Genomic DNA, 57,671 nt, shown 5'->3' with positions numbered 1-57,671 from the left:
TAGAGGGGAGTCCTAATTATCTTTTCATCAGGGGCGACATCACGGATCAGGCACTGCTCGAGAGCCTCTTTCAGCAACATGATTTTTCTGGCGTGATCCACCTCGCCGCAGAAAGTCATGTAGACAGGTCAATCACACATCCTCTCGAGTTTGTAAACACAAATGTGCTGGGCACCGTTGCCCTTCTTAATGCGGCAAAAAAGCATTGGAAGTGCAGCCGCGACCACGCCTCTCCCGGCGATCGTCTGTTTTATCATATTTCAACGGATGAGGTGTACGGCTCCCTCGGTTCTTCCGGCCTGTTTCTTGAAAGTACTCCTTATGATCCGCAATCACCTTATTCCGCCTCCAAAGCGTCTTCCGATCATTTTGTTAGGGCGTATGCCAATACTTATCAGATGCCGGTGGTGATCAGTAACTGTTCAAATAATTACGGCTCTCACCAGTTCCCTGAAAAACTGATTCCGCTCTTCATTCACAATATCCGTAATAATAAACCCCTGCCTGTTTACGGCGATGGAAAATTTACGCGCGACTGGCTCTTTGTAGAGGATCATGCCGCCGCCATTGATCTGATCTTTCACAAAGGAAAACAGGGTGAGACATACAATATCGGAGGATTCAACGAATGGCAGAATATTGATCTGATCCGCCTGCTCTGCGACCTGATGGATAAGAAACTCGGAAGAGCCGCAGGTACTTCCGCACAGCTCATTACCTATGTAAAGGATCGCCCGGGACACGACCGCCGCTATGCAATTGATGCCACCAAGCTGAATAGAGAACTGGGATGGAAACCATCTGTAACGTTTGAACAGGGACTGGATAAAACGGTAGACTGGTATCTCGGAAACGAGATCTGGCTCAGGAATGTGACCTCGGGGGCGTATCAGAAGTATTACGAAGAAATGTATGGCAACCGCTGATCCATTGCCGGTGAACCTTTCTGCGGCTTCTTTTCTTGTTACCGGAGGCGCAGGGTTTATTGGTTCCAGTATTGTGGAAAATCTCCTTCGCGAAGGTGCACTTCGCGTGGTGGTACTCGACAACCTGTCCACAGGGTTCCTGGAAAATGTTCAACCTTTTCTTTCCAACCCCCGGTTTGAATTTATCAGAGGAGATATCTGCAATATGGATGATTGCCTGAGGGCTTTTCGTGGAATAGATTATGTATTCCATGAGGCGGCCCTGGGATCCGTTCCCCGCTCCATTGAAAACCCGGCCGCTACGCACAATGCCAACGCGAGCGGCTTCCTGAGTGTTCTGGTTACGGCCCGTCACGCGGGGGTGAAACGTGTTGTATACGCCAGTTCGTCTTCAGTTTACGGAGACCATGAAGAGCTGCCCAAAGTGGAACACAGAATTGGGAAGCCGCTGTCGCCTTATGCGGTTACCAAAGTGGTGAATGAGTACTATGCCGATATTTTTCACAGAACCTACGGTATGGAGATCATTGGCCTGAGGTATTTTAATATTTACGGACCCAGGCAAAATAAGAAGGGCGAATACGCGGCTGCGATTCCGGTTTTTATCGAATCTCTGCTGGATGGCAAACCCGTTTTTATTAATGGTGACGGTGAACAAACGCGTGATTTTACTTTTATCGATAATGCCGTTCAGGCAAATATGAAAGCGATGCTGCATGCGGATGCTTCAGCGGCCGGACAGGTATTCAATGTGGCGGTGGGAGAGAGAATATCCATCAATGAAGTATACCGGTCGCTTTGCGAACTGGCGGCAGTGAACGCACAACCGATCCACCGCCCTGCGCGTGCAGGAGATGTAAGAGACTCCCTGGCAGATATCAGCAAAGCGGATCGCATGCTTGGCTATAAGCCGGAAGTGAGGTTTGCGGAAGGAATACGCCGAACCTTTGAGTGGTTCAAAGCACAGCGGAAATAAGTATTTTTACAACATGTCTTTTCTGGGAACACTTTTTGGCGGAAAAAGTAAAAGACCACCTGTGGATCTTTCGGTGCTGGGAACAGACCTGCATTCTCATTTTATTCCCGGCCTGGATGACGGCGCACAAACGATAGAAGACGCTCTTGCGCTTTTGCAGGCCATGTCGGCTTTTGGCTACCGGAAGGTTATTACCACACCCCATGTTATGTCCGATCATTTCAGGAATGACTCCGGAAAGATTCTGGGCGGTCTGGATAAATTAAGGGCTGCTGCCTCCGAGGCCGGCATTCCACTGGTGATTGAGGCAGCCGCGGAATATTATCTGGATTATGAACTGGAGAAAAAACTGGGGAATGAAAAGCTGCTGACACTCGGCAAGAACTACCTGCTCTTCGAACTCTCCTTCATGCAGCCTCCCGATAATCTCTATCATTTTATTTTTGAGGCGCAAATGGCAGGATATAAACCGGTGCTGGCGCATCCGGAACGCTATCCGTTCTGGATTACCAAGTTCGGAGAATACGAGAAGCTTTGCGAAAAGGGTGCGTTGCTACAGATGAACATCAATTCACTCACAGGGTACTACTCACCCGCGGTAAAAGTACTTGGCGAAAAACTGATCAGGGCAGGTTTGATTTCCTTCCTGGGAAGCGATTGCCATCACATGGGTCATATCCACCTTATGCAGAAGGCCGTTCAGGAGCCCATGCTGCATGACCTGATGGCTTCCGGGAAGCTGCTGAATCAGACGCTTTAGCGGATTAATTCTACCTTTGTTCACTCGTGTATGCTTGGAAAGCTCGCAGCCATAAAACACCGCTGGAAAGAAGTGGAGCAGAAACTCTCGGATCCTGAGACTATTTCTGATATGAAACAGTTCTCCCGTCTTAATAAGGAGTATAAGGATCTGTCGGAGGTGGTAAAGGCATATGATGATTACCGGAGCGTTCTGGAAAATATCAGTTTTAACAAAGATGTATTGTCCAATGAGAAGGACGATGAATTGAAGGACCTTGCCCGTCAGGAAATTCCTGTTTTGGAGGAAAGGCAATTACAGCTGGAATCGCATATTCGCAACCTTCTCATTCCTAAGGATCCGGAAGACAGTATGAATGCGGTACTGGAGATCCGGGCCGGAACGGGTGGTGATGAAGCCGGCATTTTTGCAGGCGATCTGAAGAGGATGTATATGCGTTTTTGCGAACGGCGGGGATGGAAGGTGGAGGTAGTGGATGAGAATGAAGGCACAAAGGGTGGATATAAAGAAGTGATCATGAATGTGAAGGGGGATGGAGTTTACGGCATCCTTAAATTTGAATCGGGAGTGCACCGGGTGCAGCGCGTGCCGGAGACCGAAGCGCAGGGCAGGGTACATACTTCGGCTGCCTCCGTTGCAGTACTTCCTGAATCGGAAGAAGTAGAGGTGAACATTAATCCGGCTGATCTCGAGTTTCAAACAGCAAGGTCCAGCGGTGCGGGCGGCCAGAATGTGAACAAGGTGGAAACAAAGGTTCAGCTAACTCACAAGCCTTCGGGAATTGTAGTGGTTTGCCAGATCGAACGCTCCCAGCACGGTAACAGGGAACGTGCATTGCAAATGCTTAAGACCAAACTATACGAAAGGGAATACAATAAGCGAATGGAAGAAGTGTCTAAACGACGTAAAACGATGGTCAGTACCGGCGACCGTTCGGCAAAGATCCGGACCTATAATTATCCCCAGAGCAGGGTAACGGATCACCGGATCGGCATGACCGTTTACAATCTTCCTACCTTTATGGGCGGAGAAATCCAGGAAATGATCGACGCACTTCAGTTTGCAGAGAATGCGGAGCGGCTGAAGGAGGGTGGAGTAGAGGTGGGAAAATAGCAATATACCACGCACGCAGATGACAAAGAAAGAGATCGTTAAACAGATTCGAAAGAAGAAATCTTTCCTCTGCGTGGGGCTGGATCCGGACATGAACAAGATTCCACACTCTCTGCGATCGCATCCGGATGCACTCTTTGAATTTTGCCGCCGTATCGTGGATGCCACCGAAGAGTATACGGTAGCCTTCAAACCGAATGCTGCGTTCTTCGAAGTTCACGGAACGGCCGGGTGGGATGCCATGGAACGCATCATTTCTTATATCCGAAAAACATATCCCTCTCAGTTTGTGATCGCCGATGCGAAGCGCGGAGATATCGGGAATACGTCTTTCATGTATGCGCAGGCTTTTCTGGAACGAATGGATGCACATGCAGTTACCGTGGCGCCTTACATGGGTAAGGATTCCGTTACCCCGTTTCTAAAGCCGGGCAAATGGACGGTTCTTCTTGCGCTAACTTCCAATGCCGGATCCGAAGACTTTCAAATACCGGAATTGTATAAAAAGGTTTTACAGGTGAGTTCTGAATGGGGTACGCAGGAGAATATGATGTATGTTGCAGGAGCCACACGTGCCGAGTTGCTCGCAGAGGTCAGAAAGATCGTTCCCGGTCATTTCCTTCTTGTTCCGGGTGTGGGTGCCCAGGGAGGCAGTCTGGAGGAAGTCGTCAGGTTCGGGAAAAATGAAGAAGTCGGATTATTGGTAAATGCTTCACGCAGCATACTCTATGCATCCTCCGGGGAGGATTTTGCAGCAGCAGCCTCAGCGGAGGCAAAAAAACTCAGGGATCAGATGCAGGTTCTGTTGGAATGATCAGGCGGCGTCGCTGCGACTATGAATCCAGTTGAGTACCTGCATATAAGCTTCGCGCATTCCCTCATACTGGGCCTCCCTTCCAAAGTTCAATTCCTGCTGAGATTCTTTTATCACTGAATTGGCATGCTGGATCTGTGCCTGAAGCCACTTCAGCGTTTCCTGGGTTTGTGTAGTGTCTAACATGGGGCATAATGTTGGTGGCTATCCATTCTACGAAGCAGAGCCGTCTCGGGATGTTAAAAAACACCTAAATTCGACCAAATACGGTTTAGGACGCTATGTTTGCCGCTTTTATAGATGAATTGAAGTGCAAATTGCAAGCCCCTCTTCCGGGGCAGCCGGCCCAGTATCTTATGGCACCTCTGGAAAGGCGAATGCTAAGGGAATTTATACCCGCCGGGGTGACGCCCCGGCTGGGCTCCGTTCTCTTGCTTTTTTATCCGGAAAATGGACGTCCCATGACCGTACTTATGAAACGGCCCCAGTCTGCTCTGGCACATGCAGGACAGATTTCATTTCCCGGAGGAAAGCGGGAGGATTGTGATGCGGATCTGGAGTGTACAGCCTTGCGCGAAACCGAAGAGGAAATTGGCGTGCCGGCAGCAGATCTCAAAGTCATCGGAAGATTAAGCGATCTCTATATCCCTCCCAGCAATTTTCATGTTCATCCTTTTGTCGGATATACGGAAAAAACACCGGCGTTCCGGCCTGACCCGGCAGAAGTGGCCGGACTGCTGTATGTGGAGGCGAAAGTGTTACTGCATTCCGATAATGTGAAAAGCATGCGGCGGTTCAATAAAACGCTCGGGAAAGAAGTGGAAACACCCTACTTTGATGTCTGCGGGGAAACCGTTTGGGGTGCCACGGCCATGATGATCAGTGAACTCCGCGAGGTGATGAAAAAATAACTGGAATTATTTCTTCTTGAATTCCTCTACGATATTGTCGTAGCAGAGGTAGTAGCCTCCTTTGGAAATATTGGTCATGTCTATCGACTTCCCGAATCCTTTCTTCACAATTGTTCCGTAATAGTCATATACCTCAAAAAGGGTCTCGTCGCTGAAAGTGATAGTGCTCTTCTGATAATTGTAAGTGGATTTTGCCTTGCTGGACTGAATGGTTATGCTTTGTGATACCTTGGGCTGATTTGTATGGCCCACTTGCTTCAGTCGAAATTTGTTCTCTCCGCTGTGCAACACTACCTGAAACGCATATTCGTGTTCTCCCGGGATTCCCTTTCCCTGCACTTCTCCTACGTTCACCCATTTTCCCCAGCGGTATTGCTCAATGATATACGGTAGTGATCCCGTTTCTCCTTTTGCTTTCCATTTTACAATTCCGTCGGACGCTGCCGTGAATGTGATGATCTCGAACGTAGGTTTCGGTTTCAGCACCTCCGGGTTAAGCACCTTGGGCAGGCAACCGTCTTTATGTTTTATCTTGATTACCACATCATCCCCGAATTTCAAATTGTACTGGGATAGATCTACTTCGAAAGCGCTGGAATTTACTTCGTCTGTCGATACCTGACCGTTCACCTGCACCTCATAGGCGCAAAAGCCGACACCGCTATTGGAGACACTGTTCTGAATGTATAAATTCTTATTCTGGTACTTACCCTCCACCACAATTGTAGATGCAGCTGCGGAGAACGCCGGCACAGATATTCCGGCCAGCAGAACAATAGAACAGAAAAGATGAATCGGACGGATCATGAATTCGGTTGCAAAATTAAGCAAATTGGCCGGTTTCAACCAAACCGCAGCTGGGGAAAGATAGATAATTAACTATGCAAATAATGAGCTAAGAGCCTGTAAATCAGTAAAAAAGCAAAAATACCAAGGAAGATATACACAACCCCCCGGTAATGCATTTTTACTGATTTAAGGTCCTTTCTGTACGCCCATACCATCAGAAGGACAAATACGAGAAAGAAGGCAATGGCGAAGGTGACCTGGCCGGTACTGAAGGACATGCAGCAAAGGTATCAAATGATGTTACTTTTACGTCATGAGGGTAGTGCTTTTGTTCATCGGACTTTGGTCCGCGGATCTTTTTGCAGGCAGTATAGATAAGGCCTTTGATGCCCTCTCCGTGTATGATTATTTTAAGGCAAAGAAGCTGTTCTACCGCGCTTTGAAAAGGGAACCTGCAGCGGCTTGTTTTGGCCTTGCCACAATTTATTTCCGGCGGGATAATCCTTTTCATCAGACCGACAGTGCTACAAAATACATACGCCTTTCGCTGAAATATTTTCCGGCGGAATATGCACGCCATCCGGAGAAATTCAAAAAATGGAATTTGCAGGGAAGGGAACTTGAAATGCTCAGAGATGAGATTTATGAGCTGGTGTTTTCAAGAACACGAGCCGTGAATACTGTTAATGCTTTTGATTCTTTTATTGCAGGTTATGAAGATGCATTTTGCTACGGTGATGCAGTTCAGGCAAGGGACAGCCTGGCATTCCTGTCGGCACAGAAAATAGATTCCTGGGCCGGCTACAAGGAATTCTCTGAGAAATATCCTTCCTCCGTGTTCCGGGCCGCGTCGGACCGTTTATATGAAGAAAAGCTTTTTCTGGCGTGGACCGCCTCGGGAAAGCTGAAAAGCTATGAGTCCTTTATTGCCCGGTTCCCGGAAAGTCCGCACCGGGATGAAGCGGAGAATATCATCTTCGGACTTACAACGCTGGGAGGAACCATTGATGAATACTACCTGTTTATCCGGAATTATCCCGAGAACAGGAATGTGGAGCAGGCATGGTACAATGTTTACACACTGTATACTAAGGACTTTAAACCGGAAACGTTCAGCGATTTTCTCAAAGTGTTTCCGGATTATCCGTACAGTGATAATGTAAACAGAGACCTGGAACTTTCCAGGCGTATACTGCTTCCGGGGCGGCAAAACGGCAAATGGGGGTTTGTGGATTCCGGGGGAGTATGGCTGATTCCGCCGATCTACGATTGGTGTGAGCCTTTTTCCGGCGCAGTGGCGGCCGTTGGGAAAGACGACAAGGCGGGATTCATTGATAAAACAGGCCGCGTGATATTCCCCCTCGTATTCAACGAAGTGGAAAGTTTCTCAAATGGCCTGGCAGAGGTTACCCTTAACGGCAAATCAGGGGTAGTGAGTCTGACCGGGAAACAGATCATTCCCTGCGAATATGAGGAAATTTATACCGAACCGGATGCAGGACTTATCTGCCTTAAAAAAGACGGTAAGTACGGATACTGCGACCTGAAAGGATCATCCGTGGCCGATTTCATATTTGACAAAACGGATCGTTTCCGTATGGGAACTGCTCCTGCAGAGCAGAACGGAAAATGGGGCCTGATTGACATGAAAGGTAAATGGGTGGTGCGGCCGGAGTACGACGGGATATCGCCCGGTTCAGAGGGACGTTATATGAAAGTGGTGAAAAACGGACGTAAAGGAGTGATCCGATATGACGGGAAGGAGATTATTCCCTGCCGGTTCCAAGAGATCGGCGACTGCTCAGAAAATTCGTTTCCTGTGCTCGATAGTGCGCACATCGGTTATATGGACACTTCAGGGAACTGGATCGTAAAGCCGGTATATGAACCGTCGGAGCCGGGCTGCGGATTCAAAAACGGACTCGCCGTTGCATGGAAAGCAGGCAAGGCAGGTATGATTGACAGAAAAGGAAAGTTTGTGATTCCCTTCGATTATGAATCAATAGTGTTGCTGCCGGGAGAGCGGGAAATGTTTCTTGCGAAAAAGAACGGAAAGTATGGAGTGATCGACCGTCGTTCTAAAGTCATCATCCCTTTTCAGTATGTGCAGCTTTCCGTTACACCGGCTCATGGATTGCTCAAGGCGGTGAAAGAGAAAGGCGGGAATGCAGGATTGATCAGCACGGAACGTAAGTGGCTTCTGAATCCGGAATGGGAAACAATTGATCCTGCAGGGGACGGAAAATGGTTTATTATTACCGCAGAGGGTGGATCGGGTTTATTTCAAACAGACGCGGGCATAATCCTTCCGGCCGAATATGAATCTGTAGAGGAGAACGGCGACTATTTTCTGCTGGAAAAGGGGGAGAAACTGTTTTGGCTGGAGCCACAGTCCCGACGAATTATATGGCGGGAAGAATAATCATTTTACCGTACCCTCAGTCTCCGGCCCGGCCGTAAAATGGTCTTCGTGGAAATACCGTTCAGTTTGCAAAGTGATTTTACGGAAGTGCCGTAGCGTTTTGCGATCTTGCTCAACGTGTCTCCTTTTTTAATGGTATGGTATTTTGCAGACTTGGCATCGGCCACCGGCTTGAATAGTTTTTTCTGAATGAGCAAACTGTCGCGGATCACTTCCTGTTTCTGAAAATCAATCAGCTCATTCGGATCAATCGGGTATCCTTTATACCGTACCTCAAAATGAAGATGCGCTCCGTATGATCTCCCGGTATTACCTCCCAGCCCTATCATTTCTCCCGCTTGTACATACTGGTCTGCTCTGACCTTCAGCTTGGAGAGGTGCGCATAGGTAGTTTCCAGTCCGTTATTATGCCGGATGATGACAACGTAGCCGTATGTTTTGCTTTTTTTGGAAATTCGAACCCTTCCTTCAAACGCTGCACGGACAGTGTCTCCCGTATTCAGATCAATGTCCACACCGAAATGATACCCTCTTCTCCGGTATCCGAAACCGGAAGTAACCTTCCCGTTGAACGGATGACAATAATCGCAGGCCGCATACCGGAGACAGAGTTTCAGTGAATCAGGATTCTTACCCATATCAAATTTATAGGGATGGATATTTACGGTATCCCAGCTTTGGTAAATGTCATAGGCCGGAACGAGCCGTGCCAGCAATTCATTGTAGGTGACCGGTATGATTGGCTCCTCCTCATCGTGTTCTTCTTCCAGTGTGTCTGCCGGCTGAGGAGGAAGCGTATCCGTTTGGGCAGTCATCATGGCCGGAATCCCAATGAAGAGCCCCGTTATCAGTAAAAGTACCAGCGCCGGTCTTAAGTGCACGCGCAAAGATACGCTGCCTCGCCCTTCGAAATCCTGATTATTCCTAACACAGGTAGTTTAATAAACTTATACCATCCATCTTCTGCCATAGCCATTGGTGTAAGGAACATACCGGGATTACGGCAGAAATCCTACTTTTACGGAGTGAGAACACGAATCCTTTTTCTGTTTTGCGCCCTCTGGGCTCCCTTATTTTCCCAAACGGTACTTTCACCCGCCCCTCCGGTGTTCCGTTACATGGTCGATCTTGCGAACGTCATAAACGACCGGCTGGAGGTGAAAGTTAAAGTTCCCGATCTGGGCAGAAAAGAATTGAAGTTTTTTATGCCGGAGATTATACCGGGAACCTATTCCATCTATAATTTCGGGCGTTTCGTTTCCGGTTTTAAAGCGCTATCGGCAGATGGGAAAGAGCTGCCGGTAACTCGCGCGGATACCAATACCTGGATCATCAAGGATGCAGAAAAACTTTCCCTTATTTCTTATTGGGTGGAGGACACATGGGATACAGAGCAGAAGCATAATCCAATTTTTGAACCTGCAGGAACTGCAATCGATGCCGGTAAATTCTATCTGCTGAACCACGGAGCTTTCTTTGGGTATTTCGAAGGATACAAATTCAATCCGTATAAGATCATTGTGAACCGGCCCGCTTCTCTCTATGGAGCCACCGGAATTCATGCCATCACCTCGTCGCAGCAAGCGGATACTTTTCATCTAAAGAACTATGACGAACTCATTGACTCACCTATTTTTTACGCTCCGCCGGATACCATCTCAATCCTGGTTGGTAATGCACGGGTACTGATCGCCGTGCGTGCTCCAGGGCAAAAGATCACAGCAAAAGAGATTGCAGGGGAACTCAAGCCGCTCCTGATGGCACAGAAAGAATACCTCGGCGGAAAACTCCCTGTAAACAAATATGCTTTTCTTTTCTGCTTTGCCTCGGAAACGGAAGGGTTGTCCGGGGCCAGCGGTGCACTGGAACATTCTTACTCTTCGGTATACTTCCTCCCCGAAATGAGACTAACAGAAATTAAGCAAATGCTCAGAGATGTGACCGCTCATGAGTTTTTCCATATCATTACACCACTTACGATTCACTCGGAAGAGATCGGGGATTTTTCCTTCAACGCCCCCCGAATGTCCAGGCACCTGTGGCTGTATGAGGGATGTACGGAATATGCGGCTTCCCATGTACAGGTGAGGGGAGGACTGATTTCCACCGATGAGTTTCTGGAAACGATCAGAAACAAAATGGTGGGTGCCATGTCTTACAACGATACCCTTCCGTTCACTGTGATGAGCCTGGAAGTACTCACTAAATACGAAAAGGAATACGCAAATGTTTATCAGAAGGGAGCCCTCATCGGCATGTGTCTTGATATTCTTCTGCTGCATCACTCAGACGGGAAGTATTCATTGCGAGACCTCCTGCGTGATCTCGGCCAGCAATACGGTGCCGATCGTTCATTCAAGGATAACGAACTGTTCGATCTCATCGTATCAAAATCCTTTCCTGAAATCGGCGTTTTTCTGAAAAAGTATGTTGCAGGAAACAAACCGCTTCCATTTACCGAAGTACTCGCCCTGGCGGGCATTGACTACAGGGACGAGGTAACAGTGGAAAGTTTTTCTTATGGAGGAATGTCTATTGGATACAATCCGCAATCGGGAAAGCTGGTTGTGATGGGAACATCGGGAATGGATGACTTTGGTAAGGAGCTTGGTTTCCGTGAAGGGGACGAGTTGATTTCCTTCAATAAATCCGAACTCACTCTGAATAATGTGAAGGCCGTGCTGGAAGATTATATGACAAACGCGAAGGAAGGAAAAAAGTTAAAGGTGGTGGTGAGCAGGGAAGTAGACGGAAGAAATAAAAAGGTAAAGCTGAAGGCAACCATCCGCAAGGTGCGCATCACAGAGAAGCACATCCTCTTTCCAATGCGTGATATGTCTCCTAAGAGGGAACGGATCCGCAAGGCCTGGTTGGGAGGGGTCAAGTGAGGACTTCCGGACTAAACAAACGGACCCTGTACTGGATTTGCCAGATTGGGGGCTGGTTGTTTTTTGTAGGGCTGAATGTATTGTTTCTGGGTTTGGATGAGAATATCCGCCGGCCGCCGCAATTTGGCAGTTACCTTCTTTTGCTGATTTTGGGATTGCTGTTTTCACACCTTTACCGCGGGCTGATAATTAAGGCAGATCTTTTGCGGATGAACCGCCTCCTTCTGGTTCCTGTTATTGTTGCGGCAACTGTGCTCTTTTCCTCGGCACTTATTATCTCCCAGATGTTTCTGGAAGATCTGTTCGGATGGAAAAATTTCAGTCCTTCCGGAATGGACCCCTTTCCTGTGATTGTAAATGTGATCAATCTCACCTTCGTTTTTATTTTCTGGACGTTGATTTATTTCCTTGTGCATTATTTTGAGAACTACCGGAAAGCCGAAATCGAGAAGCTGCAGTGGGCTGCCTCCATCAACGAGATCGAACTGAACAAACTGAAATCACAACTCAATCCGCATTTTATCTTTAACTCAATGAATAGTATCCGGGCACTGGTTGACGAAGACCCGGAGAAAGCCAAAAACAGTATTACCCAGCTTTCGAATATTCTCCGCCTGACACTTTTAATGGGGAAGAAAAAGGTTATTTCCTTTGCCGAGGAGATGACTATTGTGAAGGATTATCTTTCTTTGGAGTTAACCCGGTTCGAAGAGCGGTTGCGTGTAAGCTACGAGATCGGTCCCGGATCAGAAAAATTTGAAGTGCCGCCGCTCATGCTGCAAACGCTGGTTGAAAACGGGATCAAGCATGGAATATCCCGCCTTCCCGGAGGAGGAGAGTTAAAGCTGAAGACCACAGTGTGCAACGGAATGCTGGAGATACTGATTGTGAACAGCGGTACGATGAACGGTAAATCCGAGGGAACGGGGTTCGGGATTAAGAGTACAGAGCAGCGGCTGCATTTGCTCTACGGCAGCAGGGGAAAATTCGATATTCGCGAAAATGCGGCCACTGGTACGGTAGAATGCACAGTCACCATTCCGGATGTAACAGTGACCTAATACAAGCCATATGAAAGTAGCCAGAGCATTGATTGTAGACGATGAGCGTCTTGCCAGACAGGAACTTCGCAAACTGCTAACCGCATTGACGGAGGTGGAGGTAGTGGGGGAGTGCACGAACGCGGAAGAGGCGGTTCGGGAAATTGAAGCCAAGCGGCCGGATTTATTGTTCCTGGATATTCAGATGCCAGGAAAGAACGGATTTGAATTGTTACGATCGCTCGATCATGCCCCGGAGGTTATCTTTGTCAGCGCCTATGATGAATATGCCATACGTGCTTTTGAGGTCAATGCGCTTGATTATCTCCTGAAACCTGTACAACCGCAGCGGCTGGCCGAATCCGTACGAAAAGCCCTGGAAAGGATAGGCGGAACGGTAGAAACTCCGGTCAATATCGAGCAGTCATTGACGGAGGAGGATCAGGTATTTGTCAAAGACGGCGACAGGTGCTGGTTCGTCCGGCTGTCAGAAATTCGTTTATTCGAGTCAGAAGGGAATTATGTACGACTGTTCTTCGGGGAGCACCGGCCGCTCATACTGCGTTCACTGAACAACCTGGATGAAAAGCTGAACGCTCGTGTTTTCTTTCGTGCGAGCCGGAAACATATCATCAACCTCAAATGGGTTGAAAATATGGAGAACTGGTACAACGGCGGATTACTGGTGAAACTGAAGGGAGGCGGGGAGAAGGTGGAGATATCGAGACGTCAGGCAGCCAGGCTCAAGGAGATGATGAGTCTCTGATTTTTATACATTTGAACCGTCCGCATGTTAGTCTTCATCCTGTCGCGCTGGAAGGAATCCCTCAGAATGCCGCGTTTTCGCAGGCAATTCGCCTTTGGAGTGCTGCTGCTGATTTTTGTGGGTACGGCTTTCTCCTTTTTTCTTGATTTTATCCAGCAGCGCACCGGTTATATTATCAATGACCCCGTGATCGCGCGGATCGGCCCGTTCCACCTTTGCTCTCCGATTCAGATTGCAACCTACCTGCCGGTTTTTGCCGGATTGATCTATCTCAGTGTGTATCCCTCACTGATGAATCGCTTTGTGTTTTCCTTTACCGCACTGTTATTCTTAAGGGCCGTAACCATGTTTCTGGTTCCTCTCGAGCCTCCTTCGGGATTTATTGAGTTAAGAGATGTTGTGCTGGAAGCAACGGCTTACCGGGGGCAGGTGATTACAAAAGATCTTTTTTTCTCCGGACATGTGGCCACCTTGTTTCTGTTTTCAATGCTCGTTCACCATCGTCTGGCTAAAATCGTTTTTATGTCTGTAACCGCAGGAGTGGGCACATTACTGGTGTTACAGCATGTACATTATTCTATTGACGTACTGGCAGCACCGTTCTTTTCCTTCGCCGCACTGCGCTTCACGGAGCGAATGCTCTGATGGCATCAGGGAAGAACCGCGAGAACTGCTCTTCCAGCGCCGCGTAGTGAAGTTCCAGAACAGCCTTTCCTTCATGCATTCTGTTTGGTGTGACTGATCTGCGGCTCATTCCGCGAAGAACCATGGAAATACCCTCCAGCTCAGCATAGGGAAGCGGAATATTACGGCTCTGCATATACTGAAAAAACAAACGGGAGCGTTCCGGCATGATGTGTTCCCGGGAACGGAGAAGCAAATGCACCCTCTCCGTGAATTCCACCAGCGACTCTCCCGAATAGTGTTTGTAATGTTTGGCCAGAAAGTGATCATAATATATATCCGTAACTACGCCGGCAAACTTTCCAAAGTGAGGCCGGAGTAGAACAGTGGACTCCCGGAATACGGGATGCCGGTCGGTGTAGTCATCGATCTTGCGGTGCATGAGTATACCGTCAGAGATCCCTGGCTCAAATTTCTCCCAGCCCCGGCCTTTTACCGAATCGGCAATGAAGTTTCCCACCATTAACTGATCATCGTGACGGGATAAATATAAATGTGCCAGGAAATTCATCTTTGCCGGTTCGTGAAAATAGTCTAATTTGGTTCCCTGTAAAAAACTTAAAAAATGAAAAACGTTCTATCGCTTTTATTTATTACAACTGTTTTATTTTCAAGCACTCAGGCTAATCAGGGTGGTCCGGACGCATTCGGATATATTTGGAAGGACAGCAATGAACCCGGAGGCCCGAGCTACGCCTGGTGGGATATTACACAGATCGGAAGCCAGCTGAGTGGTTTCGGTGATGATAATTTTATCGGCCCCAAGCCCCTGGGCGGCCCTTTCACCTATTACTGGTATACGGTGGATAAATGCTGGATCGGTTCGAATGGTTATATCTCCTTTGGTCCCGGCAATATCGCAGCTCCCTTTCCCACTACTGTTTCTCCTTCCGGGGTGAACGACTTCATCGGAGGTTTAATGGCCGATCTCAATTTTCTGGGAACGGCAAATCCGGGAAAGGTCTACTATTATACCGGGGTGGATTCTTTTTGTATTTCCTTCGTGAATGTTCCTTTCTGGGCACCGGGAAATCCTGGCTATACCGGCAGCAATTCCTTTCAGATCATTCTTGATCGTACCGATTCTTCTATTATTGTGAATTTCCAGAACTGTGCGGGAAGTTCTCAGAGTAACCTCTCCAGTGGAATGGAGAATGCGGTGGGAAATATGGGTTTGTTCCCACTTCCAACCGCCACGGTTCCGATTACGAATTATACATTGAAATATTATTATCCTAATAATCCTATGAACGTGGCGGATGCAGGAGCCATGTGGAATGACAATAACAGGAACCGGGGCATTTTTGTTCCAGCAAACGGAAACCCCTATGTTCTGAAGTCGAATATTAAGAATACCGGTAACGTAACCCAGAATAACCTGAATTATCTGGAAACAGTCCGAACCGTGAACAACATCCTTATTGTAAGTAATAGCGGAACGGTGGGAACACTGATCAGCGGGGATGATACTACGCTCACGCATTCCAGCCCATTCCCGCCCTCCGGCCCCGGTACTTACAAAAATGTGATTAAAGTTTTGGGTGACACGATTCCTGCCAACGATAGTGTGATGTCGGAGTTGGTCACTGTGGACACTACGCAAACAAATATCCGTTTGTGTTATACCGCCAACCATACGAATATGATGAGCAATTCCATCTCATGGAACGGCGGATCGGGTGGGGTTGGAATGTACTTTAAGCCGCCAACGTATCCGGCACGTATCGTGAATACCAATTATGTGATCGCTGGCACTACCACCTCCGGCAACTATACGTTTATCGCCAAAATTTATGATGATAATGGCCCCGGTGGAACACCCGGAACCTTGCTGGACTCTGTACCGGTACTTACATCCAATGTGGCTCCGAGTCCGCAGGTTACTGTTGTTCCCGTTTCGTCCAATATTGTAATCTCCAGCGGAGGTTTCTACGTAAACTGGGATATGGCCGGTGTAGGTGCATCGATCGCAGAAGACTGGACACTTCCCATTTCCATGAATTCCTACGAGGTATTTGCTAATATCTGGTCGGATTACCGGGATATGGATAATGCTGATTTCTTTATCGGGACCGATTATATGAAAGCGGTTCCGGAGGATGTGGGAGTGTGCAAAATTCAAAGCCCGCTCAATAACGCAACGCTTTCTTCGCCTACTCAGGTGAGTTGCTGGATTAAGAACTTCGGCACGCAGCCCGATAACTATTTTATAAACGTGAATTACAAACTGGGAATGTCCGGAATGCCAACTACGCAGGCCTATACGGGCCCTGCCATTCCTCCGGGTGATTCTGTTCTGTTTACGTTTACAACATTGCTCACTCCGCCTTACAGCGGAAGCGATGTGCTCTGCTGCTGGACATCGAAGAACACGGACGTTAATGCAAATAACGATACCACTTGTATTAACGTAACACTGGTGGGAATAGATGAATATTCCGTACTCAGCGGTGTTCAGGTGTTTCCCAATCCGGCACAGGATGTGATCCATTTTGAATTTAAAGAAGCGGTAAGTGAAATGACCACACTGCGGATGATGGATGTGATGGGACGTGTGGTTTACACACTGGAAATACCCGTGATTACAGCAGATTCCAGAATAAAGATTGATGGCAGTAACCTCAGTGCTGGTATCTATTCTTACAGCCTGATCTCAGGAAATAAAAAGAAGAGTGGTAAAATTGTTATAGAATAGATCAGGGTAAAACCCGAACTACCTTAATAAATCGTTTCTCGTAATAGGGGGAGTCACTGAAACAACTCAGTATAACTCCCCCTCTCTTTTTATTAGAAGAGGAGTGAATAAACTGAACATCTTTCCCGTCGCTCCAGGTTACAATGCCTGCATGTCCGATCCCCTTACTCCGTGCATTGGTTCCCTTGAACAGAATAATGTCGCCCGCACGACAGGAATCAATCGGTACTTCTATCCCTGCCCTCCCCATGTCGCGTGAAGTCCTGGGTAAATCGATGGCATAATGACGGAAAACGAAATACACAAAGCCGGAACAGTCGAAACCCTTCGGACTCGTACCTGCATATTTGTACGGTACTCCAAGATAGAGGTAGGCAAAAGAAAGGATGGAATCCTGCTTAACGGATGGAATCGTGCAACTGCTGGTAGGGGACTGCGCCCTGAAAATGCCTGCGGATACAGAAAAAATAAACAGCAGAAATAGCAGTCGCTTTACCATCTCCCATCTTTCAGTTTACCAGCCACGCAAAAGAACCGGTCAGGTAGTTGACCCAGTTTATGCTTCTCGTCGGATATATTTATTGTGCGGGCGGAGGGACTCGAACCCCCATGCCTTGCGGCGCCAGATCCTAAGTCTGGTATGTCTACCAATTTCACCACGCCCGCAGAAGTGTCAAAAGTAACCTGCATTGGCTCACCAACGATCTGCGTATTTATAATTTATTGATAATCAAATAAATATATTTATTTGGTGCCATTTAATTTTATTATCATTCTCTATTGCCCTGCAACCGCTGAGGAAGTTTACGGGTCTGACATACAAGGAGTCCTTAATTGTTCCAAAGATGAGGAAGAGTATCGTATTAGGTCTGCTGAGCATTATTTTTTTATTCTCGAGCCGTACAGCAGAGGCTTGTTCACCCCTCAATGTACCGACTCTACTGAGTCAAAGCATTTCCGGACCCAACCTGCTGCTGAACTGGTCCAGCAACACGATATACAATTGTACCTACAACATTCAGGTAGAAATTGTATGTAATACGGGGAACTTTACCGGCGTTGGACCATTTTTTACTACCGCTGCGTACACAAAAACAACAACTCCCTGGGCATTACCTCAACAGTCTATAAATATTTCAACGCTTTGTCCTGGTACAGTGTATAAATTCCGGGCACGCGAGATGTGGCCGGCTGCTACCTTCAGCGGGTGGACGGCAACGTTCACATTCACAACACCGGGCACCTTTGTTCAGCCTACGATCACACTTTCTGGTAGTCCTACCTCAATATGTACACCACAAACTTCCCAGCTTAACTGCACCATTAATAATTCCTGCGGAGGTTCTACGCCTACGTATTCCTGGACTCCTTCCGCATCGCTGAGTAATCCTGCGATTGCGAATCCCGTTGCTTCTCCAACTGCTACCACAACTTATACCTGTGTGGTTACCGGCGGTCCGCTCGGATGCTGGACGGCTTCCAACACCATCACCATCACCACGGCAGTTCCTCCGGTGGCAGGCACCGCTTCAGTAACTCCGAATCCTATCTGTGCAGGAACGCCTGTAACTTTGACGCTGACAGGCTACACCGGAACCATTCAATGGCAGTCAGGACCGACTTCAACAGGACCATGGACCAATATTCCTTCGGCCACTACCACACCTTATGTAACCGGCCCTCTGATGACAAGTACATGTTTTCAGGCTGTGGTCACAGGTTGCGGTTCCGTTGTGTCGAACCCGGTTTGTGTTACTGTAAGTCCGCCCCCCAGTTCTACACAATCACAGACAAATATTCTTTGTAACGGACAATGCACTGGAACAGCCACGGTGAATGCATCAGGCGGTCCGCCATTCACCTATGTATGGACGCCTTCGGGAGGTAATGGTCCAACGGCTACCGGACTATGTGCCGGAAATTATACTGTAACCATTACTAACTCTACGAATTGTACATCCACAGCAGTGTTTACGATCACGCAACCAACCGCACTTTCGGCGAGCACTTCCTTCCAGCAAAGTACCTGCGGACAACCCAACGGTTCGGCCAGTGTCACAGTATCCGGAGGCACTCCTGCATATTCTTATCTCTGGTCACCTTCCGGTGGTACAAACGCAAGCGCCACAGGTCTAATGGCCGGCAACTACACGGTCATCGTTACGGATGCAAATGGATGTACCATTTCAGCAAACGTAACCGTTCCTTCAGCCGGGGCGCCGTCCTCGGTTATTTCGGCCTCCGCCAACGTGAGTTGTTTCGGTGGTAACAACGGATCAGCTTCAGTGACTGTAACAGGGGGAACACCGGCTTACACTTATTTGTGGTCACCGTCCGGAGGGAATACGGCAAATGCCACAGGTCTCACCGCCGGCAATTATACAGTAACAGTAACCGATGCAAACGGATGTGTCACCAGCACAACAATTACTATTTCCCAACCGCCACAGTTGACGCTAACCGCAGCCAATACAGGTAACGTAAATTGTTTCGGCGGGAATAATGGAAGTGCATCGTCAACGCCTTCAGGTGGTACACCCGGTTATACCTACGCCTGGACCCCCTCAGGAGGAAACGGACAAAACGCAACAGGGCTTACGGCCGGAACATATACTGTTACGGTTACCGATGCGAATGGATGCACAGCTTCTGCCACGGTTGTGATAACTCAACCAACAGCACTCTCAATTACGACTGCCGGTTTTGCAGCGCTATGCAATGGTTCCTGTAACGGTCAGGCTGTTACTATTCCGGCAGGCGGCACTCTTCCATACACTTACAACTGGACACCATCCGGTGGAACAAATGCTTCCGCAACCGGATTATGTGCGGGTACTTATACGATCATTGTTACCGATGCGAACGGCTGTACCATCACGGATACCGCAATTGTTTCCCAGCCGGCGCCACTCGCAGCCACTACTACGGTGGATACTTCCCATTGTAATCTTCCGGACGGAGGGGCATGTGTGAATGCCACCGGCGGTGTGGGTCCTTATACTTATCTCTGGTCGCCATCGGGTCAGACCGCGGCCTGTGCCACCAATCTGACTCCCGGACAGTATTGTGTTACTATCACAGATGCCAATGGTTGTACGATGAGTGTTTGCGCTACTGTGCCGTTAGCACCGGGCGTTATTGCAAGCATCCCTACTACCGTTAACCCCTTGTGCTTCGGACTTTGTACCGGAACCGCGGATGCACAGGCCACAGGAGGGATTGGTCCGTATTCTTATGCGTGGGCCCCGAGCGGCGGAAATGCACAAACCGCAACCGGATTGTGCGCGGGCACCTATTCTGTAACAGTTACGGATGCTTCAGGCTGTATCTCTACTGCTACATGCATTATCACTCAACCACCACAGCTGACCATATCCACTTCGAACCCTGCAACCATTTGCATAGGACAATGTGTTACACTTACCTCTACAGTCACCGGAGGTACGCCGGCTTACACAGTGGTGTGGAGTCCGGCAGGTCCTACAGTTTGTCCAACGGTTACTACATCTTATACGGTAACAGTAACGGATGCGAACGGTTGCACGGCAGGACCGCAAACGGCAACAGTATCCGTTAACGCACCCCTTTCTGTCAGCGCATCTGTGGCACCCAATCCCATTTGTATAGGCTCCTCCGCCAGTCTCACTGCTATGGGAAGCGGAGGAAGCGGAACGGGATACAGTTACCAGTGGCTTCCCATCAACCAGACTGGAAATCCTGTGTCAGTAAGTCCTACGAGTACTACCACCTATACGGTGGTGGTGAGTGATAACTGCAACACCCCAACGGCTACTGCAACGGTGACGCTTACAGTTAACCCGCTTCCTGTGCCTGTCAGCTTTCCACCGGACTCGGGATGCGCACCTTTTTGCACATCGTTTACAGATCTGACTCCGAATGCAACGGCATGGAGCTGGAATTTCTCAGGTGGAACTCCGGCATCGGCTACCGGTTCAACAACCGGACAGATATGCTGGGCTGTTCCGGGAACCTACGATGTAGTTCTGACTGTTACTGATAATAACGGATGTGTAGGCGCAGCCACTGTTTCCAGCGTAACGGTGCTTACTGATCCGATCGCAGGATTCACTCCATCTGCGTCTTCTGTTTCAATTCTGAATCCGGAAGTGTGTTTTTCCAGCACTGCTGTTAACGCCTCCACTTATTTGTGGGATTTCGGAGCGCCCAATGACAATAATAATACTTCTACCCTTCCGAATCCCTGTCATTTATACACTGATACCGGCACGTATTGTATTCAGCAAATCGTGACTTCTGTTCAGGGATGCCGGGATTCCATTACCCACTGTATCAAAGTTGAACCTGACTTTACGTTCTATGCCCCCAACGCATTTACACCGGATGGTAATGGTACAAATGATGGATTCCTCCCGGTTGGAGAAGGGTGGGACAGAGACACCTATGAATTGTGGATTTTCGACAGGTGGGGAAAGGTGATTTTCTACTCACAAATTTGGAATAAACCCTGGGACGGTAAAGTACAAGGTGGGAAGGGAGAGCTGGTGCAGGAAGATGTATATGTCTGGAGGGTAAATATCCATGACTATAAAGGTCAGAAGCACAAATTCGTAGGTCACGTTTCCGTGATTCGCTAGCGCACCAGTACTTTTAGAGTGCGGCACTGCTTCTCTTCAGTGATTTGCAGGAGGTAGATCCCTGCCGGGTGATGTTCGGGGAAACTAAAGTAGTTGTCCGTACAGAGAAAGGATCCAAGTAGTTGGCCTCCCGCATTAAACAGAAGAATGGTGCGTTCAGCAGGTTCGCAGAAAATAAGGTGCATTCCCTCTCCGGTTTTTGTTTCACACGTGTTAAATTCCTCCACTGCGCTGCAGTAGTCAACAATAATGGTGGCTGTGTCGGACCAGGCAACACACCCGAGTGGATCTGAAAGCGCATAATAAAAAAGATAAGTTCCTGCAGAGGTAGTGTCATCTACCGGAAGTGTAACAGTTGTGCTGCCGCTGTTCCAAAGGTAGGAATACGGACCATTGTTGGCACTTAGCGAGATGCTGTCACCTACACAGATAAGGGTAGTGCCGGAAGGAGTGATCTCCGGAACAGGTAGCATGCAGAAGCGGGCAAGAAAAGCATCTTGTACACCGGAGTAAGCACTCATGTGTGAGCCGGTACTCGCAATGCTGTCAGCACTTGTGGTGGTTCCCGCAATATAGACAGCGCCGTTTCCATCCGTACCAATACCGTAACCGTTGTCGTTTGAACTCCCGCCGTAATAAGTGCCGGCGAGGAATTGTCCGTTTAAAGAGAACCGTACAAGCATTGCATCGTAGTTGTTAATTGTATTCAGTGCAGCCTGCCATGCTCCCGGTGTAGCGATCTGATTCGTACTGAGAGTAGAACCACAAAGCAGGATATTTCCCGCAATGTCTCTTACCATGCCGTCGAAATAGTCCACATCATTTCCTCCGAAATAGGTTCCCCATACTCTGTTGCCTGCCGGATCAAAGCGAACGAGAAAGGCATCGTCTGCGCTACCGGGCAACAGCTGATAGGCTGCATTGGAGGCAATTCCATTCGGGCTGGCAGTATTTCCGCAGAGGAGAATCTCATTGCCGGGAAAGACAACAATTCCCGTACCTACCTCAAGCCCGCTGCCACCATAATAAGTACACCATGAAACAGATGTACCGGAGGAATTCATTTTAAACAGATAAGCATCATTGGTGCCGCCCCCGTGAACCGGTTGGTGAATACCTGTGGTGGAGAAATTGGAGTTTGAAGCAGTAAATCCCGTGCAATAAATGTTGCCCGCATTATCGCATGCAACGGCCCAGGATTCTTCGTCCGCGAAATCTCCGTAATAGCTTCCCCACAGACGCACGCCGTTCGGATCGAATTTTACGATAAAAATATCAAAGCCGCCGGCGTAGGTGTCCATAAAACTTCCGGTTGTAGCGATGTCGTTCGGACTCTCGGAATGACCTCCAAGAATTGCGTTTCCGTTCGGATCGGTAGTGAGCGTATAGGAAATATCATGCAGTATTCCTCCATAATAGGTGCTCCATATGCGCTGACCGTTCGCGTCGAACCGGGCCAGAAACGCATCGTCAATGCCGCCTCCGTACACTGTCTGGTGGGCACCGGTGCTTGCAACCCCCGAAGTGGAAAAGGAATCGCCGGCGATGTAGATAGCACCGGTGTTGGAAATGGTGATCGCATAAGATGCCTCCACACTGTTGCCTCCAAAATAAGTCCCCCACTGCCGAACACCTGCAGCGTTGAATTTTACAATAAATGCGTCGAAGCTCCCGGCCAGTGTGGTTTGGTAGGCCCCTGTTGTGGCGATGTTCGTATTGGATAATGTATAACCGGTCAGGTAAGAGTTGCCGGAAATATCCGTAGTCACATCTTGCCCGTACTCCACCCCGGCATCTCCGTAATATGTTCCCCAAAGGCGCCTGGAAGCCGGGTCTATCACAAGCGTTTGATTGATTATATCAGGACAGCGGTAGTGAAGTGTATCTCCCGATAGCCGGTAAGAAACAGGTACAGGAAGCTCCGGAGCGTTGGTGAAATAGCTGTTTGGAATATGCTCATTAACGGCCCCTGCCGGTGTATTTACTTCTAGCACCTCCGCTTTCAGTCGGATATCTCCGGCACCGCGGATGACGAAGCGGAGCCGGTTGGGATCAGCACCGGGGCGGAGATGAATATCATACTTAAACCCCCCGGCCTTTTCATCATACATGAAAACAATGTCAGTAAAAGGATAGATGTTCCGGTAAATAATTTTCCTGTAAACCGGAACGTATGAAAAGTTGCCCAGTTCGTTGTAATAGTTGAGGTAAAAGTCCTGCTTCCCCTCCGGTTCCGGAGAAATGGAGCTATTCATGCCGGCAAACCGGATTTCTACGCGATGAACTGATGTTTGGATATCCTTCAGTCGCCCCGGATCAGCTTTCCCTGTGTAGCCTCCTTCCCATCCAGTCTGATAAATTTCGTAATCAAATCCGTTACTCTTTAAAACGATGTTCATGCCCTTCAATGGGAGTATGTATAAAGCAGAAGGGTTGGGAAATCCCTGTTGGTCTCTGACCTGACCTGCATTGGCAATGAACCCATGGTCCAAGGCATTTATATATCCGGAGAGCAGCATTACAGAGAAGAACAATAAGTGACGGACACTCATACGCTCAAATATAATCAAAGCACAGAAAAACAATTCGTCGAAAAAATAGCTGCTTTCGTCGATATAATATTGACATTGCATCAGCCCCTTCTTATATTGCGGAACCAAACCAAGAACCATGACCAGGAATCTATCCCTTACTTTGACCTTTTCTGTTTTTGCTCTTTGCGTATTCTCAGAAGAGCGAACAGTATCAGGAGGAGATGCCGAGCAACAAATGCCAGGCAGCCGTTCCCACTGGTATAACAATTTCTCCACGGTGCCCTCCTTTATTGTGATGAGCCCCGGTGCAGAAATCAATGTGGAAAACGCTTTCACCCGGGCCGCCAGTCTGCTGAAAATATCTTCCGATGATCAGTTGCAACTGATCCGTGTGGAGGAAGATCATCTGGGGTACCAGCATTACAGGTACCAGCAGTATCATAAGGGATATAAAGTAAAGGATGGAATCTATATCCTTCACAGCCGCAACGGCCAGGTGGTTTCTATGAATGGATTTTTTATTGAAAATATTCAGGCGGCCGGAACACCGGGAATCCCGGAGACCGCGGCACTACAGAAGGCGCTCGAATACATTGGTGCGGATAGTTATAAATGGCAGGTGGAGTCGGAGGAGAATTTTATCAAAATGGTAAAAAAAGATGCCAGTGCATCCTACTTTCCGAAAGCTACGCTGGAGTATATCGCAGTGAAGGGAGATTACACTAAGCGGGATATGCGGCTGGCCTACCGCTTCGATATTTACGCGCATGAACCGATGAGCCGGCGCTGGATATTTGTGGATGCGGTAAGCGGCGATATTATTTATGAACTCGACCGTATTTGTCATGCTGATGTTAACGGAACGGCTAACACCCGCTACAGCGGAACGCAGAATATTGTGGCAGATCAGACAGGTCCGAGCGCCTATCGCCTGCGTGAAACCGGCAGAGGATTAGGTGTTGAAACCTACGACCTGAATAACGGAACCAATTACGGTAACGCGGTCGACTTTACGGATACCGATAATAACTGGACAACCACTACGAATATGGATGATGCGGCATTCGATGCGCATTGGGGGGCGGAGTCAACCTACGACTATTATGTACAGATACACAACCGGAACGGTTTGGATAATAACGGAATGCTGATGCGTTCGTATGTTCATTATTCCACGAATTATAACAATGCATTTTGGAACGGATCAGAAATGACCTACGGAGACGGATCCAATGCCCCCGGAGGATTTACTCCGCTCACCGCCATTGATGTTTGTGGGCATGAGTTTACGCACGGTGTGACTGAATTTTCATCTAACCTGGACTATTCTTATGAGTCCGGCGCCTTGAATGAGTCGTTTTCGGATATCTTCGGTACCACCATTGAGTTTTGGAAAAAGCCGAGCGACTGCGACTGGTTGATCGGGTCGGAGATTGTGTATACTCAACCCGGTGCACTGCGAAGCATGAGTAACCCAAATGCCTACGGAGATCCGGATTGTTATCAGGGAACGAACTGGTATACAGGCAGCGCAGATAACGGAGGGGTTCATACGAACTCAGGGGTGCAAAATTTCTGGTACTACCTGCTTACAACAGGCGGAACAGGCACCAACGAGGTGGGAGATAATTATAACGTCACTGGTATTGGGATGAACGATGCCCGCCAGATCGCCTACAGGAACAATGCCGTATACCTTGTCTCCACTTCCCAGTATGCCGATGCCAGAACGTTTGCTATTCAGTCGGCACAGGATCTATTCGGTTCCTGTTCCCAGCAGCACATCTCAACAACCAATGCCTGGTTTGCCTGCAATGTCGGAAATGCATGGACCACCCCCACGGTAACTTCCGCTTTTTCTGCAAGTACAACCACTTCCTGTACAGTGCCGGTTACGATTAACTTCTCAAATACTTCCCAGAATGCCAATCAGGCTTCCTGGGATTTCGGAGATTCAGGAACAAGCAATTCCTGGACACCCTCGCATACCTATACCGCACCCGGCGTTTACACGGTGCAATTGAGTGTGACCGGTGGTTGCGGATCTTCCGCCACTACCCAAACTTCCTATATTAATGTTAATCCTCCGGCTGCACCGCTAACAACCGGCGCAGTAAGCTGCACCTCGCCTGCTTCTGTTACCCTGAATGCTACCGGTTCAGGAACCATGGTTTGGTATACGGTTCCAACGGCCGGCACACCGGTTAATAGCGGCACCTCCTATACCACCCCTTCGTTAAGTTCAACTACAACTTACTACGTGGAGAATCAGGTGAGTCAGCCAAACGGAAACGTTGGACCGCTGAATAACACCTTCGGCGGAGGCGGAAACCACAACAGCGGTACGCCGCAATATGAGATTTTTAATGTGTTGCAGCCCTGTACGCTTCTATCAGCATATGTTTATTCGAGTACAGCGGGTAACAGGACAATCACGCTGTGGGATAATGCCGGAAATGTGATCAATACCTATGTTGTGAATATACCAAACGGTAATTCCACGGTCAACCTCAACATACCGCTTAACCCGGGAACCGGATACCGGCTGGGCGGTACAAATATGAACCTTTACAGGAACAACGCCGGAGCAACTTACCCTTATACACTGAGCGGACTTGTCAGTATAACCGGTGCCTCAGCCGGCGGTGGATATTATTATTATTTCTACGACTGGACGATTGCCCCACAACCTTGTACCTCACCCCGTACACCGGTAACGGCCATCATCGGAGGACCTAACGTAACCTTTGCTCCGCTGAGCACTGTTTGCAGTACCGCTCCGGCATTTGTACTCACCGGCGGAACTCCTTCCGGCGGAACGTACAGCGGCCCGGGCGTGAGCAGCGGACAGTTTAATCCGGCTGCTGCAGGAATTGGTACACATACGATCACTTACACCTATACAGATACGAATAACTGCAGCGGAACCGCTACACAAACCATCACCGTAAATAGTTGCCTCGGGCTAAATGAAGCCGGAGAAGTGGCCGCCTGGAATTTCTATCCCAATCCCAACAATGGATTCATTCAGATGGACCTTCAACTGAACACGGAAACAACCATTGCACTTTCTTTATTCAATGCGATCGGACAGACTGTGCTCGGGGAGGTTCATGAACTGGTAAAGGGCATGAATCACCTCGGCTGGGATGTAAGTGCGGTTCCGGCAGGGATATATCTTCTCAGCATTGCAACACCCACTGGTGTTACTACACGACGTGTTGAGATCGTCAGGTAACAGGTAATAATATACACTACAGCAAGCCCCGCGCCTTATGGCCGGGGTTTGCTGTTTCCTTTCCTGCCCGGAGAAAAGGGAATGAGAATTCACGGGAATATTCGCTATCCTGCCGGGATGTTCGTTACTTTGTCTCATGGCTTCAGGTACGAAATGGATCAGAACGGGTACTTATTCCGTTGGATTCGGGAAAACGGGATATTCCCTTCTAAAACAAGTATTACGAAGTAAAAAATACTCGAGGATATTTTTATTGCTCGATGAAAACAGTCACGATCACTGTCTTCCGCGATTCATCGCTCATCTTCCGGCCATTGCAGGTGCCGAATTCATTGAAATCGGAAGTGGAGAGAAAAATAAGAACATTGATATTACCCGTCAGTTGTGGCACACGCTTTCGGACATGGGTGCCGATCGCAAATCATTGCTGATCAATCTCGGTGGAGGTGTGATCGGGGATATGGGAGGCTTTGTTGCTTCAACCTATATGCGCGGAATTGATTTTATCCAGGTTCCTACCACGCTCCTTGCTCAGGTGGATGCGTCCGTGGGAGGAAAGCTCGGGATCGACCTGGGTCCGCTCAAAAATCTCGTGGGTACATTTCGCGATCCTGCAATGGTGCTGATCGATTCATCTTATCTTTCCACATTACCGCACCGGCAGATCCTTTCTGGATATGCAGAAATCCTCAAACACGGACTTATTGCAGACGCAGAATATTTCAATACATGTTCGTCTTCGGATCCGCTCGGAAGCCTGGACGAAACAACCATACGCCGTTCTGTTCAGATTAAAGCAGCGGTCGTAAAAAAGGATCCCAAAGAGCAGGGTCCGCGGAAGTTTCTCAATTTCGGACATACGGTCGGACATGCCCTTGAAAGCTTTTCGCTGGAATCCGATACCGCAGAATTGCTCCACGGTGAAGCAGTAGCGGCCGGTATGATTTGTGCCGCATACATCTCCAGTCGAAGAACCGGCCTGGACAGGAAAAGTCTGAGTTTTATAACAGACAGGATATCAGGCATTTATAAGTTGCGGAATTTCAATAAATTTGATGAGCACAGGGTGTTGGAGCTTATGCTGCACGATAAAAAGAATGTTGACGGTCAGTACCGTTTCGTGCTTCTGAAGGAGATCGGAAATCCGGTGGCAGATGTAAAATGCACTGCTGCCATGGTCAAAGAATCCTTCCGTTATTACCGCGACACGTTGGGCGTTTGAGCTGATGGTATACAGGATAAGCAGAGAAAGTAAGATTATCAAAGGCACGTTTACCTTGCCGGCTTCCAAGAGCGAGAGTAACCGTGCGCTTATCATCCGCCAGTTTTGTCAACCTCCTTTCACCATTCATAATCTTTCTGAATCGCAGGACACTCAGGTGCTGCTTCATATCCTGACCACCGACGGCGCTGCACTTCCCGGGGGGGAGAGGATATATGATGTGGGTGCGGCCGGAACTACCATGCGCTTTCTTACCGCCTATTTTTCGGTAGTGCAGGGTATTCGTGAATTACACGGATCCGAGCGAATGCATAAACGACCGCTCGCGGTGCTTATCAGGGCACTGCAGGAGCTGGGAGCAAAAATAGAGTGTCTGGAAAAGGAGGGATATCCTCCCATCCGTATCACAGGAGCTGACCTCAGGGGCGGCGCGGTAACGGTGAATGGAAGTATCAGCAGTCAATACATTTCAGCATTGCTAATGATAGCGCCCGTTTTACCGGTAGGTTTGGTGATACATTTTGAAGGAGAGGTGGCCAGCAGGCCTTACATTAATATGACCCTTAAGTTGATGGAGCGTTTTGGTGTGTTCGGGAACTGGCACGAAAACGTGCTTTCGGTGAGTCCCCAGAAATATTATCCGTTCAACGAGGAAGGAACGATCTCTGAATATGAGATCGAAGCAGATTGGAGTGCGGCCTCGTATTGGTATGCCATCGCTTCATTTGCAGAGGAGGCGGATATCACCTTGCTGGGATTGAAGGAAGGGAGACTGCAGGGTGATAGCATTCTTCCCCATCTGTTTCAGTTTTTCGGTGTCAGCACCCAGTTTCTTCCCGAGGGTGGTATACGTCTTAACCGCATCCCTGTGAACGCAGACCGCTTCGGGTTTGATTTCATTGATTGTCCGGATATAGCGCAAACAATGGCGGTGGTAGCCACCGCGAAGGGTATTCCTGCCTTATGCCGCGGACTCAGAACATTGAAGATCAAGGAAACAGACCGGGCTGCTGCATTGCAGGCCGAGTTACGGAAATTTGGAATCGACTTTCAGATCAAAAGCGACGACGCCGCACTGTTTGATGATCACAAAGGCATCAGCGAGGCAATCAGTGAACCAATTGATACGTACGATGATCACCGGATGGCTATGGCTTTTGCCACGCTGGCCATGAAATTGGGAAGTGTTTCCATAAGAAATCCTGAAGTAGTTAGTAAATCTTATCCCGGTTTCTGGAACGATATGCGAACGATGGGTTTCGGCATTGAAGAGATCAAATGACTTCCAACTTTCCGGATAACAAGTACCCTTTCAATGTTCGCGTTTACGGGATCTGTTTCAACGAGAAGAAAGAATTGCTGATAGCCGATGAGTTGATCAAGGGAAGGGAGATCACAAAATTTCCGGGGGGTGGACTGGAGTACGGGGAAGGACCTGCGGATTGCATTGTGCGTGAGTTCAGAGAGGAGACGGGTAATGATGTACAGGTAATCCGCCATGTATATACCACCGATTTCTTTGTGCAATCAGCGTTTGGGAATAATCAGGTGATCAGTATTTATTATGAGGTGAAGATGCTGCAGGAGCCGCGTTTTACGGCGGCAGTAAAACCCTTTGATTTTGTGGAACGCAAGGAAGGCGCTTTTGTGCTGAGATGGCTTAAAAGAGACGCAGTTATCCCCGGGATATTTACTTTTCCCATTGATAAAAAAGTCGCAGAGTTACTCAGGTAAGCGCCGGCCTTTGCTTCTATTTATTCGCCTCCGCCCGTTTTCTTTGCTCGCCGATGAAAGCGGATACCGATGCTGCCGCGCTTTTCTTTTTAGCATTGAGCTTATAAGTCATCACCTGGGAATGATACTGCTGGGCTTTATCAAAGTTGTTCAGCCAGGCATACGCTTCGGCCAGGTTCAGCAGTAGCAGTTCTGTTACCGCTTCGTTCACCCGTGCCTTACGACTGGAGGTATTGGATTCGGTAAGGGCTTTTTCCCAAAGTTCAATGGCTTTTAACAACTCTTCAGTAGCATTCTGAAAACTCCCGGGGTTACCGATAATGGCATAGGCATTCTTTGCATACGTGAGTGCATCGCGGAAATCCTGATAATTTTTCTTCTCATTCACCCAGATCACACTGAAGCCGCGTGAAGTTTTACGATAGCCATGATCATCATTAAGCTGATCATTGATCTGTTTCAGATTTTCGTTCACAATACGTTCCTGGGAACGCTGGATTTCCGCGTCTTTATTCAGGATCCACCAGGCTTCGGCCTCCTGCTGAGAGTTAAACTCCTGTGTGTTGTACGGGCGGTACACCAGCGTAGGTGCAAATAATTCCTCCTTCACCACCGATCCGTTCGGCAAGCTGACTTTGAGTTTCATCTGGTGACGGTAATTAAACGTGTAGAAATATTTGGTGATGCTGATGGTCTGGTTGTCTTTCTTCTGCTGTTCGGTTCTTGTACTCAGCCGCGGCTCTTCATTCTCAAATCCCATCAAACCGACCCATATTTTTACGGAATTGTCCGGCAGCCGGTTAAAACCTTCCAGGTTAAGGTGTGTGCTGGCCAGTAATTCGGTATTATAAGTCTTCTCATATTTTTCCTCCATCGGAACCTGTTTGACCGGTTGTTCAATAAGCGGCATCTGAGGTTTTGGCGTTACTGCCTGCTGCTGCGGGGTGAGCTTGTTCCAGGCAGTCATTTCCATCTGAAATTTTAGAGCTGCGGTTTTCAGTTGTTCGTCGTATTGTTTCTGTTGAAAGGCGTACACCGAGTCGGCCTGGGCAAGTTTCTTTTTATACTCCAGCTTCTTCAGTTCAATGGTCTGAAGGTATTCCATGCTTACCTGTGCCTGATAGTTTTTGACAGTTTTGTCCAGCGGTTTCAGGGGTAATTTTGTGTACTGTACACTCACTCCGGCGTAATCAATGTTTTGCGCCAACGCAAATGTGCATGAAAGAAGGAGGGCAAGAATAATTGTCGGGGTTTTCATAGGATGGATTTTATTTTTTATGTTTTTCAAGAACTTTTCGGACAGAGCCCCATTGTAAAAGCAATTTCTTTGCCAGTTTTTCTCCGGCGCCGGTTTTTTCGCTTATCATCCGGACTCCCCTGGCAATGAGCTTATTATTACTGAGCTGCATATCAACCATTTTATTCCCGCTTACCCTTCCCAACCGGATCATTACCGCTGTGGATATCATGTTCAGTATCATTTTCTGTGCAGTGCCTGATTTCATCCGCGTACTCCCCGTAACAAATTCAGGTCCAACCACTGCAACAATGGCATGGTGAGCGTAGAGGGTTACGGGGCTGCCGGGATTGCAGGTGATGCATCCGGTAAGAATTTTCCGCTCCCTTGCCATTCGGAGTCCTCCTGTTACGTAGGGTGTGCTTCCGGAAGCAGCGATACCGATCACGGTATCATTTTTACCAATCTTATGTTTGCTGAGATCTTTCCAGGCGCCGCTCTCATCATCCTCTGCAAATTCCACGGCTTTACGGATCGCGCGGTCGCCTCCGGCGATTAGTCCGATAATCATCCCGTGGTCAACGCCGTAGGTAGGCGGGCATTCAGAAGCGTCTACAATCCCCAGCCGGCCGCTTGTTCCGGCGCCGATGTAGAAAATCCGTCCTCCTTTTTTTATCCGGGGAAGTATGGCGTTCACCAGCCGCTCAATTTCGGGAATGGTTTTTTTGATGGCGGCAGCCACCCTGTGATCTTCACGATTGATTCCCTCCAGCAATTTTCTGACCGGCATTTTTTCCAGTGAGCGGTAGCGGGAGTCGGCTTCAGTGATCTTTTTCAACCGGTTCAGTATATAGCAGGGAATCGTTCCGGATCTGCTTCATGCATCATGGAATAAGCCAGGTCGAATACATCTTCAATGCCGGGTTTGGAGAAGTAATCGCCGTCGGATCCGTAGGCCGGCCGGTGTTCCTTCGCGGTGAGGGTTCTGGGTACCGAGTCGAGGTGAAGATAACCTCCCTGCTCTTCGAGTACTTTTTGCATCATATACGCGCTGGACCCCCCCGGAACATCTTCATCCATAAAAATCACCCGGTTGGTCTTCTGCAGCGACCGCACGATCATGTGTTGCAAATCAAATGGAAGCAGCGTCTGCACATCTATGATCTCAAGGCTGATGCCATGTTCTCTCAGCTGTTCCGAAGCTTCGAGGGCAATTTTGCAATTCGGACCATAGCTGATCAGCGTAATATCGTTTCCCTCGCAAAGGATCTCCGGTGTTCCCAGCGGAACGCAAAACTCTCCAAGGTTGGAGGGCGTACGTTCCTTGAGCCGGTAGGAGTTGAGCGGCTCTATTAAAATGGCAGGATCATCACCTTTCAGCAGGGTGTTATACATTCCTGCAGCTTGCGTCATATTCCGCGGTACACAAACGTGGACTCCGCGGACAGCATGTATGATCATTCCCATCGGTGAACCACTGTGCCATATTCCTTCCAGCCGGTGGCCTCGGGTGCGTATGATCACAGGTGCTTTTTGTCCGCCCTTTGTGCGGTACTGAACAGTGGCAAGATCATCGCTCATGATCTGAAGGGCATAAAGAAGGTAATCGAGATACTGGATCTCTGCAATCGGACGTATCCCGCGAAGGGCAAGACCAATGGCCTGTCCCATGATCGTGGCTTCACGGATTCCGGTGTCAAAAACACGAATCTCCCCGTATTTTTTCTGAAGACCTTCCAAGCCCTGGTTTACACCGCCGATTTTTCCGGAGTCTTCCCCGAAAATAACCACCTGAGGATATTTTTCCAGGATCTTGTCAAAGTTATCCCTCAGGATAGCTCTTCCATCGGTCATTTCATCATGTGCATATTGCGGAGGAACAGGTGTTACTTTCAGCGGAGACTGCTCACTCTCACTGTAAACATGTGAAGAGTAGCGTTCGTGGTTTGCAATCCTGAACAGTTGAAGCCAGTCGGCGAGTTTTTGCTTACCGGAGTGCTTTTCTCTGCTGAGCAGGCGCAGAATTTTTTTTGCTGCCGAGGCAATGTCTCTCCGTATCACATCTTTTCCGACCAGTGGAGAGAGGAGAGCAGTGATCTCCTCACGGTAGGTAGTCGATGGCTGGATCTCGCTGAGAAGAGCATGCAAATCGATTACTTCGGAACGGATCGATTCTGTAAATGCACCCCAGGCAGCATTCTTCGCATCCGATACAGCTCTTTTTGAACCCTCGCGGATTTGTTCCAGTTCCGCTTCGGAGGCCATTCCTTTTGAAAGAATCCACTCGCGCATTTTTGAAATACAATCAAAATCTTCTTCCCATTGCAGTCGTTCTTTACTCTTATACCTTTCGTGAGAGCCGCTCGTGCTGTGTCCCTGAGGTTGTGTCATCTCTTCTACATGAACGAGAACAGGGGTGTGTTCACTCCGGCAAACTTCGGCGGCCCGCTCATACGTTTTTACCAGATTGACATAATCCCATCCTTTTACCTTAAAAATTTCATATCCCTTGCCATGGTGATCGCGCTGAAATCCCTTCAGAATTTCCGAGATGCTTTCTTTGGTGGTCTGGTATTTTTTGGGAACGGATATTCCGTGACCATCATCCCACACAGAAATCATCATAGGAACCTGCAGCACACCTGCCGCATTGATGGTTTCCCAGAAAAGCCCTTCAGAAGTGCTGGCATCCCCGATGGATCCGTAAGCGATCTCATTGCCTTTGTGGGAGAAAATATGAAAGGCAGGCTGCTGAAGCTGCGGATTGTTGCGGTAAAAATAACTGGCATAAGCCAGTCCCAGCAACCGGGGCATCTGGCTTCCCGTCGGTGAAATATCCATTGAGGAGTTTTTCATCCTGGTCAGATCCTTCCATGTGCCGTCCGCATTCAGGGAGCGTGTTCCGAAATGGCCATTCATCTGCCTGCCGCCCGACATGGGTTCGGCTTCGAGGTCGGTGTGTGCGTAGAGCTGTGCGAACCACTGCTGCACAGTGATCAGCCCCATTGAAAACATAAGGGTTTGGTCACGATAATACCCTGAACGGAAGTCCCCGTCACGAATTACCTTGGCCAGACATACCTGTGCCAGTTCCTTCCCATCACCGAAGATCCCGAATTTTGCTTTTCCTGTGAGCACCTCTTTTCGTCCTAACAGGCTGGCTTCGCGGCTTTCGCAGATCACACGGTAGTCGTTCAGAACTTCTTTCCTGACTTCCTCAAACGTAATCTCCCTGCTGATTTTTGTCTTTTCACCGGTTCCCGGCATATACGCATGGTTTCCGCAAATTTAACCTTTTCTCCATTGGGAAAACAGATTTATTTTCCCCTCGTAAATTTTGCGGTGGGTGTGTTTAATCCTACTTTAGTGTCTGTAAATCTCTGTCTATGAGAAGGACCTTTATTGCGCTTAGCATTTTCTTCATCGCCCTTGGCATCGCCGGCACCTGGTACTGGCGCCCCTTCGCATGGTCGTTCGCAGTGATTCTTCCACTTACCTTAATTGGTGTGCTGGATATGACACAGCGGGCACAAACGATCCGTCGTGTTTTTCCCCTGGTGGGAAGATTCCGTTATTGGGCAGAATGGATGCGTCCGAAAGTGTATCAGTATTTTATCGAGTCGGATACGGATGGGGCTCCTTTCAACCGTCTGAACCGGAATGTTGTGTACCAGCGGGCGAAAAAAGTAAACGATACAACGCCTTTCGGTACCCAGCTGAATGTTTATGAGACCGGATACGAGTGGCTGAATCACAGCATAACCCCTCTGGATGGTCACCGGGTGGATCAGCATCCTCGTGTGGAAGTGGGTGGCCCGGATTGTAAAAGACCATACAAAGCCAGTATTCTCAATGTTTCAGCTATGAGTTTTGGCTCCCTGAGCAAGAATGCGATAATGGCACTTAATGCGGGTGCCAGGTTGGGCGGTTTTGCCCATAATACGGGAGAGGGCGGGCTAAGTCCTTATCATCTTACGCCCGGCGGTGATCTGATCTGGCAAATAGGAACGGGATATTTCGGATGCAGAAATAAAGACGGTACATTTAATTATGATTCTTTCGCGGAGCGGGCGGCCACCGAGAGTGTAAAAATGATCGAAATTAAAATGTCACAGGGTGCAAAGCCCGGACATGGGGGTATTCTTCCTGCCAGGAAAGTAACGAAGGAAATTGCGGATATTCGGCTGGTGGAAATGGGGAAGGACGTTCTTTCTCCGCCCTTTCACACTGCTTTCACCACGCCGAGAGAACTGATGGCATTTGTTGGAAAACTCCGTGAACTGTCAGGTGGAAAGCCGGTGGGCTTTAAGTTGTGTGTGGGAAATAAGGCGCAGTTCCTGGCGATTTGCAAAGCAATGGTCAAAACAAATATTCTGCCTGATTTTATTACAGTGGACGGGGGAGAGGGCGGCACCGGAGCGGCTCCGCTGGAATTTTCGAACCATGTGGGAATGCCGCTGCGCGACGGTATTGCCTTCATCTACGATGCGCTGAACGGATTCGCTTTGAAAAGACATATTAAGATTATCGCCTCCGGAAAAGTTTCCACCGGATTTGAGATCGTGAAAAATCTGAGTCTGGGGGCTGATCTTTGTAACAGCGCACGTGCGATGATGCTGGCGCTGGGTTGTATTCAGGCGCTGGAATGCAATACGAATAACTGCCCAACCGGTGTGGCCACACAGAATCCTGAATTGTTCGCGGGTCTGGATGTGGGAGACAAAACACTGAGGGTGAAAAATTACCACAGCGAAACGGTCAAGTCGGCCGTTGAATTGATGGCTGCCGCGGGAATCGATCATCCATCCAACCTGCACCGTTCCTACATTCACCGGAGGATCAGCCCGGGAGAAATCAGAACCTATGCAGAGATTTATCCGTATATCCTCAGGGGGTGCCTGCTGGAAGCTCCGTACCCTTCGCAGTATGAATTGGATATGGCTAACTCTTCGGAGAACACGTTCGCTCCTGCCATTAAGTACGCCTGATGGATTACCGAAAGATACTTGACTCTCTTTCTGCAGCAGAGAAACTAAGTAACAAGCGATGGGTTCAGAAAACCAAAAAGCATCCTCCGGCAGATCTCGATCACAGAGCGGTAGAATCAGAGCAGAGTGCCTTTAGTCATATTGATTGCCTGAAATGTGCCAATTGCTGCAGCACCACAAGTCCTATACTTTATCGCAGGGATGTTGAACGACTGTCAGATCATTTTGGGATCAGGCCCGGTGTGTTCACAGAAAAGTTCCTTCGCACGGACGAAGACGGGGATCAGGTGCTAAGTTCGCTACCATGTCCTTTTCTGGGAGCGGATAAGCGCTGTTCTGTATATGAATGCCGACCCGCTGCCTGCCGGGAGTACCCCCATATCAATCGTAAAAAATTTCACGAGGTGCTGGATCTTGCCCTGAAGAATACGGCGGTGTGCCCGGCAGTGGTGGAGGTGATGCGTGATCTGAGGCGGGAAGGCGGCAATTAACAGATCCGGGTTTATAACCCCTTCGCTTTATTGTTTTAGCATCGCCTTGCAAGGGTAGTTTTGCATGGTATGGATTTCGACTGGTACGGTTATATTGTGCTTCCCCTGCTCATTGTCTGCTCGCGTCTTTTCGACGTGACCCTGGGCACTATCAGGCATGTTTTTATCGCTCGTGGTTTTAACAAGCTCGTACCTCTGCTGGGTTTCTTCGAGGTACTGATCTGGATCATCGTGGTCAGACAGGTGATGAATGGTATGGAATCCTGGCCGGCTTATATCGCATGGGCCGGCGGATTCGCATTGGGAAATTATTTTGGACTTATCATCGAACAGCGCCTGGCACTTGGCATGCAGATCGTACGAATTATTACGCATCAGGCCAGTGATGATCTTGTTCGTTCCATGCGGGAGATGGATCATGGTGTAACCATTATGGACGCGCAGGGAGCAAAAGGACCCGTTAAGGTGATTTTTACAATTGTGAAACGGGAAAGTCTTAATGACCTGGAAGACGCGATTGCTATTCATCAGCCCAACGCCTTTTATTCCGTAGAGGATGTAAAGGATGCCAGCATGGGTGTGTTCCGCTCCCGGAAAGAAAGAAATTCAGTCCTTCAGCTTCTGCGAAGACTCCGGAAAGGTAAATAACAGAAAAACAGTGACTGCCGGACCTTTCATTGGCAGCTCAGTTATTTATATTCTACCCCCAGATTATAAAACACAAAAGACCACATGTCGCTGAACTCTTCGATCTGCTTGGCAGTGGGCTTTCCGGCTCCGTGTCCTGCATTGGTGTCAATGCGGATCATGACCGGGTGTTTCCCTTTGTGTTTGCTCTGAAGTTCCGCAGCAAATTTGAAGGAGTGTGCAGGCACAACCCGGTCGTCGTGATCTCCTGTCATGATCAGGGTGCAGGGGTATTCAATTTCCCGGACATTATGCAGAGGTGAATATTTTACAAGGCAATTAAACTCTTCCTGGTTTTCACTTGTTCCGTAATCTACAGACCAGTACCTTCCGATAGTGAAATACTGGTAGCGAAGCATATCCAGCACACCTACCACCGGTAGCGCCACTTTCGCTATATCAGGACGCTGTGTCAACACAGCGCCAATCAGCAGTCCGCCGTTGGACCGGCCATGGATTGCAAGTTTATCATGCGAAGTGTATTTTTCTCTGACCAGGTATTCTGCTGCTGCAATGAAATCATCGAACACATTCTGCTTGCTGCATTTGGTGCCTGCCTTGTGCCACACCTCGCCATATTCGCCTCCGCCTCTCATGTTGGCAACAGCATAGATTCCGCCCTTTTCTAAAAATACGGCACGGTCAATCCTGAATTCTGGTGTCAGACTGATGTTGAATCCGCCGTATCCATACAGGAAACACGGATTGCTTCCATCCATATTGATACCCTTTTTATGGGTGATGAACATGGGAATTTTTGTACCGTCTTTTGACGGAAAAAACACTTGCTTTGTTTCGTAGTCTTCAGAATTAAAATCAATATCCGGTTTGGCGAACACAGTAGATTTTCCTGTGGTATGATTGTATTTATAAATGGTTGCCGGAGCCGTAAATGTTGTGATCGAATAAAACGCAAGTGAATCCTCCTTGTCCGAATTGAAACTTCCTGCCGTAGCCAGGCCGTTAACCGGTATCTCGCCGGTTTGCTTTCCGTCTATGCCGTGAATGAACATCCGGTGTGTCACATCAACCTGGTATTTGCTGACCAGTTTATCACCCATGATACTTACCGATTCCAGTAATTCTTTTTTCTCCGGCAGAATGGTGATCCAGTTGTTTTCTTCCTTTTGGGATGGGTTGATGCGTACCAGTTTATTCATGGGTGCATTTTTATTTGTGATGCACAGCAGACCGCCATTCACATGATCGATAAATCCGTACTCATTTTCGAAATTCTCTACCAGATGTATCCAGGGTCCTTTTGCTATTAATGGCCGGATCATCACGGCGTTGCCGGATGTGGATTCTGAGATGTAGACGATCAGCCACTTCTCATCGTCCGTCACCTGAGGACTGAAACTCCACAGCGTATGTTCCGTATCTTCATAAATGAGTTCATCCTTTTCCTGCGCATCCCCCAGCCTGTGAAAATAGAGCCGGTTATTGGTGTTTTTGCCTTTCAGTGCATCCCCTTCGGCCGGCTTTTCATAGCGCGAGTAATAAAATCCGTCTCCCATCCAGGCTACCCCGGAAAACTTGATCCATTCCAGTTTATCATCCAGTTTCTTACCTGTAGCTACTTCCATCACGTACCATTCATTCCAATCGCTCCCTGCTTTGCTGATTCCGTAGGCCATATAGCGGGCTCCTTTCGAAAACGCAATGCCTGCAAGAGACACAGTGCCGTCGGCTGACAGCGCATTGGGATCAAGCAGCATTTTTTCTTCTCCCCCAATTCCTTCCCGGTAATAAAGTACACTCTGGTTCTGAATACCATTATTCTTATAGTAGAAGTAGTATTTTCCTTTTTTAAAGGGAGCGCTGAATTTTTCATAATTCCAGATGCCGGTCAGGCGCTTGCGGATCTCCTCGCGGTACGGGATTTTTGCCAGGAAGGAATCGGTCACTTTGTTTTGTGCGATGACCCATTGCCTGGTTTCTTCCGAATTGTCGTCTTCCAGCCACCGGTAGGGATCCGTAATTTTTGTTCCGAAATAATCGGTAACCGTGTCCACCTTTCGGGTATCAGGGTAAGTGTATGCTTCGGAGGAAGGTTCGGTGGAACACCCTGCGATAAAAACGGCAGGTATTATGAGAAAGTGCAGTGTGCGCATATCGGACGGGTTTTGGCAAATGTAAAAAAGTTCTGCCTCCTGAATACACGGGAGAAATGTTACTTTTACCGTGCGTGGAATCGCCAAAAAATAGCATTCATCGTTCCTATCGCTTTCCCGACCGTACACCGGAGGAGTTGGGAGACTCACCGGATATGGAGGACGCCTTTCTGCTCGAGGCAAAATGGTACGACGGAGCCGGGAATCTGGTGCGGAAAGAGGATTATGATGCAGATGGAAATGTGAATGAGTCGGATGTTTTTGTGTTTAACGAAAGAGGACTAATTACAGGCCATCAGCACAGTCTGGCAGGTGAGCTGACGGAGGATACGAGCATCGTTTACAATGAATCGGGCCGGCCGCTCACGGAAACAAAGGTTTATGCGGAAGGAGGTAAACAGATTACGGAATATACTTACAACGCAGAAGGAAATCTGCTCAGAAAGAGTATCCGGGATGAAGAAGGAACAGAGGAGGGATATGAACTTCAGACCTGGGAGAACGGAAACCTGATCACACGTGAGGTACGGGATATTCTGATGGAATCCGGAGAAGATTTTTCATTCAGCTATTCAAAGGAGGGGAATGAGTGGATCCTTACGGAGGAAATCCAGCGTGAGATTCCATCCGGAGTCGTGTATCGCACCGTGTATTCAACGGGCGGATATATTACCTACGACGGAAAAGGAAGCCGTTTCGCCTCCCACCGGAAAGTGCAGAACGAACAGGGCAAGATCACCGAGTCGCATTATTCCACTATGCAAAAGAATGTGAGCTCCTACTTTAGCTATAATGAATCGGGGCAACTAATAGAAGAGAAGAGAAAAACAGGTGAACATGAAAATTACCGCGCCCGTTTTTTTTACGGGGGAAACGGAGAATTAGTCATGGCGCACGTAACGGAAGCCAGCTCCGGTACGTTCACCGACGTGAGCCGAACGATCCCTTTGGATCAGGAATCATAATCTATTCTTACTACGGGGGTCAGCGGATGACTCTGACAGGTGAGAATAAATCCCTGCGCCACTTCTGCATCCGTTAACGCAAAATTTTTATCCATTTTCACCTTTCCTTCCAGCAACTTTCCTCTGCAGGTACAGCAAACTGCGCCTTTGCAGGCAAAGGGCACATCCACTCCGGCATCCAGAGCTGCATCCAGTATGCTCTTTCCGTTGGAATCCAGTTCAAAATGCGTCTCAATACCATACATGGATACTGTAACCTGAGCCGTGAGGGAAGGATTCATTTCTTTGGCCGCACTTTCCTGCGCGGAGGAGAAGTACTCAATATGAAACTGATGTGCGGGAACTTTTTGGTCCATAATCACTGATTTCACATTCTCCATCATCGGGCCCGGACCGCATACAAAGTATTCATGATTGAATCCTACTCCGCAGAACCGCTCAAACAGCTCAGCGGCTTTTTCGCGGGTAAGCATTCCTGTGTGCAACGCATCGCAGGCTTCCTTCGGATGCTCGTACAGATAATGGATTTTCAGCCGCCCTCCGGATTTTTCCTCTATCTCATTCAGTGCATGCCGGAAAATCGTATGCACCTCATCCGTGTTGCCGTAAAATAAAATGACGGAGGAATTTGGTTCTGCAAACAGTACGGAGCGAAGAATTGAAAACATGGGAGTGATCCCACTGCCACCCGCAAAAAGAAAATATTTTTTTTTGTTCGCCGGATCTAGTGGAGTATAAAAACTTCCCATGGGCGTCATTACCTCCAACTCATCACCCTTCTTTAGATGATCATTGAGATAATTAGACACTTTCCCTCCCTTCACACGCTTTACAGCAATGCGAAGTTCACTGTCGGCAACCGGGCTGCTGCAAATACTATAGGAACGCCGGATCTCTTCCCCGTTCACATTTAATTTCAAGGTCAGGTATTGTCCCTGAATGTAACGATACTGATCTTTTAATCCGGCAGGCACCTCAACAGCAACAGAAACACAATCCTTTGTTTCCTGTCTTATATCTGTAACCCGGAGTTTATTAAAGGCAGCCATCCGGATGTAAAATTATGAGAAATATCATTATGGTAATTGGGATATCATTAAAAATCAGGGTAATAGCAAATGGATTTTATTGCAAAGATTCTTACATTTGCTTACCTGAACAGAAATGCATGGATCCAAAACAAATGGAAGCGGCTTTTGAAGCGAAGCTTTCAGCCAATGAATATATTGAGCCTAAAGACTGGATGCCGGAGGATTACCGCCGGCATTTAATTCGTCAGATATCCCAGCACGCCCATTCAGAAGTAGTGGGGATGTTACCGGAAGGCAACTGGATCACCCGGGCGCCGGGTTTGCGCGCAAAAATGGTACTTATGGCAAAGGTGCAGGACGAGGGTGGCCATGGTTTATATCTTTATACCGCTGCGGAAACAATGGGGGTTTCCAGAGACGAGTTGCTGGAGCAGCTGCATTCAGGCAAGGCAAAGTATTCTTCCATCTTTAATTATCCCACCCTGAGCTGGGCTGACATCGGCGCTATCGGATGGCTGGTGGATGGTGCGGCGATCATGAACCAGGTGATGTTGCAGCGGACTTCCTATGGACCTTATGCAAGGGCTATGGTGCGGATCTGTAAAGAGGAAAGCTTTCATCAGCGGCAGGGATATGAGATCATGTGCAGGATGGCGCAGGGAACAGCTGATCAGCGCGTGATGGCGCAAGATGCAGTCAACCGCTGGTGGTGGCCTACCCTGATGATGTTCGGCCCGCCCGATGATAAGTCCCCTAATTCAGCCAATGCATTGAAATGGAAAATCAAACGGGAAAGCAATGATCAGCTCCGGCAGCGTTTTGTCAATCAAACCGTACCGCAGGCAGAATATCTTGGACTTAAAATCCCCGATCCGCTATTAAAATGGAATGAGCAGAAGCAGGGATACGATTTTGGGCAGCCGGACTGGAGTGAATTTGAGCGGGTGATTCACGGACATGGCCCCTGCAACAAAGAACGCCTGAACGCAAGAATCGGTGCCCATCAGGAAGGAGCCTGGGTGCGGGAAGCTGCACAGGCATATGCTGAAAAAATGAAACCGGTAACAGCTTAAATAAATTTGAAATGGATACACAAGGACCCCTTTGGGAAGTGTTTGTACAGAAAAAAAGCGGTCAGCCTTTCGTTCATTGCGGAAGTATTCACGCCTTTGATAAGGAAATGGCCCTGCAGAATGCGCGCGATACGTACACCCGGCGTGGTGAGGGAAATGCATTATGGGTGGTTCCTGCCGGAGCCATTGTGGCCAGTTCGCCGGAGGATATCGGTTCCTTCTTTGAACCGGGTAACGACAAGATCTACCGCCATCCTACTTTTTATCAGGTACCGGATGGTGTAAAACACATGTGAGAATGACAACGCAACAGGCATTGTTCGGCTATTGTCTCCGGCTGGGAGACGACTCCCTGATTCTTGCACAGCGTCTGGCTGAATGGACAGGGCATGGCCCTTTTCTGGAGGAGGATCTCGCACTGACTAATATCTCACTGGATTTATTCGGCCGTGCAAACGCGCTGTTGATGTATGCAGGAAGACTGGAAGGGAAGGGCAGAGACGGAGACCGTCTGGCTTTTCACCGGGGAGAACGGGAATATTTCAATTCACTCATGGCAGAACAACCTAAAGGAGATTATGCCTTTACCATACTCCGGCTTTCGGTTATGTCTTCGTACCAGTTCCATCTTTATACCGCTTTGGCATCCTCCAAAGACGAAACGCTGGCAGGAATTGCCGCTAAGTCGGTCAAGGAAATTACCTACCATGTGCGCCATGCTCACTCATGGGTTCGCCGTTTTGCCGGAGGAACGGAAGAAAGTAGCAGAAGATTGCACACGGCTCTCCATGAACTTTGGCGCTTTACGGACGACCTTTTTGAGACCAATGCGCAAGACTGTTCGCTTGTTGACTCAGGAATTGCTGCGGATACGGAAAAAGTGAAAACTGCCTGGAGCAGAGACATGGACGAGCTGTTTGGAGAGTGCGGTTTGCAGCTACCCCGGATTCCGTACATGCAGAGCGGCAGCAGAGACGGAAAACATTCGGAACACCTGGGATTTCTTCTTGCCGAAATGCAGTTTCTTCCACGGGCCTACCCCGATGCGAAATGGTGAGTGAATCTCCCGAAAACAAAATCCGCTCACTCCTTTCCGGCATCCCTGACCCGGAGATACCGGTGATTTCTATTGAGGAGCTGGGAATATTAAGAAGGATTAAGGTAGATAAAGGGAAAGTAATGATCACCATCACCCCTACCTATAGCGGTTGCCCGGCCATGAAGCAAATCGAGGATGATATTGTGGCCTTGCTGAAAACAAACGGTTTCCCGGACGTGCAGGTGGATTTGAGTTATTCCCCGGCATGGACAACAGACTGGATACCTGAAGCGGCAAGGGAGAAGCTGAGAGTATACGGAATCGCCCCTCCGGAGAAAACCAGCATGGATAAGGGAAGTATCACCGGTAAAGAAAGAAAGATCCGCTGTCCGCAGTGCCGGTCCATGAATACTGAAATGATCTCACAGTTCGGATCTACCGCCTGCAAGGCACTTTTCCGGTGCACCGACTGCAAAGAACCTTTTGATTATTTTAAGTGCATCTGAATATGGAAGAGGTGATATTGGTAAATGAAAAAGATGAGGTCACCGGTCGCATGGAGAAGCTGGAGGCGCACCGGAAGGGATTTCTGCACCGGGCATTTTCTATCTTTTTATTTTCACCCGACGGGCAGTGGTGGATTCACCGGCGTGCACAGAGTAAATATCACTCCGGCGGCTTGTGGACAAATACGTGCTGCGGACATCCCCGCCCCGGGGAAGAAGTTGCGGTTGCCGCTGCACGCCGTTTGTTCGAAGAGTGTGGATTGCGCACACACATCAGGAAAGTTTTTGAGTTTACCTATAAAGCAGCAGTAGGAGCGGGGCTAACAGAGTGGGAATTGGACCATGTTTTCACCGGTGTTACCGAGCTGAACCCGGTATTAAATCCTATCGAAGCGGAGGAGTGGAAACTGCTCACAGAAGCAGAACTTCTGTACTTCCTGGAAAAGAAACCTGAGGACTTCACTCCCTGGTTCAAATCCTGTTTTTTTACCCAAAGAGGGCGTTTGGCACCCTGACTTGTACGTGGCTGATAGATTTAATTTGCTGATAATCAGCGAATTTTCGTCTTTTTCATAAACCTCCCACCAATACCTGCAACTTCGCTTTTCTTTGGAGTGTCTGTATATTAGATTTGCACTAAACAAGTCATTCGTCATGCAAAAAATTGGATTCATCGTTCTTTTATCTGTGTTGGTCGCCCTGACCACATCTCCGGTTCATGCTCAGGAGAAACAGGAAACGACTAAGAAAGTCGTTTATGAAATTACCGTGATGGGACTCACCTGCCAGGCTGATGCTGCTAAGCTGGATCAGTTCATGCTCAAGAGAAAGGGAATCCTGTCCTCTTCCACAGATTTTACAACGAAACGCGTCAAGGTGGTAGTAGATCCGTTTGTGAATATAAGCGCACTACGGAATGTGATTGTGGCCGCCGGTTTCGAAATGAGTGAGGAAAACTTAACACAGTCTGAACAGTGAGCTCCGCTATGAGAAATATAAACAACGTTCTTTTTTCACTACTTCTTCTGTCCGGATATACTGTCTTCGCCCAGGGCGGGGATGATTGCGCTACCGCACAGGCCGCACCCATCACGATTCCCTTCTCTGCTGCAGGCGGAACTTGTACGGGACTGGATGATTACAATAACGTGGGAGTATCCTGCGGAGTATCCACCTATACCACCGGACCGGATTGGTTGTACTATTTTACTGCCACCCAAACAGGAAATCTTCAGATACAGCTTTCCGCAATGACGCCCCAGTATCCATGGGCAAGCATCTCGGTATGGCAGGGATGCCCCAATGCAGGGACATGTATAGCAGGATCTACCTCTACCTCCAACGGGTTAGACATGTGTCTGGTTGTGCCTGTTACGAATGCCCAGTCATATTTTATCATGATTGATAACTGGCCTACTCCGAATTGTTTCACTTACAACATCAACATCTCTTATCCAGCATCTACCAGTGTTCAGCCCCAGTGTACGAACATGGATTTTGAAACAGGGGATTTTACAGGATGGAACGGATCAGTAGGAAGCATAACCTGCGGAGCACCTGCAGCCCCGCACCCGGTGGTAAATGCCGGCTGCGGCAGTATTCCAAGTTCTTCACATACGATTATGACCGGCGCCGGTCTGGATGCCTGCGGAAATTTTCCGGTGGTGGCTCCCGGAGGAACTTTTTCCGTGATGCTGGGTGATGGACAGATGGCCGGTAACGGAGCAGCCACCATGGAACAAACGTTCATTGTTCAGCAGTCAACATCCAATTTTACATACAAGTATGCAGTGATTGTAGAGGATCCCAGTCATTTGCCAAATGAGCAGCCATTTTTCAAAGTTGAAATGTATGATCAGAATAACCAGCTGATCAACTGCGGGCAGTACCTGGTCGTGGGCGGACCAAACATCCCCGGATTCTTCCCGGCAGCCTGCGGGTTCCAAACATATTACAGGCCCTGGACCACCGTAAACGTGGATCTAACATCCTTTGTAGGTCAGCAAGTAACGATCCGCTTTATTCAGGGAGATTGCTGCTACGGTGGTCACTTTTCATATGCCTATGTAGATGCTTCCTGCGTTCCTAATATCATACAGCACCAGAATGATACTATTTGTGCCGGAGAGCAAGTTACACTCACCGCTCCTCCGGGATCGGGAACCTATTCCTGGAGTACCGGAGCAACTACCCAGACCATTACGGTGGCACCAACAACCATGACGGTTTATTCCTGTACCATGTCTTCTGTTTCGAGTGTGACATGTACTACCGTGATTTGGGATACTATCTGGGTTAAACCAAGTCCCATCGCCAGTTTCAATTATCAGAATCTGAACTGCGACCTGAACGTGAATTTTCTTGACTCATCCTATATTGTTTTCGGCAATGGTAATATCGCCAGCTGGACATGGAACTTCGGTGATGCCAATTCATCAATGCAGCAGAGTCCGAATCACCTGTATGGAAGTTCGGGAACGTACACGGTTACCCTAACAGTTGTTTCGGATAACGGATGTACAGACTCGGTACAGGTTCCCATCACTATTTTTGATTCGGTAGTGGCCAGGTTTGATCACGACACGGTTTGTTTGGGTGATATAACAACCTTTACCGAAAATTCAGTTAACTGTACCCAGTGGTATTGGAATTTTGGTGATCCCGGTTCCGGAATAGATAATTTTTCAAACCTTCAGAACCCGACACACCAATTCAGTACCTCCGGAACATTTAACGTAATTCTGATCGCATCCACACCGGGAGGATGTCCGGATACGCTGATCAAAACAATCACGGTGTGGCCTGTGCCTCTGGCTAATTTTAGTGCTAATCCCAACCCCGTTTCCACACTGGATCCAACGGTTCAGTTCACAGATCTTACCGGCACGGCAGTGACCTGGTTCTGGGATTTTGGCGATCCACCCGCCACCTCAATTATCCAGAATCCAACGCACACTTACCCTGCCCTGGGAGACGGAACGCATATTTACCCGGTGACCCTCATTGTTTCAAATATCTATGGATGCTACGATACCGCAAGAATGGAAATCGTGGTTGAACCCGAGTTTTCCTTCTTTGCGCCGAATTGCGTTACAGCCAATGGTGACGGCAATAACCAACTGTTCTATACCTATGGAGTAGGTTGGAAGGAATACAAACTTATGATCTTCGACCGTTGGGGCGATCTGATCTGGCAGACAACCGACATGAACCAAGGCTGGGATTGTAAAGTGCAGAATAAGAGGGCATTAGTGCAGGAAGACGTGTATGTATGGAAGGCCATTGTGGTGGATGTTTTTGATAAAAAGCATGAGTACGTCGGTCACGTGACGGTTATCAGATAGGAAGAGAAATCAGACTTGTACAATAGGCGGCCTATTTATAGGTCGCCTTTTTGCTTTCTGTGCAACCTTAAACTTTTAGGCTTAGTCTGTTCTATTGAGGGATTCGTCCAAGAATAACTTGACTTTTGTCTGATAATTCAGTTATTTAGCATACAATCTAAACAAAGTATCATGAAAAAGGCACCTTTTACTTTCTCCCACTCGCTTCTTTGGGTTGTAATGTTTTTGTTTTTCCTGCCGGCAACTTTGTCAGCCCAGGCACCGGTGAACGGGGAGAAGAACAAAATATTTTCAGTACAGGTTACTACTCAACTGAATGCCACCGATGCAGTGAAACTTGATCAGAATATGTTGCAGAGAAAGGGAATTCTTTCGTGTACCACAGATGCTGCTACCGGATGGATGACGATTAAGGTTATCTCTCAGATTGATTTGGCCGCCCTGCTGACCGTGATTAATTATTATGGGTACGAAGCAAAAACAAGTAATGCCTCATTCAAGGAAGAATAAATCCCCGATTCCCTAGCCAAAGACCAAAATGACCAAGCCCCAAACCCTAATACACCTAACAATGAAACAACTGGCCTCAATTTGTTTCGTTCTGCTTCTCGGTATTTCCTTCGGAGTGAAAGCCCAGGGTGGTAACACCTGTGCCGCCGCCATGGCCTCACCAATTAGCACGCTTCCCTTCACCGCAACTGGCAGCACCTGTAACGGTACCGATGTGATCAACAATTTAACTTCTAATTGTACATCGGTTTCTTCAATTTATACAACCGGTCCGGATTGGTTTTATTATTTCTGTGCCCCAACTACTCAGCAGGTTTCCATCAGTCTGTCCAACATCAACCCATGTCCGGCCTGGTCTTCTATCTCTGTTTACTCGGGCTGTCCTACGTCCACCAATTGTATCGCTGGTAATACATCTACAGCTTGTTCACAGGGCCTTACCTTTAATGCGGTTGCAGCACAGTGCTATTTCATTATGATTGACAACTGGCCAACTCCGGCGTGCTTTGGATATACCATAGATATTCAGGGTATTTTGCCTCCTGTTTGCCAACCGCAGTGTACAAACGCAGATTTTGAAAGCGGAGGATGGACCGGCTGGTATGGAACCTACGGAACCATTTCCATGAGCACACCTCCCGCTCCAACACCCACCTATAATCAACAAGGAGTAGGATTACCTTCAGCCCAGCACACCATGATGACCGGCGCCGGTCTCGATGCCTGCGGAAATTTCCCTGTGGTAAATCCGGGCGGAAATTTTTCTGTGATGCTTGGAAACGGTCAGACAACCGGATATGGAGGAGGAACAATTGAACAAACTTTCACTGTATCAGCACTCACTTCGTCATTTCAGTATTCTTATGCAGTGGTAGTGCAGGACGCTTCGCATACCAACCAGGAACAACCCTTTTTCAAAATAGATGTGTACGATAACGTTGGAAATCCCATACAATGCGGACAATATTTGGTAGTGGGAGGGCCCAGTATTCCCAACTTCTTCCCCGCAGCGTGTTCATTCGGGACGTATTACCGACCGTGGACAACGGTTAATATTGACTTTAGTGCCTACATTGGGCAGTGTGTGACCATACGATTTACCGTTGGTGATTGTTCACAGGGAGGACACTTTGGATATGCATACGTTGATGCTTCCTGTGCTCCCATGCAGATTCTTGGAAACGATACTATTTGTCCGGGCGGAAGCACCCAGATCTGCGCCCCTCCCGGTGGAGGAAGCTATTTGTGGAATCCTACAGCAGCTACCACCCAGTGTATCACAGTTTCTCCAACGGCAACAACGGTATATTCCTGCGTGGTGAGTTCAATTTCCAACCCAAGTTGTTTTACTACCCTCTACGATACAATTGTTGTTGTTCCAGGACCTTTGGCTGCATTTACCGCAGTGCCCAACCCTGCTTGTTCCGGCGGAGTGGTAAATATTACAAACAATACTACAGGAAATGCTACAACGTGGACCTGGATTTGGGGCGATGCATCACCCAACAGTAATTTACAGAATCCGGTCAGTCACAATTACACAAACTCCGGAACCTACACCATAACGCTCATAGCCAGTAACGGGTTTTGTGCCGATACCATAACTCAGGTGGTGACACTTGTGGGAAATCCGGTGGTTGCAAACGCATCGGCAACGGCGGTGTGTCTGAATCAACCAACCGTTTTCACCGACCTGACAACAGGAGGTCCTACTTTCTGGCAGTGGAATTTCGGTGATGCTTCTCCGCTTGATAATACCCAGAATCCTACGCATACTTACGGAAGTCCGGGTCAGTACACCGTTACACTCATTTCACACAGCGGTACTCCGGCATGTGCTGATACTTTCCAGTTAGTGGTCACCGTACATCCTCTTCCCCAGGCGCAGTTTATTGCAACTACAGTGTGTGTGGGACAGCCAACAGTGTTCACGGATCAATCAAACATTTCTTCCGGAACAATTACCGCTTGGAGCTGGAACTTTGGAGATCCACCCTCCGGACCGAATAACACTTCTACATTGCAGAATCCCACCCACGTATATACTGCAGCCGGAAACTATAATGTGGTTCTTACCGTGACCTCCAATAACGGTTGCCAGAATACGGTGAACGTGCAGGTAACGGTTTACCCTCTGCCTGTGGCGGCATTTAATTTTACCAATGTATGTACCAATAACCCCATGCCGTTTACGGATCAGAGCACGGGCGCAGCGCAGTGGAGCTGGAATTTCGGAGATCCTCCTTCCGGACCGAATAACACTTCCAACGTGCAGAGTCCCACTCACATGTATACAACGCCCGGGAATTATACCGTAACTCTCATTGTAACCAGTCAGGGTAACTGTACTGATACCATTACCCAGCAGGTTACGGTATTCCCCGGACCCACACCCCAATTTGCAGCCACAACAGTGTGTGTCGGTATCGTTACGAACTTTACAGATCAGTCAACCGTAGCAAACGGAAACATTACTGCGTGGAGCTGGAACTTCGGTGATAATACCCCGCTGGACAATACTCAGAATCCCACCCACCTGTATATGCAGTCAGGAACTTACACGGTTACGCTGACGGTAACCTCCAATAATGGCTGCTCAGCCAGCAGCACATTGCAGGTGATCGTGAATCCCCTGCCCAATGTGGCTTTCTCTGCGAATGCTGTTTGCGTCAACTCGCCTACACAATTCACTGATCAGTCCACCATATCGAGCGGAACCATCACCGGATGGGCCTGGAACTTTGGCGATCCGAATTCCGGACCTAATAATACTTCCACACAGCAGAATCCTACACATATTTTCAGCGCAGCTGGAAACTATACCGTCAGCCTCATCGTGACTTCATCGGCAGGTTGCGTGGATTCGGCATCCATTCAGGTAACTGTAAATCCGCTTCCTGTACCAATGCTTACTGCAAATGATACCGACGGTTGTGCCCAGCATTGTGTGCAGTTTGCCGATCAGTCAACGGTTACAACGGGAACCATTACAGGATGGGTATGGGATTTCGGAGATGGAAGTCCTACCAGCAGTCTCACAAATCCTTCTCATTGTTTTGATAACACAACACAGAACGTGATTTCTTATACGGTAACACTAACAGTTACTACCAGTGCGGGTTGTGTGTCCACCATTACCATTCCCAATTACATAGACGTGTTCCCGATACCCATTGCTTCCGCCAGTGCAACACCCACTGTAACAACGGTACTGAATACCAACATTCAGTTCACGGATCTTTCCGTAGGCAACCCGATCACGTGGTTGTGGGATTTCGGTGACGGGTCAAATACAGACACTACTCAAAACCCGGCTCATGTATATCCGGATGAGAATGACGGAATTCATACCTATACTATAACACTTACGATTGCGAACCAGTGGGGATGTACTTCCAGTACTACTCTTGAGGTGATTATCAATCCGGAATTCACGTTCTACGCACCCAATTGTGTGACTCCGAATGGTGATGGTGTGAATGAATTCTTCTATACCTACGGCGTAGGTTGGAAAGAATATAAACTCATGATTTTTGATCGCTGGGGCGACCTGATCTGGTGGACAGAAGACATGGACAAAGGATGGGATGCCAAAGTGATGAATGGTCCTTCCAAAAAGCTGGTTCAGGAAGACGTATATGTTTGGAAAGTGGTACTCACCGACGTATTCGACAAGAAGCACACCTATATCGGTCACGTTTCAGTTATTCGTTGATTTTAGACAGCAGGATTTTTAAGGGGATCGTGAGATCCCCTTTTTTTTATGCCGCCTTTTCGGGGAGCAGTTTTTAAATTTTATATTGTGCTGAAATACAGACAGATACAATAATACAGAAAGGGATTCTTTGCAACCGCACATGCCTTTTTCCTCTCCTGTTGGGGTCTCTAACAGCCTCAGAAACAATAAGATTTGAGATTCCATATATTTTAGTACTTTAGCCTGATTTTTGAAAAAAACCAGAGCATGAAAAGAATTGTTTTTTCCGTAATGGCCATTGCAGCCCTTACGTTCTCTTCCTGCGGCGGTGGCGACGATCAACCTGTAACAGACGGAGTTGACAGCACAGCCCAGGATTCAGTAGTGGAAGATGATGGTGACCAGCAGGCCTATCTTCTTCCCTCACCACTTCAGATCGCCTACATCTTTAAGAAGTCGGGATTGAAGTATGTAGCCGGAACCACACACGATCCGAAAAGTGAGGCCAACTACGGAACCAGTTATGCGCAGTCCCTTAACCTGGGCGTATTCTCTTCCGATTTGGCATATTGTGTGTTAAACAAACAGAACAATGAAGCGCGCAATTATATGAACGCAGTGAAGTCTTTATCAGATAAGCTGGGAATGTCAACGGTTTTTGACAGCGAGTCGCTGATGAAGCGCTTTGATGAGAACCTGAACAACGAAGATTCCATCATGTTCATCCTTTCAGAGCTACAAAGTAAGAGCGACGAATTCTTTGCAGATAACGACCGTCAGATGACCGCAGCCGTTGTGTTTTCAGGAGCCTGGATCGAGAGCATGTACATTGCGGCTAAGGTTTCCGGAAAAGGAAAGGATAGCAAACTGGCCGGGCAGCTGGCAGACCAGATGGGCATTCTGGAGAACCTGATCAAGGAACTTACCAACCATGAGTCGAAGGATTCCAACATTGCAGGTCTCCTCGTAGAATTGAAAGCCGTTCACGACCTGATCGCAGCTATTCCGGGTGTCAAGGAAATGATGGAAAGCGATACACCTTCTGAGGTGAAGATCGAGCCTACTGCCGAGCAGCTGACAACGCTCACTGCAAAGCTCGAATCCATGCGCGCAGCCATTATTAAAGGTTAATCTGAAGAAATACAGATATGAAAAAGCAATTGTTTCTTATGGTGGTACTGGTCCTGGGACTGGGCTTCACCGCATTTAAGGTTGTTCAGAAAGCGAAAGACATCTGCAACCCTGTAGAAATGAAAAAGAAGACCAAGTCTTCCCTGGATCCGTTCAAATACGACTCCGCTAAACTTACCCGTATTAACTGGACCAAGAAGCCCATGAAGATCTCCACGGAGGTGCCTCTTTCTCTTTTCGGAAAATACCGCCTGGTCTTTAACACAGAGGGTATGCCCAAGAAGATCGGTATCAATGTATATAACAAGAGCCGTGACAATGAGAAACGGGATGTATTGTTTTCCAACAAAGACAGTCTGGACAACAACACCACGCTGATTTATAACCCTACCAAGCACACGCGTAAAGTGTACATTGATTACGATGTGCCTGCTGACACGCTGGGGCTCAAGATCAAGGGATGCGTTTACATGGTTCTCGGATACGATTAATCCGAACATACTGAAACAGAAAAGCGTCCTTTTCCGGGGCGCTTTTTTTATTTGCTAACTTTAACATCCCGTCCGTTCGTAGGGGCGGGTAAACAGAAGAAACATGATCAACATTACACTTCCTGACGGTTCGGTCAGGACTTATCCGAAGGGCAGCACCGCCCTGGATATTGCAAGAAGTATCAGTGAAGGTTTAGCGCGGAATGTATTGGCAGCCAAAGTGAACGGAGAGGTGTGGGATGCCACACGGCCTATTCACACCGATGTAAAACTCATCCTTCTGAAGTGGGAAGATGCTGAGGGAAAATCCACGCTTTGGCATTCATCTGCACACCTGATGGCGGAAGCCCTGGAGTTCTATTATCCGGGAGTGAAGTTCTGGGTTGGCCCTCCCGTTGAAAACGGATTTTATTATGATGTAGATCCCGGGCAACATGTGATCACCGCTGCGGACTTTGAGAAGATTGAGAAGAAGATGATGGAACTGGCGAAGCAGAACCTGATCTATCAGCGAAAGGAGGTACCCAAAGCGGAGGCGTTGAATCATTTTAAGGAAAAGGGAGATGAATACAAGGTAGATCTGCTGCAAAACCTGGAAGATGGAAATATCACTTTTTATACCCAGGGAAATTTTACAGATCTGTGCCGGGGACCACACATTCCCAACACCGGATTTATAAAGGCGGTCAAATTGATGAGTATCGCCGGAGCATACTGGAAAGGCGACGAGAAAAATAAGCAGCTGACCCGAATCTACGGTACTGCGTATACCAAAAAGCAGGAGCTGGATGATTACCTGAACATGCTGGAGGAAGCGAAAAAGCGCGATCACCGGAAGCTCGGGAAGGAACTGGAAATATTTACATTCGATGAAGATGTAGGTCCGGGCCTGCCCCTTTGGCTTCCCAATGGGGGAATCATTATTGAGGAGTTGGAAAGACTTGCGAAGCGCACCGAGGACCTGGCCGGATACAAGCGGGTGCGAACACCCCACATTGCCAAGGAAAGTATGTATCTGACATCAGGGCACCTGCCTTATTACGAGGACAGCATGTTCCCTCCAATGGTGATGGAGGGGGAGAAGTATTATCTGAAGGCAATGAATTGTCCGCATCATCATAAAATATTCTCGAACCTGAATGCAAGTTACCGTGATCTTCCCATTCGGTTAGCAGAATACGGAACCTGTTACAGATTCGAGCAAAGCGGAGAGCTGTTCGGTTTGATGCGTGTAAGGTCATTGCAGATGAACGATGCACACATTTATTGTACACGGGAGCAGTTTGCAGAGGAGTTCAGGGCAGTGAATGAAATGTACCTGAAATATTTCAGGATATTCGGCATTGGAAAATATGTGATGCGCTTTAGTACCCATGAGGCGTCGAAGCTGGGAAAGAAGTATGTGAACAATCCGGAGTTATGGAAGCAGACCGAGGACATGGTGCGGGATGTACTGATAAGTTCAAAAATCCCCTATGTGGAAGTAGCAGACGAAGGTGCTTTTTATGGACCGAAGATAGATGTCCAGGTATGGTCCGCAATAGGCCGGGAATTTACCTTGGCCACTAACCAGGTTGATTTTGCTGTACCTGCTCGTTTTGGCCTGACTTTCAGGAACAAAGAGAATCAGGCCGAGACACCTATCTGTATTCACAGGGCCCCCTTGGGTACCCATGAGCGTTTCATAGGCTTTCTGATCGAGCATTATGCCGGAAATTTCCCTTTGTGGCTGGCTCCCAGCCAGGTAGCCGTTCTGCCCATATCGGATAAGTTCAATGATTACGCCCAGAAAGTTGTACAAATTCTTAAAAAATCCGATATTCGCGCCCTCGTTGACAGCCGTAACGAGAAGATAGGCAAGAAGATACGTGATACGGAGGTCAGAAAGATACCCTACATGCTCGTGGTGGGAGAGAAAGAAATGAGTGAAGAAAGAGTGTCGGTGCGAAAGCATGGTGAAGGAGACAAAGGCGCGGTGGGGATTCGGGAGTTCGTGATGCAAATTCAGTCGGAAGTTTCTGCACAGCTGGAACTGCCGGCCGTTAATAATTAAAAACGGAGGTATTTATAGCAACACCATTTTATAAGCCGAGACCTTCCTTTTCGGGACCGCGTCAACCCTATCGCGGACCTCGCAAGGAGGAACTTCACCGGATCAACGAAAAGATCCGGGTGCCGGAAGTAAGAGTCGTGGGAGACGGAATCACACCGGGAGTATTCACGGTGGAGAAAGCTCTTCAGATGGCGAAGGAACAGGGACTGGATCTTGTGGAGATCGCGCCGACAGCAGAACCACCTGTTTGCAAGATTGTAGACTATAAGAAGTTTCTGTACGATCAGAAGAAGAAGCAGAAGGAACTGAAGGCGAAGCAGGCAAAGGTGGTGGTGAAGGAGATTCGTTTCGGACCGCAGACGGATGACCATGATTTCAATTTTAAAAAGAATCATGCCATGAAGTTTCTGCAGGATGGCAATAAGGTGAAGGCATTCGTTTTCTTCAGGGGAAGAAGCATTGTCTTCAAGGAGCAGGGAGAAATCCTTCTTCTTCGTTTTGCCAATGAGTTGGAGAATTACGGGAAGCCGGAACAGCTCCCGATGCTGGAAGGAAAGAAAATGATAATGGTGCTCGCACCTAAAAAGAAGTAAAACGTATCAGTTAAAGAAAAACAGAGATCAACATGCCTAAAATGAAAACCAATTCCAGTGCCAAAAAGCGGTTCATTGTAACCGGCACCGGAAAGATCAAGAGGAAGAAGGCGTACAAAAATCATATTCTCACCAAGAAAGAGAAGAAGCGTAAGGAACGCCTGGCCAAAATGACCTTGGTCCACAAATCGGACCTCAGCAAGATCAAAAAACTGCTGGTGATCGGATAAGAATGGTTGTCCTGCCCGGCAAACCGCGGAGGGGACGATGTTAAACCCGGACGTTCAGCTTTAAAAGTATCCTTCGGGATCGCTGACGACCAAAAAACGAAGAAGAATGCCAAGATCAGTAAACAGCGTAGCCTCACGGGCACGCAGAAAGAAACTCCTCAAGAAAACCAAAGGGTACTGGGGAATGAGGAAGAATGTTCTTTCCATCGCGAAGAACATTCACGAAAAGGGAATGACCTATGCCTACTCCGGAAGAAAAGGCAAGAAGCGGATCATGCGCGGATTATGGATCCAGCGGATCAATGCCGGAATTCGGGAATACGGAATGAGCTATTCACAGTTTATCGGAGTCCTGAACAAGAAAGGTATTGAGCTTAACCGTAAGGCCCTGGCCGATTTGGCCATGAATCATCCGGAAGCTTTTAAAGCGGTGGTCGACGCGGTGAAGTAGCCTCGTGTGTCGTAAAAATAAAATCCCCTTCGTGCATCACGGAGGGGATTTTTTTATGGGATGTTGCTTTATTTAAACGTCTCCGTTTTCGATTTGGTGAATGATCAGTTCCACCATCTTGTCGTCGCCGGTCGCGTCATACTCCTTTTTCAGGCTCGCGTTGAACATGAGTGCAACGGTTTGCCACATGAACGCGGAGAATGAACCGCGCAGTTCCTTCACCAGCCCATAAGATGAAGAGCCGGTTTCACGGTCAATCAGCTTTATCAGCAGTCGTCCCTGGCTCAGCGTCAGTTTCTCGATATCGTCTTTGAATTCCTTAATCAGTTCCTTTTCGGCGCGCTTCATGTACAGATCGCGCTCCAGTTCGGTTTTCAGGGTGGCTAGTTTGGCATTGTATTCCTCAATCTTCACTCCGGCAAGAATGGCAAGAGGGTAGACCTTACGAATGTCGCGCTTGAGTTTATTATATTTTTCTTTTTCTTTTTTGGATTTGAATTTCAGTTCAGCGACAATATTCACAGCGGGCAGACTCATGTATCGTACGGTGTCTCCGTTCTCCACGGTGTACGGAACGTACATCGTAGGCTTCTCCTGCGCCTCAACCAGGTTAGATGAAACCAGCAAGATCAAAAGGATATGTAATGTCGTTTTCACTATAGTCATACGTCCAATTTACGTGCCGTATATAGGTGTAACGCTTGGGCTGGTAAAAAGTTAATCGAATATAGTTAATTATTGTTGGATGGATATAAAGTGCTGAATATCAGAGCGCACCAGCCACTCCACACTCACCCCCGCCCTTCGGGCACCCCGGGTAGCGTTTCGCGCACCAACCTTCCCACACTCACCCCCGCCCTTCGGGCACCCCGGGTAGCGTTTCGCGCACCAACCTTCCCACACTCACCCCCG

Annotated in this window: 48 protein-coding genes and 1 tRNA gene (1 of these 49 running past the window's edge); 36 read left to right on the top strand and 13 right to left on the bottom strand. The window is 48.3% G+C overall.

Translation table 11 applies throughout. The features are described from left to right. The 5 genes in view from rfbB to pyrF are tightly spaced (at most 30 nt apart) and all read left to right on the top strand, a layout consistent with a single transcriptional unit that may run on beyond the window. Nucleotides 1-926, top strand: partial view of a dTDP-glucose 4,6-dehydratase gene (gene rfbB / locus IT233_13405; protein ID MCC7303631.1) — the 3' portion only. It extends 142 nt beyond the left edge of the window; only the last 926 of its 1,068 coding nucleotides appear in the window; its start codon lies off the left edge, out of view; it ends in the stop codon at nt 924-926. Then, nucleotides 913-1,902, top strand: a complete 990-nt coding sequence (locus IT233_13400; GenBank protein MCC7303630.1) for an SDR family oxidoreductase — start codon at nt 913-915, stop codon at nt 1,900-1,902. The genes rfbB and IT233_13400 overlap by 14 nt, the downstream gene beginning before the upstream one ends. 13 nt (nt 1,903-1,915) lie before the next feature. Beyond that, nucleotides 1,916-2,662 (top strand): capsular biosynthesis protein, encoded by a 747-nt coding sequence (locus tag IT233_13395; GenBank protein ID MCC7303629.1) that lies wholly within the window; start codon nt 1,916-1,918, stop codon nt 2,660-2,662. Between the two features lie 30 nt (nt 2,663-2,692). Further along, nucleotides 2,693-3,775, top strand: coding sequence for a peptide chain release factor 1 (gene prfA / locus IT233_13390; protein ID MCC7303628.1), 1,083 nt, complete (start codon nt 2,693-2,695; stop codon nt 3,773-3,775). Nucleotides 3,776-3,794: 19 nt separating this feature from the next. Next, complete coding sequence (pyrF, locus tag IT233_13385; GenBank protein ID MCC7303627.1) at nt 3,795-4,589, top strand: orotidine-5'-phosphate decarboxylase; 795 nt, start codon at nt 3,795-3,797, stop codon at nt 4,587-4,589. Here the strand turns inward: pyrF and IT233_13380 are convergent, their stop codons facing one another. Then, nucleotides 4,590-4,775 (bottom strand): hypothetical protein, encoded by a 186-nt coding sequence (locus IT233_13380; protein ID MCC7303626.1) that lies wholly within the window; start codon nt 4,773-4,775, stop codon nt 4,590-4,592. A 95-nt stretch (nt 4,776-4,870) separates the two neighbouring features. On the opposite strand from IT233_13380, the gene IT233_13375 reads away from it, so the two are divergent. Continuing rightward, on the top strand, nt 4,871-5,500 hold the full coding sequence (locus IT233_13375; protein ID MCC7303625.1) for a CoA pyrophosphatase: 630 nt from the start codon (nt 4,871-4,873) through the stop codon (nt 5,498-5,500). A gap of 6 nt (nt 5,501-5,506) precedes the next feature. On the opposite strand, the gene IT233_13370 is transcribed toward IT233_13375, so the two are convergent. Beyond that, the gene (locus tag IT233_13370; GenBank protein ID MCC7303624.1) at nt 5,507-6,307 is read right to left on the bottom strand and encodes a hypothetical protein; all 801 of its coding nucleotides are present in this window, start codon (nt 6,305-6,307) and stop codon (nt 5,507-5,509) included. Between the two features lie 295 nt (nt 6,308-6,602). Between IT233_13370 and IT233_13365 the strand changes: the two genes are divergently transcribed. Further along, nucleotides 6,603-8,711: a WG repeat-containing protein gene (locus tag IT233_13365; GenBank protein ID MCC7303623.1), complete on the top strand. Its 2,109-nt coding sequence runs from the start codon at nt 6,603-6,605 to the stop codon at nt 8,709-8,711. A 5-nt stretch (nt 8,712-8,716) separates the two neighbouring features. Here IT233_13365 and IT233_13360 read toward each other — a convergent pair whose 3' ends face one another. Then, on the bottom strand, nt 8,717-9,592 hold the full coding sequence (locus IT233_13360; GenBank protein ID MCC7303622.1) for a peptidoglycan DD-metalloendopeptidase family protein: 876 nt from the start codon (nt 9,590-9,592) through the stop codon (nt 8,717-8,719). Nucleotides 9,593-9,736: 144 nt separating this feature from the next. Here IT233_13360 and IT233_13355 point away from each other — a divergent pair, with 144 nt between their 5' ends. From IT233_13355 to IT233_13340, 4 genes are all read left to right on the top strand, one after another. Beyond that, a complete protein-coding gene (locus IT233_13355; protein ID MCC7303621.1) occupies nt 9,737-11,599 on the top strand; it encodes a peptidase M61 in 1,863 nt (620 codons plus the stop codon). Between the two features lie 209 nt (nt 11,600-11,808). Next, complete coding sequence (locus IT233_13350) at nt 11,809-12,660, top strand: histidine kinase (protein ID MCC7303620.1); 852 nt, start codon at nt 11,809-11,811, stop codon at nt 12,658-12,660. A 10-nt stretch (nt 12,661-12,670) separates the two neighbouring features. Further along, nucleotides 12,671-13,405, top strand: a complete 735-nt coding sequence (locus IT233_13345) for a response regulator (GenBank protein MCC7303619.1) — start codon at nt 12,671-12,673, stop codon at nt 13,403-13,405. A 24-nt stretch (nt 13,406-13,429) separates the two neighbouring features. Continuing rightward, the gene (locus IT233_13340) at nt 13,430-14,050 is read left to right on the top strand and encodes a hypothetical protein (GenBank protein MCC7303618.1); all 621 of its coding nucleotides are present in this window, start codon (nt 13,430-13,432) and stop codon (nt 14,048-14,050) included. Here IT233_13340 and IT233_13335 read toward each other — a convergent pair. Beyond that, nucleotides 14,031-14,600 carry a DUF479 domain-containing protein gene (locus tag IT233_13335; GenBank protein MCC7303617.1) on the bottom strand — a complete coding sequence of 190 codons (570 nt, stop codon included), beginning with the start codon at nt 14,598-14,600 and terminating at the stop codon, nt 14,031-14,033. The two genes, IT233_13340 and IT233_13335, sit on opposite strands and share 20 nt — an antisense overlap. Before the next feature lie 54 nt (nt 14,601-14,654). Here IT233_13335 and IT233_13330 point away from each other — a divergent pair, with 54 nt between their 5' ends. After that, the gene (locus IT233_13330) at nt 14,655-16,784 is read left to right on the top strand and encodes a T9SS type A sorting domain-containing protein (protein ID MCC7303616.1); all 2,130 of its coding nucleotides are present in this window, start codon (nt 14,655-14,657) and stop codon (nt 16,782-16,784) included. A gap of 1 nt (nt 16,785) precedes the next feature. Here IT233_13330 and IT233_13325 read toward each other — a convergent pair whose 3' ends face one another. Together IT233_13325 and IT233_13320 are read right to left on the bottom strand one after the other, a co-directional pair. Further along, the gene (locus IT233_13325) at nt 16,786-17,283 is read right to left on the bottom strand and encodes a C40 family peptidase (protein ID MCC7303615.1); all 498 of its coding nucleotides are present in this window, start codon (nt 17,281-17,283) and stop codon (nt 16,786-16,788) included. Between the two features lie 85 nt (nt 17,284-17,368). Then, nucleotides 17,369-17,450 (bottom strand) — tRNA-Leu (locus IT233_13320). A 179-nt stretch (nt 17,451-17,629) separates the two neighbouring features. On the opposite strand from IT233_13320, the gene IT233_13315 reads away from it, so the two are divergent. Beyond that, nucleotides 17,630-21,400, top strand: coding sequence for a gliding motility-associated C-terminal domain-containing protein (locus IT233_13315; protein MCC7303614.1), 3,771 nt, complete (start codon nt 17,630-17,632; stop codon nt 21,398-21,400). On the opposite strand, the gene IT233_13310 is transcribed toward IT233_13315, so the two are convergent. Next, nucleotides 21,397-23,952 (bottom strand): hypothetical protein, encoded by a 2,556-nt coding sequence (locus IT233_13310; GenBank protein MCC7303613.1) that lies wholly within the window; start codon nt 23,950-23,952, stop codon nt 21,397-21,399. The genes IT233_13315 and IT233_13310 overlap by 4 nt on opposite strands. 118 nt (nt 23,953-24,070) lie before the next feature. Here IT233_13310 and IT233_13305 point away from each other — a divergent pair, with 118 nt between their 5' ends. From IT233_13305 to IT233_13290, 4 genes are all read left to right on the top strand, one after another. Beyond that, nucleotides 24,071-27,172 carry a M4 family metallopeptidase gene (locus tag IT233_13305; protein ID MCC7303612.1) on the top strand — a complete coding sequence of 1,034 codons (3,102 nt, stop codon included), beginning with the start codon at nt 24,071-24,073 and terminating at the stop codon, nt 27,170-27,172. 136 nt (nt 27,173-27,308) lie between these two features. Next, nucleotides 27,309-28,394 (top strand): 3-dehydroquinate synthase, encoded by a 1,086-nt coding sequence (gene aroB, locus IT233_13300; protein ID MCC7303611.1) that lies wholly within the window; start codon nt 27,309-27,311, stop codon nt 28,392-28,394. 4 nt (nt 28,395-28,398) lie between these two features. Further along, nucleotides 28,399-29,676 (top strand): 3-phosphoshikimate 1-carboxyvinyltransferase, encoded by a 1,278-nt coding sequence (locus IT233_13295; protein MCC7303610.1) that lies wholly within the window; start codon nt 28,399-28,401, stop codon nt 29,674-29,676. Then, a complete protein-coding gene (locus IT233_13290; GenBank protein ID MCC7303609.1) occupies nt 29,673-30,128 on the top strand; it encodes an NUDIX domain-containing protein in 456 nt (151 codons plus the stop codon). Before IT233_13295 ends, IT233_13290 begins: the two co-directional genes overlap by 4 nt. Nucleotides 30,129-30,144: 16 nt before the next feature. Here IT233_13290 and IT233_13285 read toward each other — a convergent pair whose 3' ends face one another. The 3 genes from IT233_13285 to IT233_13275 are packed head-to-tail and all read right to left on the bottom strand — an operon-like array spanning nt 30,145 to nt 34,632. Beyond that, on the bottom strand, nt 30,145-31,386 hold the full coding sequence (locus tag IT233_13285) for a hypothetical protein (GenBank protein ID MCC7303608.1): 1,242 nt from the start codon (nt 31,384-31,386) through the stop codon (nt 30,145-30,147). Nucleotides 31,387-31,396: 10 nt separating this feature from the next. Next, nucleotides 31,397-32,203 carry an N-acetylmuramic acid 6-phosphate etherase gene (gene murQ, locus IT233_13280; protein MCC7303607.1) on the bottom strand — a complete coding sequence of 269 codons (807 nt, stop codon included), beginning with the start codon at nt 32,201-32,203 and terminating at the stop codon, nt 31,397-31,399. Between the two features lie 5 nt (nt 32,204-32,208). Then, nucleotides 32,209-34,632 carry a transketolase gene (locus IT233_13275; GenBank protein ID MCC7303606.1) on the bottom strand — a complete coding sequence of 808 codons (2,424 nt, stop codon included), beginning with the start codon at nt 34,630-34,632 and terminating at the stop codon, nt 32,209-32,211. Between the two features lie 119 nt (nt 34,633-34,751). Between IT233_13275 and IT233_13270 the strand changes: the two genes are divergently transcribed. The 3 genes from IT233_13270 (at nt 34,752) to IT233_13260 (ending at nt 37,492) form a co-directional block, all read left to right on the top strand. Next, nucleotides 34,752-36,353 carry an FMN-binding glutamate synthase family protein gene (locus IT233_13270; protein ID MCC7303605.1) on the top strand — a complete coding sequence of 534 codons (1,602 nt, stop codon included), beginning with the start codon at nt 34,752-34,754 and terminating at the stop codon, nt 36,351-36,353. Continuing rightward, nucleotides 36,353-36,844: a YkgJ family cysteine cluster protein gene (locus tag IT233_13265; protein MCC7303604.1), complete on the top strand. Its 492-nt coding sequence runs from the start codon at nt 36,353-36,355 to the stop codon at nt 36,842-36,844. The genes IT233_13270 and IT233_13265 overlap by 1 nt, the downstream gene beginning before the upstream one ends. A gap of 69 nt (nt 36,845-36,913) precedes the next feature. After that, complete coding sequence (locus IT233_13260; GenBank protein MCC7303603.1) at nt 36,914-37,492, top strand: DUF2179 domain-containing protein; 579 nt, start codon at nt 36,914-36,916, stop codon at nt 37,490-37,492. A gap of 41 nt (nt 37,493-37,533) precedes the next feature. Here the strand turns inward: IT233_13260 and IT233_13255 are convergent, their stop codons facing one another. After that, on the bottom strand, nt 37,534-39,645 hold the full coding sequence (locus IT233_13255; protein MCC7303602.1) for a S9 family peptidase: 2,112 nt from the start codon (nt 39,643-39,645) through the stop codon (nt 37,534-37,536). A 74-nt stretch (nt 39,646-39,719) separates the two neighbouring features. Between IT233_13255 and IT233_13250 the strand changes: the two genes are divergently transcribed. Beyond that, the gene (locus tag IT233_13250; protein MCC7303601.1) at nt 39,720-40,610 is read left to right on the top strand and encodes a hypothetical protein; all 891 of its coding nucleotides are present in this window, start codon (nt 39,720-39,722) and stop codon (nt 40,608-40,610) included. On the opposite strand, the gene IT233_13245 is transcribed toward IT233_13250, so the two are convergent. Then, the gene (locus IT233_13245) at nt 40,598-41,659 is read right to left on the bottom strand and encodes a 2Fe-2S iron-sulfur cluster binding domain-containing protein (GenBank protein MCC7303600.1); all 1,062 of its coding nucleotides are present in this window, start codon (nt 41,657-41,659) and stop codon (nt 40,598-40,600) included. The two genes, IT233_13250 and IT233_13245, sit on opposite strands and share 13 nt — an antisense overlap. A 119-nt stretch (nt 41,660-41,778) precedes the next feature. Here IT233_13245 and paaA point away from each other — a divergent pair, with 119 nt between their 5' ends. The 15 genes from paaA (at nt 41,779) to rplT (ending at nt 56,759) form a co-directional block, all read left to right on the top strand. Then, nucleotides 41,779-42,714, top strand: a complete 936-nt coding sequence (paaA, locus tag IT233_13240; GenBank protein ID MCC7303599.1) for a 1,2-phenylacetyl-CoA epoxidase subunit A — start codon at nt 41,779-41,781, stop codon at nt 42,712-42,714. Nucleotides 42,715-42,725: 11 nt separating this feature from the next. Then, nucleotides 42,726-43,010, top strand: a complete 285-nt coding sequence (gene paaB, locus IT233_13235) for a 1,2-phenylacetyl-CoA epoxidase subunit B (protein MCC7303598.1) — start codon at nt 42,726-42,728, stop codon at nt 43,008-43,010. Between the two features lie 2 nt (nt 43,011-43,012). Then, nucleotides 43,013-43,771 (top strand): phenylacetate-CoA oxygenase subunit PaaC, encoded by a 759-nt coding sequence (gene paaC, locus IT233_13230; protein ID MCC7303597.1) that lies wholly within the window; start codon nt 43,013-43,015, stop codon nt 43,769-43,771. Continuing rightward, complete coding sequence (paaJ, locus tag IT233_13225; protein MCC7303596.1) at nt 43,765-44,259, top strand: phenylacetate-CoA oxygenase subunit PaaJ; 495 nt, start codon at nt 43,765-43,767, stop codon at nt 44,257-44,259. Before paaC ends, paaJ begins: the two co-directional genes overlap by 7 nt. A 2-nt stretch (nt 44,260-44,261) precedes the next feature. After that, nucleotides 44,262-44,774: an isopentenyl-diphosphate Delta-isomerase gene (gene idi / locus IT233_13220; protein MCC7303595.1), complete on the top strand. Its 513-nt coding sequence runs from the start codon at nt 44,262-44,264 to the stop codon at nt 44,772-44,774. Between the two features lie 139 nt (nt 44,775-44,913). Further along, the gene (locus IT233_13215; GenBank protein ID MCC7303594.1) at nt 44,914-45,237 is read left to right on the top strand and encodes a heavy-metal-associated domain-containing protein; all 324 of its coding nucleotides are present in this window, start codon (nt 44,914-44,916) and stop codon (nt 45,235-45,237) included. Between the two features lie 8 nt (nt 45,238-45,245). After that, entirely contained in the window at nt 45,246-47,603 is a 2,358-nt protein-coding gene (locus IT233_13210; protein MCC7303593.1) for a PKD domain-containing protein, read from the top strand. Nucleotides 47,604-47,774: 171 nt separating this feature from the next. Then, nucleotides 47,775-48,113 carry a hypothetical protein gene (locus IT233_13205; protein ID MCC7303592.1) on the top strand — a complete coding sequence of 113 codons (339 nt, stop codon included), beginning with the start codon at nt 47,775-47,777 and terminating at the stop codon, nt 48,111-48,113. Between the two features lie 61 nt (nt 48,114-48,174). Then, a complete protein-coding gene (locus IT233_13200; protein ID MCC7303591.1) occupies nt 48,175-51,828 on the top strand; it encodes a PKD domain-containing protein in 3,654 nt (1,217 codons plus the stop codon). Nucleotides 51,829-52,077: 249 nt separating this feature from the next. Then, entirely contained in the window at nt 52,078-52,941 is an 864-nt protein-coding gene (locus tag IT233_13195; GenBank protein MCC7303590.1) for a hypothetical protein, read from the top strand. 17 nt (nt 52,942-52,958) lie between these two features. Beyond that, entirely contained in the window at nt 52,959-53,432 is a 474-nt protein-coding gene (locus tag IT233_13190) for a hypothetical protein (GenBank protein ID MCC7303589.1), read from the top strand. Between the two features lie 103 nt (nt 53,433-53,535). Beyond that, nucleotides 53,536-55,485, top strand: a complete 1,950-nt coding sequence (thrS, locus tag IT233_13185) for a threonine--tRNA ligase (protein ID MCC7303588.1) — start codon at nt 53,536-53,538, stop codon at nt 55,483-55,485. Between the two features lie 14 nt (nt 55,486-55,499). Further along, a complete protein-coding gene (locus IT233_13180) occupies nt 55,500-56,078 on the top strand; it encodes a translation initiation factor IF-3 (GenBank protein MCC7303587.1) in 579 nt (192 codons plus the stop codon). A gap of 32 nt (nt 56,079-56,110) precedes the next feature. Then, nucleotides 56,111-56,308: a 50S ribosomal protein L35 gene (gene rpmI / locus IT233_13175; protein ID MCC7303586.1), complete on the top strand. Its 198-nt coding sequence runs from the start codon at nt 56,111-56,113 to the stop codon at nt 56,306-56,308. 106 nt (nt 56,309-56,414) lie between these two features. Further along, nucleotides 56,415-56,759 carry a 50S ribosomal protein L20 gene (gene rplT / locus IT233_13170; GenBank protein MCC7303585.1) on the top strand — a complete coding sequence of 115 codons (345 nt, stop codon included), beginning with the start codon at nt 56,415-56,417 and terminating at the stop codon, nt 56,757-56,759. 72 nt (nt 56,760-56,831) lie between these two features. Here rplT and IT233_13165 read toward each other — a convergent pair whose 3' ends face one another. Further along, nucleotides 56,832-57,425 (bottom strand): DUF4294 domain-containing protein, encoded by a 594-nt coding sequence (locus IT233_13165; GenBank protein MCC7303584.1) that lies wholly within the window; start codon nt 57,423-57,425, stop codon nt 56,832-56,834. Nucleotides 57,426-57,671 lie beyond the last annotated feature (246 nt).

Source organism: Bacteroidia bacterium, from assembly GCA_020852255.1.
Classification (GTDB): domain Bacteria; phylum Bacteroidota; class Bacteroidia; order JADZBD01; family JADZBD01; genus JADZBD01.
Note: the sequence above shows the minus strand (reverse complement) of the source record. Positions and strands in the feature narration are given on the sequence as shown.

What these genes read in the sequence shown, in the direction of transcription:
- rpmI (MCC7303586.1), top strand. Translation starts at nt 56,111, where the DNA reads ATGCCTAAAATGAAAACCAATTCCAGTGCCAAAAAGCGGTTCATTGTA.
- thrS (MCC7303588.1), top strand. Translation starts at nt 53,536, where the DNA reads ATGATCAACATTACACTTCCTGACGGTTCGGTCAGGACTTATCCGAAG.
- IT233_13165 (MCC7303584.1), bottom strand. Translation starts at nt 57,425, where the DNA reads ATGACTATAGTGAAAACGACATTACATATCCTTTTGATCTTGCTGGTT.
- paaB (MCC7303598.1), top strand. Translation starts at nt 42,726, where the DNA reads ATGGATACACAAGGACCCCTTTGGGAAGTGTTTGTACAGAAAAAAAGC.
- IT233_13200 (MCC7303591.1), top strand. Translation starts at nt 48,175, where the DNA reads ATGAAACAACTGGCCTCAATTTGTTTCGTTCTGCTTCTCGGTATTTCC.
- paaC (MCC7303597.1), top strand. Translation starts at nt 43,013, where the DNA reads ATGACAACGCAACAGGCATTGTTCGGCTATTGTCTCCGGCTGGGAGAC.
- IT233_13210 (MCC7303593.1), top strand. Translation starts at nt 45,246, where the DNA reads ATGAGAAATATAAACAACGTTCTTTTTTCACTACTTCTTCTGTCCGGA.
- paaA (MCC7303599.1), top strand. Translation starts at nt 41,779, where the DNA reads ATGGATCCAAAACAAATGGAAGCGGCTTTTGAAGCGAAGCTTTCAGCC.
- IT233_13290 (MCC7303609.1), top strand. Translation starts at nt 29,673, where the DNA reads ATGACTTCCAACTTTCCGGATAACAAGTACCCTTTCAATGTTCGCGTT.
- IT233_13265 (MCC7303604.1), top strand. Translation starts at nt 36,353, where the DNA reads ATGGATTACCGAAAGATACTTGACTCTCTTTCTGCAGCAGAGAAACTA.
- IT233_13380 (MCC7303626.1), bottom strand. Translation starts at nt 4,775, where the DNA reads ATGTTAGACACTACACAAACCCAGGAAACGCTGAAGTGGCTTCAGGCA.
- IT233_13295 (MCC7303610.1), top strand. Translation starts at nt 28,399, where the DNA reads ATGGTATACAGGATAAGCAGAGAAAGTAAGATTATCAAAGGCACGTTT.
- IT233_13325 (MCC7303615.1), bottom strand. Translation starts at nt 17,283, where the DNA reads ATGGTAAAGCGACTGCTATTTCTGCTGTTTATTTTTTCTGTATCCGCA.
- prfA (MCC7303628.1), top strand. Translation starts at nt 2,693, where the DNA reads ATGCTTGGAAAGCTCGCAGCCATAAAACACCGCTGGAAAGAAGTGGAG.
- paaJ (MCC7303596.1), top strand. Translation starts at nt 43,765, where the DNA reads ATGGTGAGTGAATCTCCCGAAAACAAAATCCGCTCACTCCTTTCCGGC.
- IT233_13195 (MCC7303590.1), top strand. Translation starts at nt 52,078, where the DNA reads ATGAAAAGAATTGTTTTTTCCGTAATGGCCATTGCAGCCCTTACGTTC.
- IT233_13315 (MCC7303614.1), top strand. Translation starts at nt 17,630, where the DNA reads ATGAGGAAGAGTATCGTATTAGGTCTGCTGAGCATTATTTTTTTATTC.
- rplT (MCC7303585.1), top strand. Translation starts at nt 56,415, where the DNA reads ATGCCAAGATCAGTAAACAGCGTAGCCTCACGGGCACGCAGAAAGAAA.
- IT233_13305 (MCC7303612.1), top strand. Translation starts at nt 24,071, where the DNA reads ATGACCAGGAATCTATCCCTTACTTTGACCTTTTCTGTTTTTGCTCTT.
- IT233_13310 (MCC7303613.1), bottom strand. Translation starts at nt 23,952, where the DNA reads ATGAGTGTCCGTCACTTATTGTTCTTCTCTGTAATGCTGCTCTCCGGA.
- IT233_13260 (MCC7303603.1), top strand. Translation starts at nt 36,914, where the DNA reads ATGGATTTCGACTGGTACGGTTATATTGTGCTTCCCCTGCTCATTGTC.
- IT233_13285 (MCC7303608.1), bottom strand. Translation starts at nt 31,386, where the DNA reads ATGAAAACCCCGACAATTATTCTTGCCCTCCTTCTTTCATGCACATTT.
- IT233_13255 (MCC7303602.1), bottom strand. Translation starts at nt 39,645, where the DNA reads ATGCGCACACTGCACTTTCTCATAATACCTGCCGTTTTTATCGCAGGG.
- IT233_13395 (MCC7303629.1), top strand. Translation starts at nt 1,916, where the DNA reads ATGTCTTTTCTGGGAACACTTTTTGGCGGAAAAAGTAAAAGACCACCT.
- IT233_13370 (MCC7303624.1), bottom strand. Translation starts at nt 6,307, where the DNA reads ATGATCCGTCCGATTCATCTTTTCTGTTCTATTGTTCTGCTGGCCGGA.
- IT233_13350 (MCC7303620.1), top strand. Translation starts at nt 11,809, where the DNA reads ATGAACCGCCTCCTTCTGGTTCCTGTTATTGTTGCGGCAACTGTGCTC.
- IT233_13365 (MCC7303623.1), top strand. Translation starts at nt 6,603, where the DNA reads ATGAGGGTAGTGCTTTTGTTCATCGGACTTTGGTCCGCGGATCTTTTT.
- IT233_13275 (MCC7303606.1), bottom strand. Translation starts at nt 34,632, where the DNA reads ATGCCGGGAACCGGTGAAAAGACAAAAATCAGCAGGGAGATTACGTTT.
- IT233_13400 (MCC7303630.1), top strand. Translation starts at nt 913, where the DNA reads ATGGCAACCGCTGATCCATTGCCGGTGAACCTTTCTGCGGCTTCTTTT.
- IT233_13215 (MCC7303594.1), top strand. Translation starts at nt 44,914, where the DNA reads ATGCAAAAAATTGGATTCATCGTTCTTTTATCTGTGTTGGTCGCCCTG.
- aroB (MCC7303611.1), top strand. Translation starts at nt 27,309, where the DNA reads ATGGCTTCAGGTACGAAATGGATCAGAACGGGTACTTATTCCGTTGGA.
- IT233_13205 (MCC7303592.1), top strand. Translation starts at nt 47,775, where the DNA reads ATGAAAAAGGCACCTTTTACTTTCTCCCACTCGCTTCTTTGGGTTGTA.
- IT233_13345 (MCC7303619.1), top strand. Translation starts at nt 12,671, where the DNA reads ATGAAAGTAGCCAGAGCATTGATTGTAGACGATGAGCGTCTTGCCAGA.
- idi (MCC7303595.1), top strand. Translation starts at nt 44,262, where the DNA reads ATGGAAGAGGTGATATTGGTAAATGAAAAAGATGAGGTCACCGGTCGC.
- IT233_13245 (MCC7303600.1), bottom strand. Translation starts at nt 41,659, where the DNA reads ATGGCTGCCTTTAATAAACTCCGGGTTACAGATATAAGACAGGAAACA.
- pyrF (MCC7303627.1), top strand. Translation starts at nt 3,795, where the DNA reads ATGACAAAGAAAGAGATCGTTAAACAGATTCGAAAGAAGAAATCTTTC.
- IT233_13340 (MCC7303618.1), top strand. Translation starts at nt 13,430, where the DNA reads ATGTTAGTCTTCATCCTGTCGCGCTGGAAGGAATCCCTCAGAATGCCG.
- IT233_13335 (MCC7303617.1), bottom strand. Translation starts at nt 14,600, where the DNA reads ATGAATTTCCTGGCACATTTATATTTATCCCGTCACGATGATCAGTTA.
- IT233_13190 (MCC7303589.1), top strand. Translation starts at nt 52,959, where the DNA reads ATGAAAAAGCAATTGTTTCTTATGGTGGTACTGGTCCTGGGACTGGGC.
- IT233_13330 (MCC7303616.1), top strand. Translation starts at nt 14,655, where the DNA reads ATGAAAAACGTTCTATCGCTTTTATTTATTACAACTGTTTTATTTTCA.
- IT233_13375 (MCC7303625.1), top strand. Translation starts at nt 4,871, where the DNA reads ATGTTTGCCGCTTTTATAGATGAATTGAAGTGCAAATTGCAAGCCCCT.
- IT233_13270 (MCC7303605.1), top strand. Translation starts at nt 34,752, where the DNA reads ATGAGAAGGACCTTTATTGCGCTTAGCATTTTCTTCATCGCCCTTGGC.